This window comes from Pedobacter miscanthi (assembly GCF_003315595.1).
In the GTDB taxonomy this organism is placed as follows: domain Bacteria; phylum Bacteroidota; class Bacteroidia; order Sphingobacteriales; family Sphingobacteriaceae; genus Pedobacter; species Pedobacter miscanthi.
Genome location: NZ_QNQU01000023.1, coordinates 57,672 through 115,342, shown reverse-complemented (window position 1 = coordinate 115,342; position 57,671 = coordinate 57,672). Strand labels below are relative to the sequence as shown.

48 protein-coding genes, 1 tRNA gene and 1 pseudogene (1 of these 50 only partly in view) are annotated in these 57,671 nt (G+C 39.4%); 29 read left to right on the top strand and 21 right to left on the bottom strand.

Going from position 1 to position 57,671, the window contains the following annotated elements; genetic code table 11:
* On the top strand, positions 1-1,831 hold part of the coding region annotated (locus DRW42_RS22550; RefSeq protein ID WP_113951128.1) for an Ig-like domain-containing protein (this coding region is incomplete at its 5' end). Its footprint begins 2,877 nt before the window's first position; 1,831 of 4,708 annotated nt are visible.
* Between the two features lie 430 nt (positions 1,832-2,261).
* On the opposite strand, the gene DRW42_RS22545 is transcribed toward DRW42_RS22550, so the two are convergent.
* A complete protein-coding gene (locus DRW42_RS22545) occupies positions 2,262-3,992 on the bottom strand; it encodes a RagB/SusD family nutrient uptake outer membrane protein (RefSeq protein WP_113951127.1) in 1,731 nt (576 codons plus the stop codon).
* A gap of 11 nt (positions 3,993-4,003) precedes the next feature.
* Positions 4,004-6,991 carry a SusC/RagA family TonB-linked outer membrane protein gene (locus tag DRW42_RS22540; protein WP_113951126.1) on the bottom strand — a complete coding sequence of 996 codons (2,988 nt, stop codon included), beginning with the start codon at positions 6,989-6,991 and terminating at the stop codon, positions 4,004-4,006.
* A gap of 737 nt (positions 6,992-7,728) precedes the next feature.
* On the opposite strand from DRW42_RS22540, the gene DRW42_RS22535 reads away from it, so the two are divergent.
* The 3 genes from DRW42_RS22535 (at position 7,729) to DRW42_RS22525 (ending at position 10,644) form a co-directional block, all read left to right on the top strand.
* Complete coding sequence (locus DRW42_RS22535) at positions 7,729-9,342, top strand: DUF6377 domain-containing protein (RefSeq protein ID WP_113951125.1); 1,614 nt, start codon at positions 7,729-7,731, stop codon at positions 9,340-9,342.
* A 198-nt stretch (positions 9,343-9,540) separates the two neighbouring features.
* The gene (locus tag DRW42_RS22530) at positions 9,541-9,921 is read left to right on the top strand and encodes a hypothetical protein (protein WP_113951124.1); all 381 of its coding nucleotides are present in this window, start codon (positions 9,541-9,543) and stop codon (positions 9,919-9,921) included.
* A gap of 24 nt (positions 9,922-9,945) precedes the next feature.
* Positions 9,946-10,644, top strand: coding sequence for a DUF1826 domain-containing protein (locus DRW42_RS22525; RefSeq protein WP_113951136.1), 699 nt, complete (start codon positions 9,946-9,948; stop codon positions 10,642-10,644).
* 37 nt (positions 10,645-10,681) lie between these two features.
* On the opposite strand, the gene DRW42_RS22520 is transcribed toward DRW42_RS22525, so the two are convergent.
* The gene (locus tag DRW42_RS22520) at positions 10,682-11,212 is read right to left on the bottom strand and encodes an NAD(P)H-dependent oxidoreductase (protein WP_113951123.1); all 531 of its coding nucleotides are present in this window, start codon (positions 11,210-11,212) and stop codon (positions 10,682-10,684) included.
* Positions 11,213-11,308: 96 nt separating this feature from the next.
* Here DRW42_RS22520 and DRW42_RS22515 point away from each other — a divergent pair, with 96 nt between their 5' ends.
* From DRW42_RS22515 to DRW42_RS22470, 10 genes are all read left to right on the top strand, one after another.
* Positions 11,309-11,665, top strand: a complete 357-nt coding sequence (locus DRW42_RS22515; RefSeq protein WP_113951122.1) for a winged helix-turn-helix transcriptional regulator — start codon at positions 11,309-11,311, stop codon at positions 11,663-11,665.
* Between the two features lie 79 nt (positions 11,666-11,744).
* Positions 11,745-11,818, top strand: a tRNA-Pro gene (locus tag DRW42_RS22510).
* Between the two features lie 352 nt (positions 11,819-12,170).
* Positions 12,171-12,350: a histone H1 gene (locus tag DRW42_RS22505; RefSeq protein WP_113951121.1), complete on the top strand. Its 180-nt coding sequence runs from the start codon at positions 12,171-12,173 to the stop codon at positions 12,348-12,350.
* 448 nt (positions 12,351-12,798) lie between these two features.
* Positions 12,799-13,686, top strand: a complete 888-nt coding sequence (locus tag DRW42_RS22500) for a cation diffusion facilitator family transporter (protein ID WP_113951120.1) — start codon at positions 12,799-12,801, stop codon at positions 13,684-13,686.
* Between the two features lie 78 nt (positions 13,687-13,764).
* Positions 13,765-14,145, top strand: coding sequence for a hypothetical protein (locus DRW42_RS22495; protein WP_113951119.1), 381 nt, complete (start codon positions 13,765-13,767; stop codon positions 14,143-14,145).
* An 81-nt stretch (positions 14,146-14,226) separates the two neighbouring features.
* Entirely contained in the window at positions 14,227-18,588 is a 4,362-nt protein-coding gene (locus tag DRW42_RS22490; protein ID WP_113951118.1) for a CusA/CzcA family heavy metal efflux RND transporter, read from the top strand.
* Between the two features lie 7 nt (positions 18,589-18,595).
* Entirely contained in the window at positions 18,596-19,735 is a 1,140-nt protein-coding gene (locus DRW42_RS22485) for an efflux RND transporter periplasmic adaptor subunit (protein ID WP_113951117.1), read from the top strand.
* 505 nt (positions 19,736-20,240) lie between these two features.
* Positions 20,241-20,852 carry a hypothetical protein gene (locus DRW42_RS22480; protein WP_113951116.1) on the top strand — a complete coding sequence of 204 codons (612 nt, stop codon included), beginning with the start codon at positions 20,241-20,243 and terminating at the stop codon, positions 20,850-20,852.
* Between the two features lie 566 nt (positions 20,853-21,418).
* A complete protein-coding gene (locus tag DRW42_RS22475) occupies positions 21,419-22,363 on the top strand; it encodes an NPP1 family protein (protein ID WP_208643614.1) in 945 nt (314 codons plus the stop codon).
* Between the two features lie 68 nt (positions 22,364-22,431).
* On the top strand, positions 22,432-22,902 hold the full coding sequence (locus DRW42_RS22470) for a putative immunity protein (protein WP_113951115.1): 471 nt from the start codon (positions 22,432-22,434) through the stop codon (positions 22,900-22,902).
* Between the two features lie 38 nt (positions 22,903-22,940).
* On the opposite strand, the gene DRW42_RS22465 is transcribed toward DRW42_RS22470, so the two are convergent.
* Positions 22,941-23,174 (bottom strand): hypothetical protein, encoded by a 234-nt coding sequence (locus DRW42_RS22465; protein ID WP_113951114.1) that lies wholly within the window; start codon positions 23,172-23,174, stop codon positions 22,941-22,943.
* A gap of 159 nt (positions 23,175-23,333) precedes the next feature.
* The gene (locus DRW42_RS22460; RefSeq protein ID WP_113951113.1) at positions 23,334-23,792 is read right to left on the bottom strand and encodes a MaoC family dehydratase; all 459 of its coding nucleotides are present in this window, start codon (positions 23,790-23,792) and stop codon (positions 23,334-23,336) included.
* A 448-nt stretch (positions 23,793-24,240) separates the two neighbouring features.
* Here DRW42_RS22460 and DRW42_RS22450 point away from each other — a divergent pair, with 448 nt between their 5' ends.
* The 4 genes from DRW42_RS22450 (at position 24,241) to DRW42_RS28865 (ending at position 30,440) form a co-directional block, all read left to right on the top strand.
* A complete protein-coding gene (locus tag DRW42_RS22450; protein ID WP_113951111.1) occupies positions 24,241-26,631 on the top strand; it encodes an ABC transporter permease in 2,391 nt (796 codons plus the stop codon).
* Positions 26,632-27,093: 462 nt separating this feature from the next.
* Positions 27,094-29,499, top strand: coding sequence for a TonB-dependent receptor (locus DRW42_RS22445; protein ID WP_244215352.1), 2,406 nt, complete (start codon positions 27,094-27,096; stop codon positions 29,497-29,499).
* Positions 29,500-29,662: 163 nt separating this feature from the next.
* Positions 29,663-30,103, top strand: coding sequence for a PaaI family thioesterase (locus DRW42_RS22440; RefSeq protein ID WP_113951109.1), 441 nt, complete (start codon positions 29,663-29,665; stop codon positions 30,101-30,103).
* A 163-nt stretch (positions 30,104-30,266) separates the two neighbouring features.
* Complete coding sequence (locus DRW42_RS28865) at positions 30,267-30,440, top strand: hypothetical protein (RefSeq protein ID WP_158544384.1); 174 nt, start codon at positions 30,267-30,269, stop codon at positions 30,438-30,440.
* Positions 30,441-30,511: 71 nt separating this feature from the next.
* Here DRW42_RS28865 and DRW42_RS22430 read toward each other — a convergent pair whose 3' ends face one another.
* The 7 genes from DRW42_RS22430 to DRW42_RS22400 form a co-directional block, all read right to left on the bottom strand.
* A complete protein-coding gene (locus tag DRW42_RS22430) occupies positions 30,512-31,693 on the bottom strand; it encodes a nucleoside recognition domain-containing protein (RefSeq protein ID WP_244215351.1) in 1,182 nt (393 codons plus the stop codon).
* A 516-nt stretch (positions 31,694-32,209) separates the two neighbouring features.
* Positions 32,210-35,068: a S9 family peptidase gene (locus tag DRW42_RS22425; RefSeq protein WP_113951106.1), complete on the bottom strand. Its 2,859-nt coding sequence runs from the start codon at positions 35,066-35,068 to the stop codon at positions 32,210-32,212.
* A gap of 403 nt (positions 35,069-35,471) precedes the next feature.
* A complete protein-coding gene (yidC, locus tag DRW42_RS22420; protein ID WP_113951105.1) occupies positions 35,472-37,265 on the bottom strand; it encodes a membrane protein insertase YidC in 1,794 nt (597 codons plus the stop codon).
* A 21-nt stretch (positions 37,266-37,286) separates the two neighbouring features.
* Complete coding sequence (locus DRW42_RS22415; protein WP_113951104.1) at positions 37,287-38,903, bottom strand: CTP synthase; 1,617 nt, start codon at positions 38,901-38,903, stop codon at positions 37,287-37,289.
* A 318-nt stretch (positions 38,904-39,221) separates the two neighbouring features.
* The gene (locus tag DRW42_RS22410; protein ID WP_113951103.1) at positions 39,222-39,404 is read right to left on the bottom strand and encodes a DinB family protein; all 183 of its coding nucleotides are present in this window, start codon (positions 39,402-39,404) and stop codon (positions 39,222-39,224) included.
* 232 nt (positions 39,405-39,636) lie between these two features.
* Positions 39,637-40,179, bottom strand: coding sequence for a hypothetical protein (locus tag DRW42_RS22405; protein ID WP_147243791.1), 543 nt, complete (start codon positions 40,177-40,179; stop codon positions 39,637-39,639).
* A gap of 57 nt (positions 40,180-40,236) precedes the next feature.
* Positions 40,237-40,806: a DUF3575 domain-containing protein gene (locus tag DRW42_RS22400; RefSeq protein WP_113951101.1), complete on the bottom strand. Its 570-nt coding sequence runs from the start codon at positions 40,804-40,806 to the stop codon at positions 40,237-40,239.
* Between the two features lie 103 nt (positions 40,807-40,909).
* On the opposite strand from DRW42_RS22400, the gene DRW42_RS22395 reads away from it, so the two are divergent.
* Positions 40,910-41,863 (top strand): bifunctional helix-turn-helix transcriptional regulator/GNAT family N-acetyltransferase, encoded by a 954-nt coding sequence (locus DRW42_RS22395; protein ID WP_113951100.1) that lies wholly within the window; start codon positions 40,910-40,912, stop codon positions 41,861-41,863.
* Between the two features lie 201 nt (positions 41,864-42,064).
* Here the strand turns inward: DRW42_RS22395 and kdsB are convergent, their stop codons facing one another.
* From kdsB to trpS, 4 genes are all read right to left on the bottom strand, one after another.
* Positions 42,065-42,832, bottom strand: coding sequence for a 3-deoxy-manno-octulosonate cytidylyltransferase (gene kdsB / locus DRW42_RS22390; protein ID WP_113951099.1), 768 nt, complete (start codon positions 42,830-42,832; stop codon positions 42,065-42,067).
* Positions 42,829-43,035, bottom strand: a complete 207-nt coding sequence (locus DRW42_RS22385) for a DUF5808 domain-containing protein (protein WP_113951098.1) — start codon at positions 43,033-43,035, stop codon at positions 42,829-42,831. Before DRW42_RS22385 ends, kdsB begins: the two co-directional genes overlap by 4 nt.
* A 44-nt stretch (positions 43,036-43,079) precedes the next feature.
* Positions 43,080-43,694, bottom strand: coding sequence for a deoxynucleoside kinase (locus DRW42_RS22380; RefSeq protein WP_025144984.1), 615 nt, complete (start codon positions 43,692-43,694; stop codon positions 43,080-43,082).
* Positions 43,695-43,772: 78 nt separating this feature from the next.
* Positions 43,773-44,771, bottom strand: coding sequence for a tryptophan--tRNA ligase (gene trpS / locus DRW42_RS22375; protein ID WP_113951097.1), 999 nt, complete (start codon positions 44,769-44,771; stop codon positions 43,773-43,775).
* Positions 44,772-45,326: 555 nt separating this feature from the next.
* Here trpS and DRW42_RS22370 point away from each other — a divergent pair.
* From DRW42_RS22370 to DRW42_RS22345, 6 genes are all read left to right on the top strand, one after another.
* Positions 45,327-46,052, top strand: a complete 726-nt coding sequence (locus tag DRW42_RS22370; protein ID WP_113951096.1) for a lysophospholipid acyltransferase family protein — start codon at positions 45,327-45,329, stop codon at positions 46,050-46,052.
* Between the two features lies 1 nt (position 46,053).
* Complete coding sequence (gene gatC / locus DRW42_RS22365) at positions 46,054-46,344, top strand: Asp-tRNA(Asn)/Glu-tRNA(Gln) amidotransferase subunit GatC (protein ID WP_113951095.1); 291 nt, start codon at positions 46,054-46,056, stop codon at positions 46,342-46,344.
* A gap of 117 nt (positions 46,345-46,461) precedes the next feature.
* Positions 46,462-47,220, top strand: coding sequence for an ABC transporter ATP-binding protein (locus DRW42_RS22360; RefSeq protein WP_113951094.1), 759 nt, complete (start codon positions 46,462-46,464; stop codon positions 47,218-47,220).
* A gap of 68 nt (positions 47,221-47,288) precedes the next feature.
* Positions 47,289-47,837 carry a cob(I)yrinic acid a,c-diamide adenosyltransferase gene (locus tag DRW42_RS22355; RefSeq protein WP_113951093.1) on the top strand — a complete coding sequence of 183 codons (549 nt, stop codon included), beginning with the start codon at positions 47,289-47,291 and terminating at the stop codon, positions 47,835-47,837.
* 85 nt (positions 47,838-47,922) lie between these two features.
* Positions 47,923-48,144, top strand: coding sequence for a DUF2795 domain-containing protein (locus tag DRW42_RS22350; RefSeq protein ID WP_010603503.1), 222 nt, complete (start codon positions 47,923-47,925; stop codon positions 48,142-48,144).
* Between the two features lie 193 nt (positions 48,145-48,337).
* Positions 48,338-48,496, top strand: a complete 159-nt coding sequence (locus DRW42_RS22345) for a lmo0937 family membrane protein (RefSeq protein WP_113951092.1) — start codon at positions 48,338-48,340, stop codon at positions 48,494-48,496.
* An 83-nt stretch (positions 48,497-48,579) separates the two neighbouring features.
* Here the strand turns inward: DRW42_RS22345 and DRW42_RS22340 are convergent, their stop codons facing one another.
* Both DRW42_RS22340 and queA read right to left on the bottom strand, forming a co-directional pair.
* A complete protein-coding gene (locus DRW42_RS22340; RefSeq protein ID WP_113951091.1) occupies positions 48,580-49,245 on the bottom strand; it encodes a 2-C-methyl-D-erythritol 4-phosphate cytidylyltransferase in 666 nt (221 codons plus the stop codon).
* A 57-nt stretch (positions 49,246-49,302) separates the two neighbouring features.
* Positions 49,303-50,352: a tRNA preQ1(34) S-adenosylmethionine ribosyltransferase-isomerase QueA gene (queA, locus tag DRW42_RS22335; RefSeq protein WP_113951090.1), complete on the bottom strand. Its 1,050-nt coding sequence runs from the start codon at positions 50,350-50,352 to the stop codon at positions 49,303-49,305.
* A gap of 201 nt (positions 50,353-50,553) precedes the next feature.
* Between queA and DRW42_RS22330 the strand changes: the two genes are divergently transcribed.
* Entirely contained in the window at positions 50,554-51,798 is a 1,245-nt protein-coding gene (locus tag DRW42_RS22330; RefSeq protein ID WP_113951089.1) for an ABC transporter permease, read from the top strand.
* 359 nt (positions 51,799-52,157) lie between these two features.
* Here DRW42_RS22330 and DRW42_RS22325 read toward each other — a convergent pair whose 3' ends face one another.
* Positions 52,158-53,354 (bottom strand): pyridoxal phosphate-dependent aminotransferase, encoded by a 1,197-nt coding sequence (locus tag DRW42_RS22325; RefSeq protein WP_208643613.1) that lies wholly within the window; start codon positions 53,352-53,354, stop codon positions 52,158-52,160.
* A gap of 113 nt (positions 53,355-53,467) precedes the next feature.
* On the opposite strand from DRW42_RS22325, the gene DRW42_RS22320 reads away from it, so the two are divergent.
* From DRW42_RS22320 to bioA, 3 genes are read left to right on the top strand one after another with little or no spacing between them, the layout of a single operon-like run.
* Entirely contained in the window at positions 53,468-54,454 is a 987-nt protein-coding gene (locus tag DRW42_RS22320) for a cation diffusion facilitator family transporter (protein WP_113951133.1), read from the top strand.
* Positions 54,441-54,893, top strand: a complete 453-nt coding sequence (locus tag DRW42_RS22315; RefSeq protein ID WP_113951088.1) for an NUDIX domain-containing protein — start codon at positions 54,441-54,443, stop codon at positions 54,891-54,893. The genes DRW42_RS22320 and DRW42_RS22315 overlap by 14 nt, the downstream gene beginning before the upstream one ends.
* Positions 54,894-54,900: 7 nt before the next feature.
* Positions 54,901-56,205 carry an adenosylmethionine--8-amino-7-oxononanoate transaminase gene (gene bioA / locus DRW42_RS22310; protein ID WP_113951087.1) on the top strand — a complete coding sequence of 435 codons (1,305 nt, stop codon included), beginning with the start codon at positions 54,901-54,903 and terminating at the stop codon, positions 56,203-56,205.
* A gap of 501 nt (positions 56,206-56,706) precedes the next feature.
* On the opposite strand, the pseudogene DRW42_RS22305 reads toward bioA, so the two are convergent.
* Positions 56,707-57,141 (bottom strand): annotated as a pseudogene (locus DRW42_RS22305) (SRPBCC family protein).
* A 36-nt stretch (positions 57,142-57,177) separates the two neighbouring features.
* Positions 57,178-57,594 carry a VOC family protein gene (locus DRW42_RS22300; RefSeq protein ID WP_113951086.1) on the bottom strand — a complete coding sequence of 139 codons (417 nt, stop codon included), beginning with the start codon at positions 57,592-57,594 and terminating at the stop codon, positions 57,178-57,180.
* Between the last annotated feature and the right edge of the window lie 77 nt (positions 57,595-57,671).

Below are 57,671 nucleotides of genomic sequence, written 5' to 3'. Positions count from 1 at the left end.
TATTCCTGTAAGTGTAAAACCATTGAATGATGCTCCTGTAGCACCGGCTCCAGCCATTACCACTAACGAAGATACCCCGGTTAATGGTACTATTACAGCAAGCGATGCAGATGGTGATGCGCTTACCTATGTAATCGCAATAGCTCCGGTACATGGTACCGTGGTTATTAATCCTGATGGTACTTACACCTATACACCAGAACCAAATTATTACGGAGAGGATATTTTTACTGTGACCGTAAGCGATGGAAAGGGTGGTAGCACATTGGTAACTGTTCCGGTTAAGGTGATTCCGGTAAATGATGTGCCAGTTGCAACAGCTCCGGCTATTACTACTCCACAGAATACTCCGGTTAGCAGCAAAATAACGGCAAGTGACGTAGATGGCGATCCGTTTACCTTCTCAGTAACTACGCCGCCGGCACATGGAACAGTCATGGTTAACGCCGATGGTACTTATACTTATACGCCGTCAACAGGTTATGTAGGTAACGATAAATTCACTGTAACCATAAATGATGGTCAGGGTGGTACCACAACGGTAACCATTCCGGTAGAGGTAACGTTGATCGCTGCGCCAGCCATGAGCTTAACTAAGGTAGCAACCAACAGCGTAAGCAAAATGGGGGATGTGATCAATTACAATATCATCGTAACCAATACAGGCAACGTAACTTTAACAAATGTTGCAGTAACTGATGTTGGTGCAGATGCCGGATCAATCACTCCGGGATTGATAGCCAGTTTATCACCAGGTACAAGCCTAACCGTAACGGCGAAACACACGGTTACCTTAACAGAGGTAAATAATGGTTCTTTCACTAACCAGGCAGCTGCAACCGCGCAAACGCCAGACGGTAGCACCATTAGCAAACAATCTGATGATCCTGGTACACCTGCTGTTGGTGATGCAACGGTAACGGTTATTGCTCCTGTATCTGCCATTACATTGGTTAAAACGGCTACGGTAAATACAGATGGAAACAAAATTACCTATAACTTTACGGTTAAAAACACAGGTGATGTAACCTTGCATATCATCACATTGGTTGATGCAAAACTTGGTTTGAATAAGGTAATCCCGGGAACATTGCCACCGGGTGAAACAGTAACTGAAAGTTATGTTTACCAAATCACGCAGGCTGATAAGGATCATGGTAGCGTAACCAATACGGCGAAGATTACCGGACAAACACCGGCAAACGTATCGGTAAGTGATATCTCAGGTACTTCAGCGGATAATGATTTACCAACAGTTACCACTTTCCCTAAATCGCCACGTGCGGTTGATGATGTGGGCGGTACTGTAGCCAATAAACCTGTTGTAATTAACGTTTTAGGGAATGATGATCCGGGCAACTCTACGCCAAACAAGCTAACAGTCGAAATTGTAAGTCCGCCTAAACACGGTACTGTAAAAGTAAATGCAGATGGTTCGATAGTTTATACTCCAGATCCGGGTTATGTGGGTGAGGATGTATTTACATACCGACTAAAAGACGCTTTTGGATATTACACCAATGTAGCCTCTGTTACCTTAACTGCTAGCTTCACAGGTATTACCATTCCTAACTTGTTTACACCTAACGGCGATGGTATCAACGATACTTTTGAAATCATTGGTTTAAACCAGTACGAGAGCAACGAGCTGCAGATTGTAAACAGATGGGGTAATGAAGTATTCCACACTAAAGGTTACCAAAATAACTGGACAGGCGAGGGATTAAATGAAGGCACTTATTATTATTTACTGCGTGTTAAAAAGGCAAATAGCAGCGAGTTCGAAGTGTACAAAGGGTACATTACATTAATAAGGGCGTTTAAAAAGTAAGATAAACAGCATTGTCCGGCCTGGCTTTTAAAGTCAGGCCGGATTAGATGCTAACAGTGGAAATGAATATCACTTCACATCCATTATCGTTGGCAGGCTGGAAAGTAAAGCTATGGTTTCGACAAACGATCGTTGGAGAGCTTGAATAACAGATTGGTTATTTAATAGACCCCTTAATGTTAGAACTGTAATATTCTATAATAATCGTCCATCTTTCGATCATTAAGGTAATGGGCTTAATGAGTCTTAAATTCTGTTAATGGATTTAATTATATTTCTGATTATCAATTGTTTATGAAGGTGTTTCAGTCGAAATATCTGCTGGTAAATTAATGCACTCAATAATGGCCACTAATAGAAAGGGGGCTTCCGCTTTAACGGAAACACCCCTAACTAAACCAAACTTAACTTATGTGTGTTTATGGTGTTGCTAATATCCTGGGTTTTGTTTCAATTTTGGATTTGCATTGAGGATCTCCCTGCCTAAAGGAAATATCTCTGTGTGCTTATCGGCATCAGGTTTCTTATCCCACCAGGTTCCACTGCTAAAAACACCCCAGCGGATTAAGTCCGTTCTGCGGCGGTTTTCTCCGATAAATTCGCGACCCCATTCATCCAGCATTTCCTGGTCGGTGAGCTGAATGCCTGAAGCGTTGTACAAGCTTGTTGAGCCGGCAGGATAATTACGTTGTCTTACCTGATTGAGGTAATTGGCCGCTCCGACTTTATCACCCGCACGGTACCGGCACTCAGCTATGGTGTAATATACTTCGGAGAGACGGATCTCTGCATAAGCCGATGTAATACGGTTTGGATCGGGCGTTGGATAAACAGGATACTTTACCAAAAATACACCCGAATTGTGGTCGGCATGGTTCATGTTCGATTCTTTATCGGCAATCCTTTTTCCCGGTTTTGTATCGAGAAACATACCTACCTGATCGCGGATAAATAAGGCATAAGGACCTTTGTTTCCCCTAACGGTATCGGGTTTTGCAACACCATTCACCGTAGCTGTATAAGGTAAATAACCATAAAGGAACATTCCCTCACGCTTGCTGTCGCCAAGGTTTTTATATTTTTTCAGGCGAACGTCATCAGGATATTTCTGGAATTTTACAAAAGGCTTTCCCAGTGTATGGGTATACTCTACACTGTCAACATCCCGTCCGGGCTGAAGGGCATATCTGGGGTTCGATTTGCCGAAATCGGTAAAGCCGCAGTAAAGTGTGGCAGCATCATAAGTCATTCCCCAGAAAAACATGCCGCTATCATATTGCCAGTGTGTTCTTGCCAGCGTACCCGGAAATCCGTAAATCACCTCCGAGTTCAATGATTTATTGGTATAGTCGAATGGAGCATCCCATCGGGTATCCAGCGCATAAGCACCATATTTTCCACTGATAATGTCGGCGCAAACGGCTTCACAGTCAGTGTAGCGCTCAGTACCCACATATACCTTTGCATTGAGGTAAAGCCTGCTCAGCAATGTTGCAGCTGCCGCTTTCGTCCACCTGCCTATACCATTAGCTCCCAGTTGTTCACGAGTGGGCAGAAATGGAATGGCTGCTTTCAACTCCGATTCTATGTAGTTAAAGGTTTCCTGGGGTGTGGACTGCACACCGCCCTGTGTCGAATTTTTAACATCGGTTACAATTTCAATATTCCGGTAAAAATCAAATGCACGCAGGTAGAACCAGGCCCTCAGGGTACGGAGTTCTGCCTTAAAATCGTTGAGCTCTGCCGGAGTAACATTCAGCTTAGTGGGGTCGGCAATGCTCTCCATATCTTGAAGCGAATTGGTGGAGAGTACGATACCCTGATAAAAATTTCTCCAGGCACCATTCGTAAAGCCATCCTGAGGGGTCCAGGTATGGTAATGCATACGCTGGTAGTAACCGCCATCCTGCCAGTCGCCCTGACGGTTATAAGTACCCATTTCGTCCGTACAGTCTTCGCCAACCGCGTAAACGTCGTTTCCCTGGATACTCCAGTAGGCATGTTCGAAGGGACGCAGGAAATCCCTGATTACATCATCCCTGCGGGTAAGAAAATTAGCCGCATCAACCTGGTCATACACCTGTTCGTCTAGTTTTGTACATCCAGCAGCCATCATCATACATAACAGAATGCTGCAGATAAATAATTTATAATTTTTCATTTCTTCCTATTTTAAAATGTTACCTGTAAACCAAGGATCAGCTGAAGTGTTGATGGATAATAGTTTAGCGACGTATTTACCCCCGGAGTTAGCCCGTTTACCTGTACCAGATCCGGATCGCCGCCGGTGAATGAAGTAAAAGTGTGCAGGTTTCTTCCTGCCGCATAAATCCTGAGCGAATTCAGGTATTTGGTTTTAAGTGGTTGCCTGTAACCAAGGGATACATTATCGATTTTTAAAAATGAGCCGTTTTCAAGGAAATAATCCGATGCAATTGAGGTGGTTGCCGTACTTTTCAGAAGCGAATATTTGCTACTGCTGTTGTATGCCGACTTTAACACGTTGGCATCGCTCTGGCTTGATGGAGTGCCGATGTAAAAGGCTGAGGTGTTGAAAATTTTGTAACCAAAGGTACCCCTAAAGAAAATGCCCAGGTCGAAACGTTTATACCTGAAAGTGTTACCCAGTGAGGTAATAAACTTTGGTAAGCCATTTCCCACAAATTGTTTATCGTCGTTTGAGGCAAGATTAGCCTGAACAATTGAACCGTCTTTTTTATATACCAGTAGTGCCCCAGCATCGTTCACACCTGCCGAGCGGAGGGTATAGAACTCGCCAATACTGTGTCCTTCCTGTATCCGCTGGATGTTACCTGGCGATCCGGGGGCGGGAAGGCCAGCCACCTCCTGAAAATTGCCCCCCTGGTAAATCTCATTGGAGAAAGAGATAAATTTATTACGATTATAAGCAAAAGCAAGATTAATGCTATAGCTAAAATCATCACCTTTAACAACATCGCCACTTAGTGCAAGTTCTACACCATAGTTTTTCATCGTACCTACGTTTGCAAAAGTTGTAGATTGGGTGTTAGGTGGAACCGGAACATTGTAAGAGCCCAACAGGTCTTTATTTGTTCTGATGTAATAATCAAGTGATCCGCTAATACGGCTGTTTAGGATAGAGAAATCAAGCCCTGCATTAAAATTGACTGATTTTTCCCAGCTCAGATCCGGATTAACATTTGAAGAAGGCCCGTAAACCTGGTAGTACTGGCCGTTGTAAGGGAAATATCCGGCACCACCATATAACAGAAGTGACTTGTAATTATCAAAATCCTGGTTTCCGGTTATCCCGTAATCAGCCCTGATTTTAAGTTCGTTTACCCATGGCAGCTTTTCTTTGATAAAAGGTTCTTCTGATAAGCGCCAGGCTGCGGATACCGCGGGGAAATTTCCCCATTTATTGTTGGCTCCAAATTTTGATGAGCCCTCCCTGCGTAAACTGGCTGTAAGGATGTAACGGTTATTGAAATCGTAATTCAGCCTGCCGAAAAAAGAGATCAGCGTTGAGCCGTTTTGTGTTGATCCAACGGCAGACTGGCCCTGACCGGCAGCACCGCCGTTATAAAGCCCCGATCCCAGGTTGTTCCACAAATAGGTATCGAAAGGAAAATCATAATTCTGGGCTGATACCTGTTTATAGTTATATAGCGAATACGAATAACCACCCAAAACCTTTAAATGGTTCCGGCCAAGATCAAGCGCATAATTTCCGGTCCACTCAATATTCTTTTGGTCGTTTTCCTGCAATTCCTGTTTGGCAAAATTTGTTTGCGTTACCTTGTTTGCCTGTACGATAGATGAAAGGGTAGAAGGAGAGAAATCCAGCTTTTTGAATGAACGGTAGATTTCCGATATCGTTACTGTTGTACTCAGTTTCGGGAGGATATTCATTTTTAGCGAACCATTCAGATCCAGTTCTTTTATTTCGCCCTGCGATTTGATCAGGTTTGCATTCTCCACTGGATTGTTGGAAAAGAAGCCGGTATTGATATAACTGTATTTTCCTGCATCATTAAAAATCGGGTAAGTTGGATTCAGTGTGAGCGCATTATTAAAGTTTCCCTGATCGGCATTGTCTGTCTTCATCATCCTTGGTGCGGCCGTAATTGAGGCTACAAACAGGTTATTATCGGTTACATGGTTGATGGTAAGCCTGCCGCCATATTCCCTTTTGTGTGCACGCAGGTCAATCCCGTCAGCATCGCGGTAATCTCCCGATGCGAAGTAGTTGGTTTTGGCCGAGCCACCTGAGAACTGCAGCGTATGCTTTTGGGCAAAGGCAGGAGAATTGGTTACCTCATCCAGCCAGTTTGTCCGTGCTTTATAATCTTGCCCCTGTTTATTCTGCACACGGTTTGTTATAAACTCATCTGCCGATAGGTTTTCTAGTTGGTTGGTGAGGTAATCAAAACTGGCGTAGCCATCGTAAAACATCCTGGATTGGGAAGATCCCTTCTTTGTGGTGATAATAATTACCCCATTGCTTCCCCTTGTTCCATAAATTGCAGATGCCGCGCCACCTTTTAGTACATCAATACTTTCTATATCGTTCTGATTGATATTGTCGATATTGCCACCCGGTACGCCATTAATGACATATAATGGGCCTAAGCCGGCATTACGTGAAGAAACGCCTCGCAACTGGATGTTTGGGCTTGAATTCGGATCTGCGTTAGCAGTATTGGTGATGTTAAGACCAGGCACCTTACCCTGTAGCGACATTAATGGGTTATTTGCAGCAACCGGAAGCAGATCTTTCGCAGAAATATGTGTGATGGCACTCGAAATTTCGCGTTTATCGAGTGTTCCGTACCCCACACTCACCACCACCACTTCATCAAGGTTATTTGAAGCAGGCGAAAGCTTCAAATTTATGGTGTTATCAGCTGTAACCGTAACGGTTTTGGAGCTATAACCAATAAAAGAAAATGTAATGCTTTTTGTGCCCGAAGGAATGGTGATGGAATAAATTCCTTTTGCATTTGTTGTTGCAGTTGATGATTTGCCATTATCTGTGATATTTACCCCGGGAAGCGGAGCGCCATCGGTGATATCGGTTACCGTTCCGGATAGGGTACGGGTTTGTGCATTTGCCGAAAATGCGAGGATACACAAAAATGAGCACGAACTCAGCAACAGTAAAAATTTCCTGTACATGTAATCAAGTGTTAAATAAGTTTTGGTTAGTTTAGTTTTTTGATTGTGATTAACTAGGCAGATGGTATCCAAAGCATTGATATTGTAGAATTGGGCAGATAAGTCGACTTATTTTGCAAAACCAGCGCTCAATTTCAGCCTGCCGGATACTAGGGTGGTTTGGTTTTTCTCATAGTGATGTTTGCTCCATCAGTCTTTTCAATTGGTGATTTGAATGGCTAAAAGGATTTAGTTTTAGGCATTAACTTCCACCTATATAGAAGAAAAATGAAATTGCTATTTGGTTAAAAATATTGCTTTTGGTTTCCTGTAAGCAGGAGTTCCAAACGAGAGACCTAAATTATCGATTGATGGTAGTTGAAATCCATGCCTGAAGCCCTGTCTATAGAAAATATAAAAAAAAACCTATATCATAAATCCTAATACCTTGTTTATGAGTTTGTTGTGTATTTTATATCTCTGAAAAATATAATTTTTTATAATGCTGGGGCGTGTTCTTAAGATTAAAAATGAAGCAGTTTTTATGAAATCTAGGAGATTTTGCGGGATCCGTTTATCTTGGATGAACAGCTTTCGACCTGATTTGGCTGCATCTTAAAATCTTTATCAACCATAAGCTAAAAGAGATCGTTTGCCAACCCTATTGGTTTATACGTTAAAATATCAGGCTAATTTGATTTTTGAGGGATATGGAAATATAAATTATTATAATTTTGAATGTTAGCCAGTCTCACAAAATGAAATTTTTTATACTAAATATATTCCTGTTAATTTTCTCCTTTAGTGCATATCCTGTTCAAAAGAATAATGGGGTGCTCGATCGGTTAAAGACGGAAATTGCTAAAAAAGATGGTTATGATAAGGTAAAGCTATCCAGGATCCGGCAGCTGAGGTCAGATATAAGCCACAGGCCGGATCATCTTTTCGATACCTACATGAAACTTTTTGACGAATATGAATATTACAAATTTGATTCGGCATATTTTTATGGAAGAAAAATCCTGGAGCTGAGTTTGACAGGCAAAAATGAGATAAGGGTAAACATAAGTAAAGTAAAAATCGCCTCATTACTGCTGCATGCCGGCATGTTTAAAGAAACCTTTGATTACCTGGACGAAATTAATGTATCGAGGCTGGATAAAAGTTATAAGTACGATTATTATTGCCTTAAATCAGGTGCCTATTCAAACCTGGCAATCTATAATGATGATGTCAATTTTACCAGAACCTATAACCAAACAGCCATAAAGTACCTGGATTCTGCCATCGCACAGTGCGAACCAGGTTCCTTCGATTATCGCTTTACCAGAGGAAATCGTCAGGTTGTTGCAGGCCAAACCGATCAGCCCCCCAGAGATTTTATCGAACTTTTAAAACATTACAAATTATCGCAGCATCAGCGGGCGAGACTGTTAACGGGACTGGCGGCTTTTTACCAGCGCGATAACCAGAACAGGTTAAGGGTATGGCTACTTGCAGAATCGGCTATAAGCGATATCCGTTCTTCAACAAAAGAAACACTGGCTACACTGCTTCTAGCCGAAGATATTTTCAAACATGGCGATCTTGATAATGCCTACCTTTTTATTCAGCAATCAAGAGATGATGCCGGTTTCTACGGCAACCGTTTGCGTAAGCTTAAAATCGAATCGATACTTCCCGACATTGCAACCCAGGTAAATATGGCTACCCAACGGGAAAAAAATAAGTTTCTGACCTATTTTCTGTCAATTTCGCTCCTGGCGGTGGTGGTATCGCTTACCTCATTTATGATTTTTTTCCAGTTAAGGAGGTTAAAAGTAAAAGAACAGATTATACAGCAGAAAAACAAGGAATTGAAAGATATCAATCGCCAGCTTTCGGAGATTAACGATAAGCTGCGCGAATATGCTACTGTAAACGAAAGGTATATCGGTTACTTTTTCGATGTAGTTTCGGGTTACATACTTAAACTTGACAGGTTGAAAAAAAATGTAGAACGGAAGGTGCTGGCCAAACGTTTTGGCGAAATTTTACCCGATCTGAAAGACATTGATATTAAAAAGGAACGTGAAACCTTGTTCCATACCTTTGACCGTATTTTTGTGAGCATATTTCCCAATTTTGTAGAAGAATTCAATTCTTTGCTGGGAAAAGAAGATCAGATATGGCCCAAATCGCCAGAGCTGCTCAATACTGATCTGCGGATATTTGCTCTCATTAGGCTTGGTATAACTGATGTAGAAGCGATTGCGACTATTCTCGAATATTCGATAAACACCGTTTATGTATATAAAATGCGGATAAAAGCCAAATCGCTTGTCTCGGGTGAAGAATTCGACCGAACCATTATGTCGGTAAAAGCAGTTTAGGGAAAACAACAAATATTTAGTTTCATCATTGTTTCAAATTTTAAACGGCTGGCCGATTGGTTTTCCACCGTTTAAGAAGTTGTTAAGCTATCCGTAATTACAAAGCTACTTACATTAGCTTAATTTGCGTTTGCAGAGCAAGACAGATTTGCTTTGCACTCCGAAAAATATTAGACTATTTTTGTGAAAAAGACAAAGATGAAAAAAATTGTACTTGCTTTTCTTTTATTGATGGGCGGACTTTCAGTACAGGCACAAACCTACCAACCGGTTACCAGTAAAAATAAAACTTATCTGGAAACGGTTAAGGGGCTTTCGTATACCTATAAAAACGGAATAATTACGCTTAAAAATAACGGAAAATACAACCTTGGTACGGTAAGCATTATTGCCTCATCCAAAACTGATGCCGATTTATTTGGGATTGCGCTGTTTGAGGATGGGCTGGAAAAGGGACAAACAGTACAAGCCACCGTTTATTTTACCACTGGGAAGGATAATCATGAGATTCCCTTAAAAACCATAGATCAGAATAGTTTAATATTTTCCTTTGATAAAGCGGTAAGGGCTGTAAATTAATTGCAAAATGGTTCATGTTACATTATGGATATAAGAATTTCTGACAACGACCAGATCGCAGTGGTTTCTACTTTTTCTGAACTTATAAATACAGATTTTCAGGGTGATAAAAATGCAGTTTGCTGGTTCAGGAACCTGGCGGGCGATTTTGCAGAAATTGTTTCCAAGCTTCAATTAAAAGAAGATTTGACAGAAATTTCTATGGATGACCTCCGTGCACTGCAACTATCAGATGAAGGTAATGCAGCCAGGGAAATTATACTAAGTGATTTTCAATTGCTGGCTGATTCCGGCGCATCGCCTTCGCTTAATTTACTTAAAAATTACCAGCGGGATGAGGAACTCGGTTTTATTTCAACAGATGTATATTCTTTTCATGTAGACCGTTCGCCAATCGGTACCGAGACTTTTTTATGTACCTATCACGGTGCTGCCAGTGAAATCATAGCCAATAAACAGGTTGAACAAAAGATCCTGATCCCCGAGATACGGCAAAAACTTAAAGATTTGCATGAGGGTACTGAAGCAGATTTTGAAGCCTTTTTAACAGAACATTATTTTGATCTGCATTACCAGGCCAAACCTGATGCAAGCCCGGTGAACCTGGGAGTGGGCCATTTGTGGAGACTTGCAGTAGATCATCCCGGAAAACAATCATTACCTTGTGTACACAGGGCACCTATCGAAAAGGATGGGGAGTATAGATTGCTTCTGATCTGCTGAACAAACAGCTTTAGTCTCTCGTGCTTATTATCATCTGCTACAGGTTTTTTAGAAATTCCAGGTATAACGGAACACTTTTTTCGATCCACTCTTCCGAAGAATTAAATTCAATCCCATAATAAGCGAAAAAAGGTCTGTAGTCGGCTTTAACATATTCAAATGAAAGTTCAAACGGGCGTAGAAGCTCACTCAATGGATACTTATATAATCCTTGGCTTCCCATTTCCTGTTCGTCAACGCCTAGTGAAATAGCCAGGGCAATCTTTTTACCTGCTAATTTATATCCGCTTTTGCTGCCATAAGCCCATCCATGGGTTAAAACCTCGTCCATCCATTTTTTTAACATAGCGGGAGAATTAAACCAGTAATAGGGGAACTGGAATACAATTTTATCATATTGTTCTACCAGCTTCTGCTCTGCAGCCACATTTATTTTTTCATCCGGATAGGCCTCGTACAATTGATGGATATGAAACTGTTCAAGAGATTTTTGAAGCTCCGTAACCCATCTTTTATTTACAACTGAGTTTTTCATATCGGGATGGGTAACTATAATTAATGTTTTCATATTTTCAGTTTTAAAATGACCTTACAAAATTAATGCAGGTTACATAAATTCTTTACATTAGCAACCAAATGTAGGGTACTATAAAAAATGTAAGTAATGTCTAAAATCAAAGAAACCTCTACCAATTTTGCCAATAAACAGGCTTTGGCTGATGAATGCCCGGAAGTGTATGCCGCTAATATTATCGGCGGACAATGGTCTATCGTAATCTGCTCCTGGTTAATAAACGGTAAACTCCGTTTCGGCGAGTTAAAAAAACTGATTCCCAATATCACCGAAAGAATGCTGACCCTGCAGTTGCGCAAACTGGAAGAAAATAAAATCATCAAAAGAACTGTTTACGCAGAGGTGCCCCCCAGGGTAGAATACGAATTAACGGAAATTGGCTATGACTTAAAACCTATTATTAAAATGCTCGAAAACTGGGGCGAAAAACACAAGGCACTGCGCTAGGAAATATTGCCCTAAGTCAAATTTTTCTTGCATTTTTTCTAGCTGATATTATCTTTGCAATAACAATTATTCTTCAAATCGGGATGTAGCGTAGCCAGGTATCGCGCCAGCATGGGGTGCTGGAGGTCGGAAGTTCGAATCTTCTCATCCCGACTGAAAATATTTATTTCTCTTCGTAAAAATATTTCATTCGGCATCTTGCTGCCTATTTTGCTTAATACAAGTTGGTAGCACTCATAGCCCGGGTAAAAAACCTAATTAAAAACGGCTTAAAAAGCAGACAACAATTTGTAGCAGCGGTATTTAAATTCTGCAGAAACTGCGAAGTAGCAGTTTAGTTACCTGTCAGAATAGTAGATTTTTAATAAAAAAGGGTAAAAATGCCTTTCTTTTGCATCTGAATGTTGTTTTTTAATAGAAATGTTTAGTTTTGCGGCCCGTGATTTGCTTACGGAAAGAAAACAAGTATAACCTGGATCGTAAAAGATCCCAATTAAAAACAATTATGGACAAATTCAAACAAGTACAGGAAGTGATTGCTTCAGTTGAAGCTGATGTAGCTAAATTTTATGATGGTGGTAACGCTGCAGCAGGTACACGTGTACGTAAAGCAATGCAAGACTTAAAAGTATTGGCTCAGGAAATCAGAGCTGAGGTTACTGAAAAGAAAAACACTGCAAAATAATTAAACCGCTTTTTAGCGTATAAGAGCTCCTGGCCAATGTCAGGGGCTTTTTTGTTTCCAGGGATTCTTTGCAGAAAAACACTGGCATACTCCATACATCAAACTGTAAGGGTTAGTGTGTCCAGAAAATACTTTTATCATTGTTAACCTGCTGAACGCTTAATACTTAAAACCTGTAAATTAAAAATACCAGCGAAGAATTTTGTACGCTCATTAAGAATATTTTTTTTGACTAATGTCAATTACAATCACTACTTAAAATGGACTAATATTAAACGATAGTATTAATTTTGTTGCACATGAATTTGATGGTCTATCCGATCATGTAAGTAGGATTTGTTTAACTTGTGATGACTTTAAGCAAAGGAAAAGGCGAGCATGTAAATGTTTGCCTTTTTTTGTGCCTGATGCATGCACCAGCGCTTTATAATTTATACTTTTGCACCCTATGGCGGAAGCAACAAATGAGCAAATAGCAATAAAAGCAACATATTTCAGTATCATCGGCAATACATCATTGGCGTTGATTAAAGGAGCTGCTGGTATTTTCGGAAATTCTTACGCCCTTATTGCCGATGCCATAGAATCAACGGCCGATATTTTTTCTTCTGTCCTGGTACTTTTTGGTATCAAATATGCAAACCGACCGGCTGATGAAAACCATCCTTATGGTCATGGCCGGGCCGAACCGCTCATTACTTTTTTGGTTGTAGGTTTTTTAATTACATCTGCAACCATTATTGCTTACGAGAGCATTAAAAATATCGAAACCCCGCACAGTTTGCCCAAACCCTTTACTTTGTTCATTCTGGGTGCCATTATTATCTGGAAAGAAATATCCTTTCGTCTGGTGATGAAAAGGAGTAAAGAAACCAATAGCTCTTCTTTAAAAGCAGATGCCTGGCACCACAGGAGCGATGCCATTACTTCAGTTGCGGCTTTTATTGGTATTTCTGTAGCACTGATTATGGGTAAAGGTTACGAATCTGCCGATGATTGGTCGGCTTTATTTGCTGCTGGTTTTATCCTGTACAATTGTTACCATATTTTCAGGCCTGCATTGGGCGAAATCATGGACGAAAATATGTATGAGGATATTATTGAAGAGATCAGAAAAGTTGCTGCAACTGTGCAGGGCATTTCGGGTACCGAAAAATGTTTTATCCGTAAATCGGGAATGAAATACCATGTTGATCTGCATGCGCTGGTTGATGGCAGTCTTTCGGTAAGGGCCGGACACGAACTGGCACATAAACTGCAGGATACATTACACCATGATATTCCGGAACTGGGCAATATTTTGATCCATATAGAGCCTGTCGGACACCATCATTAAGGTGTTTTGGTTTTAAAGGTAACAGATATGATAAATTAATTGCTTGCCTGCAAAGTCCCCTTGGCTTATATTTGCAGCGTGAACAAAGTTGTTATCTTCCTGCTGTTCCCCATCATTGTTTTTAACGCTTCCATACGCGAAGTGATAAAGGTACCCCAACTTATTTCACATTTTATCCAGCACCATCAAATCGATTCGCAGATCAGTTTTATTGATTTTCTGGAAATGCATTATCTGGGGCACGACCTGAATGATAACGACGACGAAGAAGATATGAAACTGCCATTTAAAAAGATAGATGGCCATCATGTTATCTCCAATGCTGTACCTGCTGAAAAATTTATTCTTTTAAAGGCTGCCTGTTTAAATCTTTTGCCTGTAAGCACTTTTAATCACCAGCCAGTATATAATAATCCTACTTTCGGAAGTCTCTTCAGGCCACCAATCGCATCAGTGTAAATTCTACCTATTTCCTGTTTTTTCGGGCGAAGTGTGTATGCTTCCCTGAATATGATGTCGATCCATTTAAAATAATTTATTATGCTGAATAAGATTATCGGCTTTTCCGTTCGGAATAAGCTGATCATTGCCTTGTTTGTGCTTTCCCTTGTGGGATGGGGCGCATACGAGGTAACTAAACTCCCTATTGATGCCTTGCCTGACATTACGGATAACCAGGTACAGGTAATTACGGTTTCGCCTTCATTAGGTGCACCAGATATCGAACGTTTAATTACTTTTCCGATAGAGCAGGCCTGTAGCAGTATTTCTGGTTTAAAACAGATCAGAAGTTTTTCCCGTTTCGGACTATCGCTCGTTACCATCGTTTTTAATGAAGAAACAGATGTTTACTGGGCCAGGCAACAGATAGCCGAAAGGCTGCAGCAGGTGCAGCAGGAAATTCCACAGGGCATCGGTTCGCCGGCAATGGCCCCTGTTTCTACCGGTTTGGGTGAGGTTTACCAGTACGTTGTCCGCCCCAAAAAAGGATATGAAGGTAAATATGATGAACAAGCGCTTCGTACCTTACAGGATTGGATTGTTAGGAGGCAGCTTTTGGGTACCCCCGGTGTAGCCGAAGTATCAAGCTTTGGTGGTCGCCTTAAACAATACGAGGTTGCCGTTAAACAAGATCAGCTTAAAGCCTACGGACTTACTATTGCTGAAATTTTTGATGCCTTAGAAAAAAATAACGAAAATACCGGTGGGGCCTATATCGAAAAAGGTCCAACAGTTTTATACATCCGCAGTGAAGGTTTAACCACCAGTTTAAGTGATATTGAAAAAATTGTGGTTAAAACGCTGGATAATGGCATGCCTGTGTTAATGGGCCAGGTTGCCAAAATACAATATGGTTCGGCCATCCGTTATGGCGCCATGACCTATAATGCACAGGGCGAGGTTGCCGGAGCGGTGGTGATGATGCTTAAAGGCGAAAATTCGTCTGTGGTGGTAAAGCGGGTTAAAGATAAAATTGCCGCTATACAGAAAATGCTGCCGGAGGGGGTAGTGGTTGAGCCCTTTCTCGACCGGACTAAAATGGTTGATAACGCCATTAGTACTGTAGAAACCAATTTAATGGAAGGTGCACTGATCGTAATTTTTGTATTGGTTTTCTTCCTGGGTAATTTACGTGCAGGTTTTATTGTATCGTCGGTTATCCCTTTATCGATGCTCTTCGCCATTATCCTGATGAATAAATTTGGGGTGGGTGGAAACCTGATGTCGTTAGGGGCGATAGATTTCGGATTAATTGTAGATGGATCTGTGATAGTAGTTGAAGCGATTTTACACCGTTTTTCGCACAGTAAACATTTCAGGTCGCTTAACCGCATCAATCAGACTCAGATGGATACTGAAGTAGAAAAGTCAACCGGTTCGATGATCAAATCCGCAGTATTTAGCCAGATTATCATCCTGATTGTGTACCTGCCTATCCTCTCGCTGCAAGGTATTGAAGGCAAAATGTTCAAACCCATGGCCTGGACAATCGCATTTGCCATTTTAGGAGCATTTATCCTTTCCATTACCTATGTACCTATGATGTCGGCCCTGTGCCTCAATAAAACCATCAGTCATAAGAAAAACCTTACCGATAAGCTGATGACCTGGTTGGAGCGCAGGTATCAACCGATTTTAAATAAGGTGCTTAACTTCCCCAAAACAATTTTGCTGGTTACCATTTCGCTTTTTGGCCTTTCTGTACTCATTATGGGTACACTTGGTGGCGAATTTATTCCCCAGCTGGAAGAAGGCGATTTCGCGGTAGAAACCAGGTTGTTAACCGGTAGCAACCTGAACAATACCATCGAAACCACACAGAAAGCTTCAAAAATACTATTGGATAAATTTCCTGAGGTGCAAAAAATCGTAACCAAAATAGGCAGTGCCGAAATACCTACCGATCCGATGCCTTTTGAAGCAGGAGATATGATGGTAATTTTGAAACCGAAAAAGGAGTGGACTTCTGCAAAATCTTTCCCCGAGTTGAGCGCTAAAATGACCAGGGCCGTAGAAGTAATCCCTGGTATTACTGTAGGTTTTCAATTTCCGGTGCAAATGCGTTTTAATGAACTGATGACGGGCGCCAGGCAGGACGTAGTATGTAAAATATTCGGCGAAGACCTCGATTCGCTTTCTGGATATGCTAAACGCCTGGGCAGCATTATCGGTAGTGTTAAAGGTGCTATTAATGTGTATGAGGAGCAGGTAACCGGAATGCCACAGGTTGTAATTAAATACAACAGGGATGGGATGGCTAAGTATGGCATTAACGTGGGTGATGTAAACCGCGTGGTAAATACTGCATTCGCCGGTCAGATTGCCGGACAGGTTTATGAGGGCGAAAAGCGTTTTGATATGGTGGTGCGTTTGGATGAGGCTGCCCGAAAAAATATCAGAGATGTAGAAAACCTGATGGTGCTTACCAAATCAGGGAACCAGATCCCTTTAAGTACCGTGGCCAGTATAGAAGAAGTAGAAGGCGTAAACCAGATCCAGCGTGAAGATACCAAACGCCGGATTATTGTTGGTTTTAACGTTAAAGACCGCGATGTACAATCGATTGTTGAAGAACTGCAGCAAAAAGCAGGTAAGCAGTTAAACCTTTCTAAAGGTTACACTATATCGTATGGAGGCTCATTTGAGAATATGACGGCTGCCAAATCGCGTTTGGCTATTGTAGTGCCTATTGCGCTACTTTTGATCTTTTTACTGCTTTATTTCGCTTTCAGTTCTGTAAAACAGGGTTTATTGATTTATACCGCCATTCCACTATCTGCCACGGGCGGAATATTTGCCCTTTGGATCAGGGATTTGCCTTTCAGTATATCTGCAGGGGTGGGGTTTATCGCATTGTTTGGCGTGGCAGTACTGAACGGTATTTTACTGGTTACCGAGTTTAACCGATTGAAAAAAGAAGGCTGGACAGATGTGAAACGTATTGTGATCCATGCCACCAAATCGAAACTCCGTGCAGTTTTAATGACCGCTTTGGTACCATCACTAGGTTTTATCCCGATGGCCATTAGTACAGGTGCCGGTGGTGCCGTTCAAAAGCCTTTGGCAACCGTGGTAATCGGCGGATTACTGGTTTCAACCATGTTAACTTTATTTGTTTTGCCCATGTTATACATTTTGTTCGAAAAAGGATTCGGTTATTTCAGGCCGAAAAGGATGGCGCTTGTTGCCGTGTTGATTTTATCCGCAACAATTGGTGCCGGTGCACAGGAACAGATCAGTTTAAAGGCAGCTATTGATACCGCTGTTAAAAATAATGTATCCTTAAAAGTGGCTCAAACAGAAGTGTTGTATTATAAAGAACTGGGCAAAAATACTTTTGATGTTCAAAAAACTGCTGTAACCTTCGATTATGGCAAGTTTAATAGTCTGGCCAACGATAATAAATTTTCGGTGGCACAGAGTTTTGATTTTCCGTCGGTTTATACCCGACAGTACAAAGTAAGCAGTACCAATGTACGCATTAGTGAAGCGCAGCTAGATAATAAACAACTTGAGTTAAAAACACAGGTTAAATCTGTTTATTATAATCTGCTCTTATTGAATGAAAAACGTAAGATCCTGATCTGGGCAAATAGTGTTTATAGTGCTTTCCTCGAAAAATCATCACAGCGGTTTAAATCCGGTGATTTAGATGTGCTCGAACTTCGCACTGCCGAAAACCAGAAACAACAGATTGCCAATCAGTTCGAAATGCTGCAGACTGATTACATACAACAACTGAACAGGTTTAAATTTCTGTTAAACAGTGATCGGCTGCTTATGCCTCAAACGGATAGTCCGGTATACGGTTTGAATACGATTTCCACGGATGAAATCAATAATAATCCTCTTCTAAAACTTAATCAGGCGCAGTTAACCTTGGCCGAACAGCAAAAGTCGCTCGAAAAGAGCAAATTGATGCCATCATTTATTTTTGGCTACAACAATTCAAGTATCATAGGCTGGCAAACCAATAGTATGGGCACCGAACAGTATTTCGATAAGAATAAAAGATTTTCTTCTTTTAGTGTCGGTATAGGGATCCCCATTTTCTTTGGCGCACAGCAATCGCGCATTAAAGCTTCAGGAATCGCCATACAGCAAAAAGCACAGGAACTGGAATTAACAAAAAAAACTTTAAATGCCGACCTTGAAAATGCCCTGCAGCGTTATGCACAACTAGATAAAGTATTAAAATCTTATCAAAAGGTATCGTTGGCAAACGCGGGAGACATCATCCGCACGGCTTCTGAAAAATTAAATGCCGGTGAAATCGCATACCTCGATTGGGTAATATTGATCAATCAATCCATACAGCTTAAAGCCGAATATTATGATAAAGTGCAGCAGTTTAATGAGGCTGCCTTTGAAATTGAAAAACTAACCGCAACAGATAAATAACATCCGAATGAAGCATAAATTAATAAGTGGGCTAATATTGATGGCTGTTTTAGCAGCCTGTAGCAGCTCCGATAAAAATGAGAAAGAAATTCCGGCCGAGAAAACAGTACAGGTAAATGCCGATGAGGTACAGTTAAGTGCCGCGCAGGTTAAAAATGCAGGTATCGTAGTTGGTCAACCCGAAACCAAAAGCATGCATAACACCATTAATGTAAATGGGGTAGTGGATGTACCACCAGAAAATACCTATTCAGTAAGTGTACCCATGGGAGGTTACATCAAAAAAATGATGCTCATCCCAGGCATGATGGTGAAAAAAGGTGCAGTATTGGCCATTGTAGAAGATCAGCAGTACATCCAGTTGCAACAGGATTATCTTACCGCAAAAAACAGGCTTAAATTTGCATCAGCTGATTACATCCGCCAAAAAGGTTTAAATCAGACGAAAGCCACCAGCGATAAGATTTTCCAACAGACCGAAAGTGATTTTAATAACCAGAAAGTTCTGGTTAAATCGCTGGCCGAAAAATTAAGGTTGATCGATATTAATCCTAATGTTTTAAATGAGGATAACATTAGCAGGAGTATCAGAATATACGCTCCCATTAGCGGTTATGTTACCAAGGTAAATACTAATGCCGGTAAGTATGTTAATTCATCTGATATCCTTTTCGAGCTAATTAGTCCGGGAGCATTACATGCCAACCTTACCATATTCGAAAAAGATGCGGTAAATCTGAAGGTTGGTCAAAAGATTGTTTGTAGCACTTCAGCCAACCCTGATAAAAAATACCTGGCAAAAATACACCTGATTACACCCAGTATCGAAGATGATCGTACCACGAGCGTACATTGCGATCTCGAAAATGCCGACAGCAAACTCTTGCCTGGAACTTTTTTAAATGCATCAATCGCTGTATCAAACGCATTGGTAGAAACAGCTCCTGAAGATGCCATTGTGAAGTGGGAAAATAAATATTATGTTTTTACCGATCTGGGTAACTACCACTATAAAATGATACCCGTAGAAACCGGTGCCAGCCTTGATGGATTTACAGAAATTAAAACAAAAAATAAGTTAGGTAGCATCGTAACCAAAAATGCTTACGCCATATTGATGAAAATGAAAAATAGTGGAGAGGAGTAAGTAAGTTATGGAATAAGTCGTCATTGCTAGGAGGCTTTTTCAGCCGACAAAGCAATTTTACAACGATCGCTACCATGCGTCCGCATTAAGATGCGTTCCCTTAAAGCGGGATAGACCGTACCTGCCAACTGGTCTTAGCGTCTCGCTAAGACCTTTTACCTATCGGTCGGCGTCACACCGACCGATATTCTAACATGGTCGAGAACCACGTAAATGCTCAGCGCAGTTAAATCTGCTTCGAGATAGATCTCTCCACTCCGCTATGCTTCGGTCGAGATGACGTTTTGTTCGTGTTGTCATACTGAGCGGAGTCGATGGATCTTTTGTCAAGTGGTCGGTGTTACACCGACTGAAATTCTAAATAATAATTAACCACAGATAAAAAGGATACACACGGATGGGGGAATTTTGTCCTCATCTGTGGTTTTCTGTGTCCATCTGTGGTTAAATCCTTAGGATATGGGTAATTTAGTTAAATTTAAACCCAATTTACTTCATCAGCTCCATGCTTCAAAACAGGGTAAATCCATCCGGCGAAATCATCAGAACACCACACCGTGGCCTGTGGCTGGGTAATCGTGGCGTATTGCATAACGAAAAACAGGAAATTATCCGTTCCTATAAAATTAAAGCCTGGATTACCTGCGTATTGGAATTCAGGGGAAGACATCGCGAGGTAATGCAACCCAACCGCTGGACAGAATTATTCTTTTTAGATGAAGCCACCGCATACGCTGCCGGTCACCGCCCTTGCTTTCAATGCCGTTACGAAGATCATCAGCGATTTAAAACCTATTGGCTTAAAGGTAATCCTGAATATCGATTTGATATGAAAACCCCGGTCTCTAAAATCGATGATATTCTCCACCAGGAAAGAGTTACGTCCAATAAAATCAAAGTTACCTGGCGGGAAAAATTAGCTGATCTTCCTGATGGTACTTTTGTGATTTACCAGGATCAAGCTTATTTACTAAAAGATACCCAACTACACTTCTGGACACCTGCAGGTTATGAAAAATCCATGCCATTACCCGATTTGGATAAGATTACGGTACTAACCCCAAAATCAGTTGTAAATATGTTCAGGGCTGGTTATGTGCCGCAAACAGGTATTTAAAATAACATCTTATCTTCAACTTTATCCGGTAGCTATCGAATCCGAATAGCGTTTTTGATGATCACTGTGTAAAATGTAGGTGAGTTAAAATCTCTAAGGGAAATGTGCAACTCAAATTTACTCTACCCCGAGGCGCTTGAGAAAGTTTAAGTTGTTACTATCCGTTTTCCATTTGACCATATAAGTATTGTAAGAACCATATAAGCTTATAAATCGTGTGTGGTAAAGATTTGATGATCAATAATTAAAGAGAGAGTAATTATTAAGGTGAAACGTGTATCGATTTTTCCGCAGTTTTAAAAAATAAAAATCGCATAAAAATTAAGTGATGAGGAAATCTTTTGGTTTAAGGTAAAATACAGCCCAAATGAATTTTATAATTCATTAAAACAGTGTTTGTTAATGTCGATTTTCATTCATCTTATTCTTTTTGATGAAATAATCCCTACTGGCGATACTTTTAAAATAGAAAGCGGGTATTGTCCATCATTATGATCTTATCATCTATCGGATTCTTTTGATTTTTTAATAATCTTTAATAAAAAATCACATTCTAACCAAAAATTATGAAAACAAAAATCCCATTGATCGCGATGGTAGCGCTAGCTATTGCCCTCACACAGTGCAAGAAAGATGAGCACACCAACACTGAAACCACAACATTAAAAAAGCCAACCACTACAAGCACGGTAGAGGCAAACCGCACAGGTGCACAGTTTATGTGCGCTGATTGTCAGGAAAGCGGTTCTAAAATCACCGGTTCCACAGCATTTGATCTTGCCTGGACATTCTCGCCAATTTTAAAGTTCGATCGTGCAGCACCGGATTACCCAACCTCTGTTGAAGACATTTGGGCAAGCACCGATCAGAACAGTATTGTTTGTAACGGAACATTGGTTATGGTTAACCGCACCGCACCAAGAAGCAAAAGTTTTCCTACTTATTACGAAGTTCAGCAACATCCAAATAGTCCGAACAAGGTATTTATCGATTTCTGGTGGACTTACAAAACCCAATCAACCTGTTTTGCCAACCTGGGCGGACATGATTATGATTGGGAACATGTAGTAGTACAGGTAAATACGCAAACCAACCGCATTGTTACCGTTACCTATTTTCAGCATAGTGGCTGGTATACCAAAGATTACAGGAATATTGCTGCCGGAACCCGTCCGCCGGTTTTTGTAGGTAAAAAGGCACATGGTTCTTATCACTTCGGCAACAGCGTTTCTTTCCCGGGTTACGATTGTACTTACTATGGCGATTATAGAAATCCGAACGGAAGTGCCGATGAAGTACTTACCTGGAACAATAGCTTGTATGAAATTAGCTGTAACAGTGCTCAATTTAGCTTTAATGGCAACTTTGGTGGAATTGGTAAAGGTCCGTTATACCGTTACAGGGCTTACTGGAGTTTCTCTTCGTGTAGCGGTACTGCCGGTATTACGGGTAGCGATGGCTGCAGCCAGAGCGATTTCCCCGAAGGAACACAGATTGGAAGCATAAACTAAATATTAGATTAGCCGGCAGTAAATGCTGGCTAATTTTTTGCATGCTATTTTATTTCTAATTAAAATCCATGCCCAGCCAGTCAAAAATTAAATTCTCCGATTACCCCAATCTGCGTATCGAAATAGATAAACTTAACGATAATGCTAATCAGGTAATTTTGGCAAAATGGGCCATTAACTGCGCAAAACATATCCTGCCTTTGGCTAAAAATGAAAACATTGATTTTTCGGTTATAGAAGCTGGTTTCAAAGTTAACGAACAATGGCAGGTTGGAAAGGCAACGGTTCATGAGGTCCGAAAAGCCGGCTTTAAAATCCATGCGGTTGCACGCAAACGCGAAACCAGTGTAGGAAAGAACGCCATCAGAACAGCAGGGCAGGCAGTAGCCGTGGGGCACATGAGAGAACACGCCATGGTTTGTGCTGATTACGCCATTAAAACCATAGGATTAGCTTTTCCTGATGATTTAAACAGAATTAAGAAAGAAAGGGAATGGCAATTAGAAGCGTTGAAGCAGGAAATTTTAAATAATGAGTAATATCCTAATCCATCTTGTCAACGCTGATTGATCATTATCTATTTCACTCCGGTTACCATGTAAATGTTCTGTCCAACAGCTCCATCATAGCCTGAAACCAATTTGTAGTTATAAAAATTATCGATTTCACTAATAAACGACTCAAATGAAGGCGCCTCTTTCGAAGCATATTTTTGGTCCCACTGAAACTTGCTTCCAACCTTTAAAGTTGCTTTGTTACCGTTATTAGAGTGATTGGTAATTAATTGGCCAGGGGTGATGATGTTGTCCATATCTTGAGTTTAATGATTTTTAGATATAGTTTTAACGTATTTTATACTGAATTGTTTTCCAATAGACAGCAAAAATCTAAAATAATCCTGCGAAAATCTTCTTCAATCAGCGGGAAAAATAAAATTTAACACAGTATCTCCAGCAGATCACCGCAGAATTTATACAAAATGATATAAAAAGACCACATCGCCCACATAGGCCGGTTTAGGCTGATCTTTTATCACCAAAGTAGCCTGAATGGTAACTTTTGTAATGCCTCTCAAATTACTGATGGATTTTAATTTTGCCTTTAGTTGTATCTCGTTATTTACCAGAACTGCCTGTCCGAACCTAAAACTTTCAATACCGTAATTGATCTCCATTTTAATGTTACGTACATCTGCAATCTGCTTCCATAAATAGGGAATTAACGATAGTGTAAGGTATCCGTGCGCAATTGTTGCCTTAAATGGTCCTTCATTCTGGGCCCTTTCCGGATCGGTATGTATCCACTGATGATCTAAGGTGGCATCGGCGAATTTATTGATCTGCTCCTGATCAATTGTATGCCATTGTGAAACACCTAGTTCTTTACCAAGGTGTGATTGATATTCTTCAAAATTGTTGATCACCAACATATTATTCTCTTATGGGTTTAGCACTGTTTAACAACTCCTTTAGGTTACAGCACTTCCTTCGGGTATATAGCTGGGGTTTACTCTTCTGTTCCCAATGATAAACATAATAACTGTAGCTTTAACAGTATACGTATTAAAATGTTGAAAAGATTTCTGAAGCAATATTTTGGCAGATCGTTAATGCATTAATAAACAATAGGTTTCCTTTAGCTGGTTGACGATTTTTTTTGTAAAACCAAAATGTAACTTTTTAGTAGTAAGCACGGGTAAATTTGTATTGCCAGATTCATTTTCTCTAATCATAAGCTGTTCGTTTATGTACATAGATATGTCCATTTTCGAACATGTGCTTTTCAATTGATTGCCATATAGTGTTTTAAATACCTGTTCAGGGCGCCTATCTTTATTTGGCATAAGAATAGCGTCATCAATCAAAACATCTCAACCTATGTTTAAATTAAACCTGAAAATTGCTTTTAGAAACCTGTTAAGGAATAAATCATACGCACTCATTAATATCCTCGGTCTCTCCATCGGAATGACGAGTTGCATTTTGATCTTTATTTTTATTCAGTTTCAGTTGAGCTATGATAAACATTTCAAAGATGCCGATCGGATATTCAGGTTTGTAACCGATTGGAAATACAATAATTTTGATGATTACTCTGCCGGTGTGCCTTTACCTTTTGCCCCTGCAGCTAAAGAAGAGCTTGTAGGCATAGATAAAATTGCCAGGATTTCGCGGAATGGCGGCGTAGTATTGGTACGCAATGGCGATGGTACCGAGCATTTTAAGGCCGTAAAGGATGTTTATTTTACAGAAGCTGGTTTGTTCGATATCCTTCAGGTAAAATGGCTTTTTGGTAAGCCCACAAAATCATTTTCAGAACCCAATACCGCAGTTATTTCAGAAAAAACAGCTATAACTTTATTTGGCTCTGCCCAACAGGCTGTTGGTAAAAGTTTTACTTTTTGGAATTCCATCCAGTTGAGGGTGGTTGGGGTAATTGCTGATATGCCTGCCAGTTGCAGTATTCCTTTGGAAATTATGATCAGTTACCCCACTTTTTATGGTTACAAAAATCAGGATTGGGATTCGGTAAGTACTTATAACGAATGTTTTGTATTGTTAAAGCCTGGAGCTTCTATGGCTTTATTCGAGCAATCGTTGGCAAGGATGAACAATAAATATTTAAAGCAGAAAAAACTCGCCGGTAATCAGCATAGTCACCTCCAACCATTAACTGATATTCACTTTAGCGAACGTTATGGTAATTTCGCACAAACAAATATCACTAAAAAAGAAATTTATGGCCTTGCCGTTATCGGTCTTTTTTTAATGGTTACCGCCTGTATCAATTTTATCAATCTGGCTACGGCCCAATCTGTTAACCGCTCAAAAGAAGTTGGGGTACGTAAGGTAATGGGTGCCATGCGCAAGCAGCTTGTTATTCAGTTCCTGGCCGAAACAACAACCATAGCCGTTATTTCTATGCTTTTGGCCTGTATTTTCTCCGAATTAATGCTCCCATTTTTATCGCAGCTTTTCAAAGGGCAGGTTTCGTTGTCACTATTTTCAGATCCTTGTATTTTTGTTTTTCTGGTTCTCCTGGTTTTGGTGGTTAGCTTTTTGGCCGGCTTTTATCCGGCAATGATTATTTCGGGATTTAGCCCTGCCCTGGCCATCAAAAATAAGGTACGCATCCATTCCGGGAACCTAAACTTAAGGATGATCTTGATTGTGGTACAGTTCAGCATTACCATTGTACTCATTATTGCCACTGTTGTTGTCATCAGACAGATGGAATATGTAAGGGAAAAACCGCTCGGTTTCAAAAAAGATGCTATGGTGATGGTTGGTTTTCCGGGCGATAGTGCAAGTATCAGCCGTCAGCAACTGTTCAGGGAAAAATTGCTGCATGTGCCCGGAGTAGAGAAATTGAGTTATTTTGTGCGACCACCGCTTTCGGGTAGCATGAACACCACAAATTTCTATGTTGATGGCCGGGAAAACAAGGATTTTGAAGTTCGCTTAACCATGAGTGATGAGCATTATTTTGATCTTTTTGGTTTACAGTTCATCGCAGGTAAAGTATACGCAAAAAGCGATACAGCAAATGCCTACATCGCAAACGAAACTTTTGTGAAGAAAATAGGTATTGCCAATCCACAGTTGGCGCTAGGTAAAGTAATTTCGCAGAATGGAAGAACAGGGCCTATAGTTGGGGTGGTAAAAGATTTTAACGATCAATCGCTTAAGGAAAAAATATCTCCCATGGTTTTTTACCAGGAGAAACGACAATATTACAATATGGGCCTTCAACTGGATGCCAAACAGATGGTACCGGCCATGAAGGAGATTGAAGCACTTTGGAAAAGCAGTTTCCCAAATGAAGTATACAGTGCAAAATTTCTGGACGATGATATTAATAGGTATTACGAGTCTGATCGTATTACAGGCCTCCTGTTCAGAATATTTGCAGGTATAATTATGTTTATTTCGTTTATAGGCCTTTTCGGACTGATTTCTTTTGTAGCGGCCCAGCGCACACGCGAAATGGCAATCAGAAAAGTACTTGGTGCTACCACTGCAGAGCTGGTAAAAATGCTGAACAGTTCTTTTATCAAAATGGTTTTTATCGCCAACCTGGTCGCATGGCCATTGGCATATATTTTGGCCAATAAATGGCTTTCGGGCTTTGCTTACCGTGTTTCAATGGGTATTTGGCCATTTACACTGGCCATGGCTACGTCAATGGTGCTCACATTGCTTACTGTAAGCTTCAGGTCGTACCGTGCAGCAAAGGCCAATGCTGTTGATGCGCTTAAATACGAATAAAATAAATACAGCTACTTTTTCTTATTGATTTCGTCCTCCCGAATTTGTTTTTATTAGTCGTCTTTATTTTTTTAAAGGGCCAATAGCTACTTCGTGGTCAGGATTTAATAGAATTCGTCCGATCTAAAATAACTACTTCTCCGTTGATCAGTGAAATCAGCGGGGGTATTTCGCTATGGGTTTCCTTCAGATTTAACAAGGTTTACGCAGAACTATTGTGAAAATATCTTTGATGTATTCTCTTGTATTTTATTTAAATACAGGAATTTGTGTTGTTTTATTGGATCGCTTATCGCCCTACGCAAAACACTTATCTCCCTGTTTATTGTATTTATCTAAATATTTAATTTGATATATTTAAATTTAAATTTAGATTTGTCTAAAATTATGTTTAGATAAAGCATTAAATTCATGAAATCACTCTTACTATATTGTCTATGTTTTTTTATATCGTTAAACTTATTGGCGCAAAAAGTAACCATTAAAGGTTTGGTTACCTCTCAAAACGAACCTGTAGAAAATATTACCGTTAAAATTTTAGGATCCAACGGAACAACCAAATCCAATATTTCTGGTAATTATCAATTTAATAATCTGGCATCCGGAAATTACGACCTTGTTTTTTCAGGGGTAGGTTACCAGTCGAAAAGGATCAAAGTGTTTGTAAAAGGAGATACTGCGATGGTTAACGCCGATTTGTTAAGTCTTTCATCCAACCTGGGCGATGTGGTAATTACCGGAGTTAACCGTGCTACGCAACTGCGCAAAAGCCCTGTACCCATTGCGGTAATCTCAAAGAAATCGATGGATCAGAATGTAAATACGAATTTGATTGAAGCCATCGTAAAAGGCGTTCCTGGAGTTACAGCGGTTACTACCGGACCAAATGTTTCTAAACCTTTTATCCGTGGTTTAGGTTATAACCGGGTGTTAACCTTGTACGATGGACTGAGACAAGAGGGGCAACAGTGGGGCGATGAGCATGGTATAGAGGTAGATGAATATGGTATTGTTAGGGCAGAGGTAGTTAAAGGCCCGGCCAGTTTAACTTATGGTTCTGATGCGCTTGCAGGCGTAATCAATATGATCCCTTATACGCCAAATTTTGAAAATGGTAAATTAAAGGGCGATTTTACCGCAAACTACCAGAGTAATAACGGTATGATCGGCTCATCGATTGGTTTGGCTTACATTAAAAACGACTGGAAATATACACTCCGGGCAACCGGAAAAACAGCCCATAATTATGAAAACAAAGTTGATGGCCTGGTTTATGGAACCGCATTCAGGGAATATAACCTCTCGGCCAGCGCAAGGGTGGATAAAACCTGGGGATTTTCGAAAACGGCTGTTACCTATTATGATAATTTGATGGAGATACCCGATGGCAGCAGGGATTCGTTATCCAGGAAATTTACCAGACAGGTTTTGGATGATGGAGACGATATTAAAAACAGACCAATTGTGCCTGAAAGTGAATTGACTGCCTATTCGATTAATCCTTTACACCAGCATATCCAGCATTTCCGCTTTTACAATACCAACCAGTTTAAATTTGGTGCCAGTGATTTAAATGTATTGATAGGCGGCCAACAGAGTGTGAGGAGGGAATATAATCACCCAACAGTAACCAGTCAGGCCGGACTTTATGTGGTGCTGAACACTTTTAATTATGATCTCAAGTATAATCTTCCTGATTTTGCAGGTATCGAAAATACCATTGGCATAAACGGCATGTACCAGGTGAACAGGAGTAAAGCCGCTACCGACTTTCCCATCCCCGATTATGATCTTTTTGATATCGGTGCCTTTTATTTTGCTAAGAAATCGCTGGGTAAGGTTGATATCTCGGGAGGAATCAGACTAGATAGAAGAAACATTAATTGGGGTGATTTTTATGTAGGTACCGATGCGCTAACAGGTTTTGGCAAACAGGTAAATGCTGCTGATGCATCAGGAAAACTGCAGTTTCCTTCTTTCGATAAAAATTATTATGGTCTGTCGGGAAGTTTAGGACTAACCTATAACATTTCTGAAAAACTATTAATAAAAGCCAATATTGCAAGGGGTTACCGGGCACCGAATATTACCGAAATCGGTTCAAATGGTTTAGATCCGGGTGCGCATATTGTATATCTCGGTAACCGCACCTTTAAACCCGAATTTAACCTTCAGGAGGATATTGGTATTATCGCTTATCTAAAAGATGCCGATATCAGTATGGAGCTATTCAACAACCATATCCAGAACTATATCTACCAATCGCGTTTAACAGATGCCGATGGAAATCCGGTAGTTATTGTACCCGGAAATCTGACTTATCAGTATCAGCAGTCGAAAGCACGGTTGTATGGCGCAGAAGTATCTGTTAACCTGCATCCGTCAGCAATGAAATGGTTAAGTTTTAATAATAGTTTAGCTTATATCGTTGGCTTAAATCAAAATCAGGAATTATTAAATAAACATGGTCGTGAGGCTAAATACCTGCCTTTTATTCCTCCGTTACAGGTTCGGACAGAAATTAAGGCGACGGCACAAAAGCCAATCGGTATTTTTACTCAGCCTTATGTTAAAGTCGATGCTGCTTTTTTTGCTGATCAGGATAAATTTTACGCTTTAGATAATACCGAAACTTTTACCGCTGGTTATACTTTGATCAACGGAGGTATCGGTTCAACTATAAAATCTAAAAAAGGAAAAACATTTTGTGATATCTTTCTCCAGGCAGATAACATTTTTAATGTAGCTTATCAATCAAACTTAAACAGATTAAAGTATTTTGAATATTATAATCAATCACCAAACGGCAGATCAGGAATTTATAATATGGGCAGAAATTTCAGTTTTAAAATTATTGTACCGATTTAAGAGGGAAAAAGGATGTAAAATGTGAGATGGAATAGGGATAATGGAAGCTGCAAATTGCCAACTGGAAACTAATCTCCCCATCATCCATCTTACGCTATTCCATCTTACATATTTTTCCCTATTTTTACCTCATCCATCTTACCTCATAACATCATACATTATTATGGATTCATCTTTAAGCGAACAGCGTCTGAATTTTTTAAGGCAATCAATTGGCAAAGTAATTACTGATTCGCCCTCTAATTTTATGAACTGGCTGGCTCCTGTGCTGATTAAGGCAGAAAATGGTGTTTTGGTTTGTCAGTATACCATCCGTAAAGAAATGACCAATCCTTATCAGATTTTGCACGGTGGCGTAACTGCGGGCATAATTGATGACCTGATTGGCGCTACTGTTTTTACCATGGGATTGAATGATCGTTTTACTACGGTGAGCAATTATATCGATTATTTTGCACCGGCTAATGAAGGAGATGAAATAGTAGCCGAAACATCAATTGTAAAAAGAGGAAGGACTATATTAAATCTTCAGTGCGAAATATATTTACCTTCAAAAAAGCGTTTAATAGCAAAGGGCTACTCCAATATGTTAAACATAGGTTAAGCCTTAAAACGTAGTTTAAGAATTAATTATTAATTCCTTTAAATTAACGAAACATTCTCAGTTATAATTTGTTGTAATTTAACCAAAAATATAATGAGCCATGTTAGAAAATTATTCCACCCTGCAATTCATTGTGAGAGGCAAAATTTTTAAGGGATTTTGCATGCGTATCCAAGATGATTTTCATGAAACCTACGCTGTTGTTTTAGACGGCTACCATTCTTTTTGTATCTGGCTGGATAACAAAAGCGAAAAATGGTGTGCTTCAAAAAATGCTGCCATTGATCCGGATGCCATTGATGAAATCATCAGCAGGATTTCATTTCCGGCTTCATAGTAAAAAACATTCACCTATTCATCATAAAAAAATAATCCCTATCCGACTTCGGACAGGGATTATTTCTCTTTTTATTTTAATCCCGGCCAAAACAGGTAAGCCATGGTGATGGCGGTAATTACACCTACTAAATCGGCCAGTAGCATCGAACCTATCGCATAACGCGTGTTCCTGATGCCTACAGCACCAAAATAAACAGCTACTACATAAAATGTGGTATCTGAGGCACCCTGAAATACGCCAGATAACCTGCTGGCGAAAGAATCTGGTCCGTTGGCAATCATCGTGCTCACCATCATGCCTCTTGCAGCTCCTCCGCTCAAAGGCCTGATTAAAGCCGTTGGCAGGGCATCAACAAATCGGATATCTGCACCTAAAAAAATGAAAGCATGTTTTATGCCGTTCATTATTACATCAAAAGTGCCACTGGTTCTCAACATACACACCGCAACTAAAATCCCTACCAGATAAGGTATAATTTTAATGGCAGTTTCAAAGCCGCCTTTGGCACCTTCAACAAACGAATCGAATATGTCTATTTTTTTGTAAAGCGCACCTAAAACAATCAGTAAAAAAATCAGTAAGATAAGTCCGCCACTTAAAAGGCCCGAAAAAGCAGTTACGCCGGCAGTATTTAAACTGCTCACATACCACACTATAGCAGCAATTACGGCAGAAATACCTAAAACCCACATTAAAATTACCGGTTGTAAAATATTGATCTTTTGTTTGAAAGAAACAATCAGCATGGCTGCCATTGTACCCACAAAGGTTACAATCATACAGGGAATAAAAATATCGGTAGGATCCTGCGCATTTTGCGTAGAACGGATGGCAATTACACTTACCGGGATTAAACATAAACCTGCGGCGTGTAAACATAAAAACATAATCTGCGAATTGCTGGCTACATCTTTGTTCGGGTTAAGCTCCTGCAAACTTTCCATTGCTTTAATCCCGAATGGTGTAGCGGCATTGTCCAGTCCCAGTAAATTGGCAGAGAAATTCATGATCATGTGGCCCATAGACGGGTGACCTTTTGGTACTTCGGGAAAAAGTTTTGAAAAAAACGGACTAATAATCCTTGATAACAAACGGATACCACCAGCTTTTTCGGCAATAGCCATAAAACCCATAAATAAGGCCAATGTACCAACCAATTCGATACAGAGTTTTACAGCAATAGAGCAGGTTTGAATAATTCCGTCAAGTTTAAGGGGATTTGCCGGGTCGTCAGATTTTCCGATCACCATCCAGTTAAAAATATCGCTTTGCCCAAAGAAGAAGCATTTAACACAAGCTACAAGAATAGCTACAATTATAAATCCTGACCAAATCCTGCTTAATGCCATTTAATTTGTTTCGTTTTTTTGATGCGTGAAAATAGCTTTTTTAAGCGAAAGATCATAACAGACATTTTGGAGAAGCTTGTTATTGTTGACGGGTGAAACCAAGGTGTGTAAGAATGCCCCCATACACAATTAATCTATTAACCCGGGTTCGATAATTAATTTTTCCTTTAGGTAACTTATTAAACCAGCTTTTTGATTAAAGTGGTCGTCACCCTGAATTTATTTCAGGGTCTATCATGCAGGAAAGATGCTGAAATGAATTCAGCATGACGATCGGATTAGGAAAAGGTAGCTAAAAGCTGATAAAACGCATAAATATTAATCGAACACAGTTTGTTAACTAAAAAAGTCCATAGCCAATAGCATTAAACTATCAAACTATGGACTAAAGACTTCGGACTCCCGACTATAGACTAACTAAGGTTTTTCATCTGTTAATTCAAAACCCCAGGTTTTTCCTTTTTCAGTTGCAGGCACTCCGCTTGTCATCCAAACCGGTGCTTTAGCTCCTTTTAAATAATAATCGAAAAACTGTTGTTCGCGGATCTGGATATCCTTACGGTTCTGCCGCTGGACCAGGTTGTGCGCCTCACCATTATAGTTTAACATCCAAACTGGTTTGCCCAAACGGCGTAAGCCCGTAAACATTTCGATACCCTGATACCATGGCACAGCGCCATCAGCATCGTTTGCCATCACCACAACTGGTGTAGTTACTTTCGGGAACATAAATAATGGAGAGTTCTCGATATACAATTCAGGTTTCTCCCAAAGTGTTGATCCGATACGGCTTTGTGTTTTTTCGTACTGGAACTGACGGTTCATACCGGTTTCCCAACGGATACCACCATAAGCAGAAGTCATGTTGGCAACAGGTGCACCTGCCCAGGCAGCGGCGTACATATTGTTTTGGGTAATTAAGTAAGCCACCTGATAACCGCCCCAGCTTTGACCCTGGATGCCTATTTTAGTACCGTCAACCCAGCTGTTTTTCTTCAAACTTTCTACTCCGGAATTGATAAACTCAACCGCTGATTTTCCCGGATGACCGGTTTCATAGCTAATATCAGGAGCGAAAACCAGATAACCGTTACTCACAAAGTAAGAGATATTTAAACGCGATGGAGTAGGAGCAGGTGCTTGGTAAGTATATAAACCATCAGTAAGTTTCTCATAGAAATAAGCAATCATCGGATATTTCTTATTCGGATCAAAATTTTCGGGTTTGTATAAAATGCCTTCTGCTTTATAGCCTTTTGGCGTAGTCCATTTTACCAGTTCAGCCGTTCCCCAATTGTAATTTTGTTGTTGTGGGTTCGTATTGCTTAGTTTGGTTTCGGTTTTAAAATCAGTGGTCACGTATACATTTGGCGATTCTACATAATTGGCTTTATCGTAAATATAAACATCAGCATCTTTGGCTTTTACCAGGTTAGAATATTTAAATTTGGCCATTACTACCAATTCTGGTGCTTTAACAGAGCCTACGTTTGTACGGTAAAAGCCATTTTCTTTAGTTGCATTATTAAAAGCATTTAACCACACCAACTCATTTGCTTTAACAAATTTGCTATCTACATTACGTTCAAACCTGTTTTCAGGCTGTAGTCTTTCGTAACGGAAAGTAAGGTTGTTTGCCCTTCCGTAACCTGCAGTAATGTTTTTTGGAGCAGTTTTTCCATCTGGTGAAAACGACCAGATATCGTATTTATCATAAATTAAAACTGCTTTATCACCCTCTGTCCAGGTAGCTAAACCATAAGCAGAAGGTAACTCAGGCACATCATTTTCTTCATCAACGAATTTTTCAGATAATCCTGCGGTTAAAACAGTTACTTTTCCTGTTGCAACGTTATAGGTATTCCAGCTGCCTGCTTTTCTATCAAAATATAAAACGTAGTTTCCTGCCGGCGAAGCAGTTGCATAACCACTTAAATTATCGATAATTTTCTTTTTCTGACCATTTTTCGTGTCAACCAGGTAATAATCTTTTGAGGTAGAACCACTCCACTGCGATTCTATCCTTCGGCCATAATCAGTTGAAGCTAAAACGGTGTTGGCATCACCTTCTGCAATCATATTGGCATCAGGCAATTTCAAATCGGTTAAAGGGATTACCTTTGGTTCACTGCTATACACATCAATAACCGATAAATAACTTTTTTTGCTGTCTCTTTCTGCATTTTTAAGCTGCATGGGCTGCAAATAATCGTCTTTATAGTTCCAAACATCAACTTTTGCTACCTCGAAATCAACAATAGTAGTATCTTTTGGCTTTTTGATCGGAGAGATACCGAAAAATAATTTCTTTCCGTCTTTGCTGAAAGTGATTTTCCCATCGCCGTTAACCGACCATTTTGCAGGCAAGCCCGGCATATCAAAGTCAACCAAAATTTGTGCGGTATCAAGCGTTAAAGAGTTGTAATAAACATTGTAATCTTTTATTTCCTGCTTCTCCGGACTTTGCTCACCTACAAAAGCTACGTGCTCACTTTCTTCATCAAACGTGAAGCCTTTAAAGCTTCCTTTGCCTTTGATGAGTGTTTTAAGCGTTCCTTTTTCAGTATTCAATAAGAACACGCCCTGAGGGGCTGTTTTGTCTTTTTTAGATCCGCTGCAGGCAAAAACCAGTTGTTTACCATCTTTACTGAAATAATAATCGGTAACAAATTTATAAGTTTTATCGGTGCCGGTTAAAAGGTTTTTTACCACTAAATCGGTTCCTTCTTCAGTTTTACTTTTGGCTGCAGGTTCATCATCGGCAAAATCAGCTTCGCCATCCTTTTTTTCAGCAGGTTTAACTGATTTTTTAGCGGTATCAGGCTTTTCAGTTAAATAAGCCAATATACCTGAACCTTCTTCAGGGAATTTAAACGATTTTACCCTTGCAACTTTGGTAATGGCATTGGTAGTAAGGTTAGCGATACCTAATGAATCTTTTGGTAATTCGTCGACCTTTTTCTTTTTAATTTTAGCCAAACGCAGATCTTTATTTAAAGGACGGATGTTAAAAACCGCAAATTTAGAATCGTTACTGAACTGTGCATTCATCCCTCTCGGAATATTCAGTTTCGCATTGGTTTTAACGTTTGTGATATACAGCTGCGCGTCTCCTTCTTGCTGTAAAATGCTGTACATGGCCCAAACGCCATTATTGGATAATTGCTTTGTGCCTACTGATTCCCAGGTATCATAAACCGTATGGTTTAAAGGTTTCTTTTGTGCGTAAGCAAAGCTGACAACGAAAAACAGAATAATTGTTAGTCTCTTTTGCATTTTGAAATGTTAAGTAATTTGTTGGTTCAGATTTAATCTCCTAAAATTGGAATTTTTTGGCTTATTTGGAAACTTGTATGCCAAATATTACAATTAAAAGGGGATTTGGAGGTAGGATGATGGATGTAAGATGGAGAATGTAAAATGGATGATGGGTATGGATAGCCAATGATCAGTTTCTCAATAACTAACAAAAGTTGCCGTCATTTCGAGCGTAGTGCAATGCAGCCGAGAAATCTACCTCGAGATAGATCTCTCCATTCCGCTGCGCTTCAGTCGAGATGACGATACTATTTTGAAACTTCAATACGCCCAACGCTAACCGCTATACGCTCCGCCCTAAACTAAAAATCCCCGATCACTTTAAGTAACCGGGGATTTCTAATTATTTAATAAGCAAAAATTACTTTTTAGCTTGCTGCTGCTGACGCATGTAATCATCTAAACGTTGTTGGAATTTAGATTTTTTCTTTTTCTCATCAGCTGGTCTGGCTTTATTCTGTTGGATTAAAGCGTGGATTTTTTCATCATCAACCATTCTACGAATCAGGAACTGCTGTCCGAATGTCATTAAGTTGGCTAAGAAGTAATAATAGTTCAAACCTGCAGGATAGCTATTTAATACGCCTAAGAAAATGATCGGCATAATGTAACCGATATACTTCATCTGACCAGTAGCACCAGAAACCTGGTTGTTAAAATAGGTCATAATCAGTGTAGAAATCGTCATCAGCACACACATTAAGCTCAGGTGATCGCCGATGAATGGAATTTTTACTCCGAATTTGATAAACTCATCATAAGTAGATAAATCTTTCATCCAAAGGAAACTTTCGCCACGCAACTCAAATAAGTTAGGGAAGAAGAAGAAGAACGCCATAACCAAAGGTAATTGTAACACCATTGGTAAACATCCGCCCAGCGGGTTTACACCAGCTTTCTTATATAATTTTAAGTATTCCTGTTGAACAAGTGTTGGGTTATCTTCGCCTACTTTAGCTTTAATTTCGTCCATTTCTGGCTTTAATACCCTCATTTTAGCCATCGATAGGTATGACTTGTAGGTAAGTGGCGATAAAGCAAGTTTTAACAGGATGGTTAATACCAGAATGATCAGACCATAATTCCAGCCGAAACTATTTAAGAAATTAAATACCGGTAATACGATAAAACGGTTAATGTATTTTAACGGCCAGTAACCCATATCAACCTGTTGTTCCAAATCATATCCCTGTGCTTTTAAAGCAGAGAATTTATTGGTTCCGAAATAGAATTCCATTTCATATACCTGATTTGCAGTATGCGCATAAGGCAATTGCATATTGGCATCATAAAATTTCACCTGACCCGGAGCAGTTGGGATTTTAACTTCTAAACTTCCTTTTTCAAAAGCTTGTTTAGCAATTAAAGAAGCCGAGAAAAAGTGCTGTTTGAAAGAAAACCACTGGATTTTACCTTTCGATAACTCTTCTTTTTCATCTTTAGAAACACTTAAATGGTTTACATCACCATCTAAATATTTGTAATAAGGTGCAGAATAACGGTGTTCACTCTCAATCGATTTTTCTTGCTGTAACAAAGTGGTTTGCCAGTTTAGCCCAATGCTGTTACCAGCTATTACCTGTTGTAAGCCTACCAGATTAACATTGAAAGCTACTTTGTTGCTTAAACCTTTAAGATCGTAAACAAACTCTACATAAGCACTCGGACCATAATCGGCACGCATGGTAACTGTATTTCCGGTTTTACTTGCTTTAAAGTATAAATCGTTGGTATTAATTACTTTGCCGGCTGCATTCAGATTTAAACCAAATTTGCTATCGTTTCCCTGGAATAGGATAAGCGGTTGGCCTGTAAAGGTTTTTTGACCTTTAATTTCAACCGAAGTAATTTTACCACCTTTATTACTTAAGGTAATTAATAAATTTTCGTTTTCTAAAACGGTATTAGCTGCTGTACCGGTTAAAGCGGTACCAAAAGGACCTTTTAGTGCTAAAGAATCTACAGCCGGGTTAACAATTGCAGCAGTTTTAGCTGTATCTTTTTGTACTGGTGCAACACCATTTTTTTTAGCTAATTCTATACTATCTTTTTCTTTGGCTTTTTTCATTTCAGCCTCACTCGGCCTAAAAAAGTAGAATGATCCTGCCAAAATGATCATAATCAGGAACAGTCCTGTAAAGGTATTTCTATCCATTATTTATGTTTAATACTGCTTTTAATTCGTTTTCTTTTTCGCAAACTCCATCGCAGCGGCGACAAATTTAACAAAAAGTGGGTGAGGATTAGCAACTGTTGATTTTAATTCTGGGTGAAACTGTCCGCCAACGAAAAACGGATGGTTTTTAAGCTCCACAATTTCAACTAAATTAGTCTGTGGATTTATACCCGATGCAATCATACCCGCATCTTCGTATTGCTTTAAATATTCATTGTTAAATTCGTAACGGTGACGGTGACGCTCGTTAATGTGTTGTTTGCCATAGATAGAAAAAGCTTTTGTGCCTTTTTTAATATCGCATGGATAAGATCCTAAACGCATGGTACCACCTTTGTTTGTTACTTTTTTCTGCTCCTCCATCATATTAATTACCGGATTGGCAGTATTTTCTTCAATTTCTGTGGTATGTGCGTCTTTTAAGCCCAAAACATTCCGGCCAAACTCAACCACAGCACACTGCATCCCTAAACAGATCCCAAAGAAAGGAACGTTGTTTTCCCTTACGTATTTAATGGCATCAATTTTACCTTCAATACCGCGGCTACCAAAGCCTGGCGCAACTAAAACACCCTGTAAGTGGCCTAATTTTTCTTTTACGTTATCAGGGAAGAGACCTTCTGAGTGGATATATTCAACCTTTACCTTACATTCATTTTTCGAACCTGCGTGTACAAAAGATTCGATAATTGATTTATAGGCATCAGGTAATTCTACATATTTACCAATCAAACCGATTTTAACCTCTGCTGTAGGGTTTTTTAAACGGCCAAGGAAATCTTTCCAGCTTTCCATATCCGGATCGTTTTTGGTTGGCAGCTTTAATTTTGATAATACCGTTTTATCCAGTTGTTCTTTTAACATCAACAATGGCACATCATAAATAGTTGATGCATCCATCGATTCGACTACAGCATTGATGTTAACGTTACAAAATAAAGCAATTTTTTTTCTTAAATCAGGGCCAAGGTGGTGTTCGGTACGGCAAACCAATATATCAGGCTGGATACCATACTCCAATAAAGCCTTAACCGAGTGCTGTGTAGGTTTGGTTTTTAACTCGCCTGCAGCAGCCAGGTAAGGTACTAGTGTTAAGTGGATTACGATAGCATTTGTGCTGCCTTCTTCCCATTTAAACTGACGTACCGCTTCGATAAAAGGTAAAGATTCGATATCGCCAACAGTTCCGCCAAGCTCTGTTATCACGATATCATAATCGCCGCTTTCGCCTAAAATGCGCATGTTGCGTTTAATCTCGTCGGTAATATGCGGAACAACCTGAACCGTTTTACCTAAATATTCGCCTTTACGCTCTTTGCTGATAACGTTCTGGTAAATACGGCCGGTAGTAATGTTATTTGCCTGTGAAGTTGGAACGTTAAGGAAACGTTCGTAATGACCAAGATCCAGATCGGTTTCAGCACCATCTTCGGTAACAAAGCATTCGCCATGTTCGTATGGATTTAAAGTTCCCGGATCGATATTGATGTACGGATCGAATTTTTGAATGGTTACACGGTAGCCACGTGCCTGTAAAAGTTTAGCTAAAGATGCGGAAATGATGCCCTTACCCAAAGAGGAAGTAACACCGCCCGTAACAAAAATATACTTAGTCATGTTTGTGATTTTTTACGGCAAAATGTAATTATTGCCGCTTTTTGTACGGGATACAAAGGTAAGAAAAATCCTTGTTTTAGCGCAGGGAAAAAAGATTTATTTTAAATATGATAAAGCAATGTGATTCAGTATAATACCTAAATTAAGGGTTTCGCTCTCTTTTTTTGAAGATACAAAATAGTTATTTTAGCTCTTTACTCTATACTCTAAATCCTTAAAAGATGTTATCAGCAAAAGATCCAAACGATAAAGTCGTCAGGATCTATCTTTTAGATTTTCTAACTGCGCTGTGTTCCGCTCGAAATGAAGGTGTTTGATTTAGCCACCCGCAAATATCAATTTTCTGATCAGTACAATCTGCCCCAAATGATAATAACTGTGTTCGATAACAGCTTCAATATTGCGGAGGTAACTGCCGTATTTCTCGTTTACAAATACCTCATCAAATTTTTCGTCCGGCATTTTTTCAACTGCATCTGCAAAAACTGTAGCATTGGTCAATAATCCGGAAGCCAGTTTTTTCCAGTCGGCTTCCGAAGTTATGGGAAGAAGATCAAAACTATATTGATCTTTAATTTCCAGCAGACCACCATTAAATACGTTTAAAATCCCGATCAGGGTAGCGTCATCTCGACTGTAACGCAGTGAAACGGAGAGATCTATCTCGAGGTAGATTTCTCCGCTACGGTCGAAATGACGCTATCTTTTTTTAACCGGGTCGATATTTAGGTTGTTAACAACAATTATAATAAATTTTTACTTTCTGTTCTTTTTCGCTCCAGGCGATATAAATGTTGTTTTCTTTGCCCAAACGGTATTTAAAGCCATTTAATCCTGATTTTTTTAATTCTTCGTAAAGAGCTTTGTCTGGGGTGTATTGATCAGCTTTATCCTCAGGCATTACCGCAGGCTCCAGAAAGTTATCATCGCTGAAAAAATCATCAGCAATGGTTTTTAAGAAAATTACCTGGTCTTTTTCTTTAGAAAGGTCTACATTCGGGTCGGTATTGCTCAATAATTCAGCGCCTTTGATTTTTGCATTATAGATTTCTTTCCCCTCGGCGTTTTTGATGGTAAAATTCAAAACCATTTCCTCTGGCTTACGGCCGGTAAGTTCAATTTTAAAAGTATCCAAACGTTTCAAATCAGAGAACGATTTAGCTATACGCTGGTTTACATTTTTAAATTCAATAGCATCGGCTTCTTTTTTGCTGTTAGGTTTACAGGCAACCAAGACGAACAGGCAAAATGCGACTACGAACGATATATTTCTCATACTCAAAATTACAAAATTTATGTTTTAATTCAGTTCTGTATTATAATGTGTGTACCGCTAAAAAGTATAACCAACAGAAAACCACAACTGAAAATCTAAATATCCGCCAGTTGGCTTATTCCATAAATTGCTCTTAACATTATAATAATCCCCATAGCCCAGTCCGGTTAAACCTTCGATGAGAAAATGTTTCTTTGGGATAAATGAAACTCCAAATGTTCCTCCGTAACGTAATGAATTAGCGTCGAAATCACGGTTACGTCCCCAGCTGAAAAAGCCTGTGCGGTCTACCGAGCCATGCGTTATGATTTTCCTATCCAAATTCCCAAAATAGGCGCCGTAAAAAGCATTAGCCTCTTTCTTTCTGATCGGTTTGATGTATTTTTTCGCACGCAGCAAAAAGCCTTCATAATGGTAATAATCAAGATTGCCTATATTTTTGATTTCGCCAGACGTATAAGAAAGCTCCAATCCGTATTTTTCTGAAAATGTTTTTTCAATCGATAGGGTAGGCCTTTTCATAACCAGATTTAAAACATTGGTTTTAACAATCACGCCGGCAGTCTCTTGCGCAAAAAGCACCTTGTGGCCCAGAATAAAAATAAAAACGAGCATTATATTTTTCATGCATAACGAAAGTACTAAAATGTTATCTCCTTACAATAAATTTATTGTGTGTTATAATTAAATTTTTATATTTGCGTAACTGATTACGTAATTAATTATTGTTATGAATTTTTTCGAACAGACAGGCAAGGTAGCTATAGGTAGTAGGTTAAGAATGTTAACCGATAAGGTTACCGAAGATGCCGCTCAGATTTACAAATTATACAACATTGATATGCAGCCCAAATGGTTCCCGGTTTTTTATGCCCTGGCAAAAGGTGAGGAGAAAACCATTACAGAGCTGGCTAAAAATATCGGTCATTCACATCCTTCGGTGAGTAAGATCATTAGCGAAATGCTGAAAAAAGGATATGTGAGAGAAAGCAAGGATAAGGCCGATGGACGAAGGAACATGGTAAGTCTCACAAAAAAGGGGGTGGAGATTTCGAAAGAGATAGAAGATCAGCTGATAGACGTTAATGCAGCTGTTGAAGAAATATCGGCACAATCGCAGAATAAATTATGGGAAGCAATAGGAGAGTGGGAATTTTTACTGGAACAGAAAACGTTATTGAGAAGGGTAATGGAAAAGAAAAAGGAAAGAGATAGCTTAAAAGTGCAGATTGTTGATTACAAGCCCGCATACCAGGAAGCTTTCAGGGCTTTAAATGTAGAATGGATTTCACATTATTTTACAATGGAAGACTCTGATTATAAAGCTTTGGATAATCCACAGGGTTACATCCTGGATAAAGGTGGTGTGATATTGGTAGCTTTATATGAAAACGAACCCCTGGGTGTATGTGCGCTGATTAAAATGGACGATGGTGAATATGATTTCGAACTCGCTAAAATGGCTGTATCGCCGAAAGCACAGGGAAAAAACGTAGGATTTTTATTGGCAAACGCGATAATTGAAAAGGCAAAATCCTTTGGTGCTTCTAAACTCTATCTGGAGAGCAATACCATCCTTAAACCCGCAATAAACCTTTACCATAAACTGGGTTTTCAAAAAGTAGCCGGTAAACCAACGCCGTACACGAGATGTAATATACAGATGGAGCTGGTGCTTGGATAAATGATTGAATTTTGAATGATTTAGTTTTGAACGTTCCATGCAATTGCCCGGTCCTTCATTCAAAATTCAATCATTCTTTCATTTTTAATGATTACTTTATTCTTACTCGTTTTGAATTATTGAGTTTTGAATGTTCCATGCAATTGCCAGGTCACTCATTCAAAATTCAATCATTCTTTCATTTTTAAGATGATTTTATTCTTACTCGAGTTTTAATGCTTCCAGTAAGTTATTCAATTTCAATAAATCCTCGGGGGTATCAATCGCAACCGTTTCGAGGTCGGTTATTTTGGTTTGAATATAGAATCCGTTTTCAATCCAGCGCAGCTGCTCCAAGCTTTCAGCAATTTCTAAAGAAGATGGGGGAAGTTTGGTAATGGCTTTTAGCGATTCGGTTCTGTAACCATAAATACCAATATGTTTATAAAACTGATGTTTCTCCGCCCAAATACCCGGTTCGCCGTTCCTGATAAATGGAATCGGACTCCGGCTAAAATACATGGCTCGTCCGTTTACATCAATTACAACCTTTGGACTATTTGGATTATACACACTTTCCTGGCTATGGATAGATTTGATTAAAGTAGCCAGCTGCACTTTTTCTTCAGAAAAACAGCTTGCCAGCAATTCGATCTGTGCAGGTTCTATAAAAGGCTCGTCGCCCTGAATATTGATTACGATATCGTATCCCGGTAACTGTTCAATTACTTCGGCACATCGGTCTGTTCCGCTTTGATGTTCAGAAGAGGTGAGTACAAATTCCCCACCAAAACGTTTCACTTCGTCTGCAATTCGTACATCATCCGTGGCAACAACTACTTTTGATAAACTTTTTGCTTTCGATGCCTGCTCATAAACCCTTTGGATCATGCTTTTTCCGGCAATATCAACCAATGGTTTGCCCGGAAAACGGGTAGAGGCGTAGCGTGCCGGAATAATCCCAATTGCTTTTAAATTTCTATCTTTCATATATTGTGCCGATAGAACTGATAAAAAACAAATATAAAAATCAACGCGATAATGAGGTATGAAACAGGATGGGCAAAATTTAACGTCCAGCCCAACAATTTTACCCGCTTGGGTACAATTAATCTCGAGTCTTTTTTATTGAAGTAAAAAGTACCCCATTTCCAGTTTTCTGGATTTTCCTGCTCAAAATCTTTTTTCATCATACAGTCAGATATAAATCTGTGGTTAAACCAGATTAGCCTACAAATTAAAACAATCCGTTAATTTCAGCTTCAATTGATTGGATCACCGTTCCCAAATCTTCAGGATTATTGGTAAAATCCAGCTTATCTTTATCCAGAATTAACAATTTACCAAGATTATAACCTTTAATCCAGGCTTCATATTTTTCATTAAGTTTAGAAAGATAATCGATACGGATACCAGCTTCGTACTCACGGCCGCGACGCTGAATATTGTTTACCAGTGTTGGTACCGATGCGCGAAGATAAACCAGTAGATCAGGCGGTTTTATAAATGAGGTAATGTTATCGAAAATAGCACGGTAATTATCGTGATCACGGGTGGTCATTAAAGCCATATCATGCAGGTTTTCTGCAAAAATATGTGCATCTTCATAAATGGTCCTGTCCTGGATTACATTGCGTTTATTTACCTCGATATCGGTAATCTGCTGAAAACGGCTGTTCAGGAAATAAATCTGAAGATTAAAACTCCAGCGTTTCATGTCGCTGTAAAAATCTTCCAGGTACGGATTGTTATCCACCGCTTCGTATAAAGCTTCCCATCCATAATTTTTGGCCAGTAAACCTGTTAAAGTGGTTTTACCGGCGCCAATATTTCCTACAATTGCTATGTGCATCTTCTTTTGCGTTTTGCGTTGAGCGTTATGCGAACGGCGATTAAAGCGCCAAACGCTAAGCGCTTATCACAATATTAATTAAAAACTTTTAAACCCGATTAAACTGCGTACCTCTTTAATTGTTTTCTGTGCACTTTCACGGGCTTTTAATGCGCCATGTTTAGCCACCTGCCTTAAATAGGCGTCATCTTTGGCAATATCCTGAATGCGCTCGCGCATAGGCGCTGTAGCGATAATCATATCTTCTGCGAGTTGTTTTTTGAAATCGCCGTAACGGATCTGCATTTTATTATACAGGTCATCAAAATGCTGGTGTGTATCAACACTCGAAACCACTTTCATCAGGTCGAATAAGTTTTGAATCGGTTCTGGCTTTGCCTGGTTTTCTTCTGTCGGACCGCCATCGCTCACTGCCCTCATTACTTTTTTACGGATGGTTTCAGGATCGTCTGAGAGGTAAACCGCATTGGCTTCGCCTTCTGATTTTCCCATTTTACCTTTTCCGTCCAAACCAGGTACCTTAACCAGCTTTTCGGTAAAACTAAAAGCGTATGGCTCAGGGAAATATTCAGTATTATATAACCTGTTAAAACGGTTTCCAAAGGTACGGGCCATTTCTAAGTGTTGCTCCTGGTCTTTTCCAACAGGTACTTTCGTAGCCTTGTGGATCAGGATATCAGCAGCCATCAATACCGGATAGGTCAATAATCCTGCATTTACATTATCCGGGTTTGCACGTACCTTATCTTTAAAAGAAGTACTGCGTTCAAGCTCGCCCATGTAGGCGTTCATGTTCAGGTATAAATAAAGTTCCGCAATTTCCGGAACATCGCTTTGTATATAAATTGTACTGTTTTCAGGGTCAATGCCACTTGCCAGGTACTCAACCAATACATGTTTAATGTTGCCATGTAAATCGGCAGGGGTAGGATGGGTGGTTAAAGAGTGTAAATCGGCGATAAAAAAATAGCAATTGTAGTCGTTCTGCATCTGAACGAAGTTTTTAACCGCACCGTAGTAGTTTCCTAAATGTAATTTTCCTGTTGAGCGGATGCCGCTCACCACTGTTTCTTTCATAATGGCACGAAATTAAAAATAAAATACAAGCAATCCGCAAATCCCTTTAATTTTAGTGTCAAGAATTTTCAGCTTGTCGTCTTCGTGTGGACGTCATCTCGACCGTAGCGGAGAGATCTATCGTAAAAAATACTTCCTTTCTAATAATTTCTTTTTCACCGATGATAAATGCACAGTTTCCATAATTTGAAAATGAATGTAAGCATTTCATCGGGGCTTGCAGTCCTTCTTTCCGTTACAAGTCCTCGCTCGTACCTCGCTGTGGGCTTTTCACTTCAATAAGGTTTATAAACAATGGTTTCTGCAGGTATTTATTAAGGAGACGTCATCTCGACCGCAGTGGAGAGATCTATTAGCAAAAAAAAACTTCCCTTCAAGAGGCTCTAGTGGTTGGTGTCGCACCAACCACAGCATAACTATCACACCAAAGCTCTACTCTAGTAGTCAGTGTCGCAACGACCACTTATTATGTATTTGTTTCTATTGTTGTCAGACCAACCACTGCGTAAAACTTTAATTTTATATTTCAAACTATTTTATATTTTTGGTATATCTATGATCAACTTTCTAAGGCAAGTACACCGGGTTTGGTTTTTATTCTGGATACTGTTTTTTTTCGCCCTCTTTTACCCGCTCTATTACATTACTTCGCGTAATGAGAAATATTATGGCATTCTTAACTTTTGCCGTAAAGCCAACAGTTTTTTGTGCAGCCTTTTTTCTGGTGTTTTTTTTAGATATCATTACGAAGAAAAATTAAATAATAAACAAACCTATATCTATTGCGCCAATCATACTTCCAACCTCGATATCATGATTTTCTGTATTATGGGGCATGGTAAATTTCATTTTATGGGCAAAGATGAATTGCTGCAAAACCCGGTTTTAGGCATTTTTTTTAAAACAATCGACATTTCAGTTAACCGCGATAGTAAAATTTCGGCATTTAAAGCATTTAAAAAAGCTGGCGAAAATTTAGAAAAGGGAATGAGCCTGGTTATTTTTCCTGAAGGGAAGATAGACGATCATTATCCGCCAAAACTGGGCGAATTTAAAAACGGACCGTTCCGTTTGGCGATTGATAAAAATATCCCTTTAGTACCCGTTAGTATTACCGATGTTTGGAAAATTAACTGGGATGATGGCGCTAAATATGGAAGTAAGCCCGGAATTTGCGATATTTACGTCCACAAACCAATTAATACCTCAAGTTTGGCCGATGTTGATTCTGATGTATTAAAAGAAAAGGTTTTTAAATTGATTGACAGTAAGTTAGTATAATATGAATTTAGACGCAAAAACCATCCATAAAATAGCCGATCTGGCCCGAATTCATATTGATGAGCAGGAAGTAGATACTTTAATCCCTGAAATGAACAAAATTTTGTCGTTTATGGAGAAATTAAATGAACTGGATACCACAAATGTTAAACCGCTGGTTTATATGAACGAATCGGTTAATGTTTGGCGCGAAGATGTGGTTAAACAGGAGATTTCTACAGCCGATGGGCTTAAAAATGCCGCAAAACATAACGAACAGTTTTTTATGGTGCCAAAAATTATTGAAAAATAGAAAGTATCGTTATGCTGATCCGATAGCTATCAGATTGAATTCAGCCTAATATGTTTCAGTAATTTTTAATCTGCTTGTAACATCTCACCCTTTGCGCTTGTCTAAAAAAGAAAAAACATGGAGAAACCACTCATTACTATAAAAGAAATTGGCCGTAAATATGTTATTGGATCTGAAGTGATTCACGCTTTAAAATCAGTTTCTTTAGATATCAATAAGGGCGAATTTGTAGCATTGATGGGTCCATCCGGCTCTGGTAAATCAACCCTGATGAATATTTTGGGCTGTTTGGATACACCATCCAGCGGAACTTATATTTTGAATGGCACAAACGTAAGCCACATGACTGATGATGCGCTGGCCGAAGTACGCAACAAGGAAATTGGTTTTGTTTTTCAGACCTTTAACCTTTTGCCACGCTCTACTTCTTTGGATAATGTAGCACTTCCACTGATTTATGCAGGCACCAGCAAAAAAGACAGAACCGCCAGGGCTTCTGAAGCGTTAAAAAACGTAGGCTTAGGTAACCGTATGGACCATAAGCCGAACGAACTTTCAGGTGGCCAGCGTCAGCGTGTGGCCGTAGCACGTGCATTGATCAATAATCCATCTATCATTTTGGCCGATGAGCCAACGGGTAACCTCGATACCAAAACATCGGTAGAAATTATGGGCCTGCTGGAAGAAATTCACAGTAAAGGAAATACCATTATTTTGGTAACTCACGAGGAGGATATTGCCCAGCATGCACACCGCATTGTGCGTATGCGCGATGGTTTGATTGAAAACGACTACTTAAATACTGATATTAAAAACGTTTCACCACGCTTACAGGCATTGAAAGATAATGGCAGCGATTGGGAGAAAATTAATTAACCCCTAAATCCCCTAAAGGGGACTTTTAGGGCTAACGATATTATTCCCCCTTAAGGGGGCTAGGGGGCATGAAAATTTATACTAAAACGGGCGACAAGGGACAAACCTCATTAATTGGTGGTACCCGCGTTCCCAAATACCATTTACGCATCGAAACTTATGGTACTGTTGATGAATTAAATTCGTACATCGGATTAATCATGTGCCAGGGTATCGAAACGCACGATCAGCAGCTTCTGAAAGAAATTCAGGATAGGTTATTTACCATCGGCGCTTCACTCGCAGCTGATCCTGAAAAATCAAAAATGAAAATTCCCGATCTGCTCGATTCAGATATTGTACTGTTGGAAAATGAGATGGACAAGATGAATGAAACCTTGCCACCTTTAAAACATTTTGTGCTGCCAGGTGGAAATACTGTAGTTTCTTACTGTCATGTTGCCAGGTGCGTTTGCCGCAGGGCAGAAAGGCTGACCGTACAACTTGCAGAAAATAGCTTTGTGGATGAGCATGTAACGATTTATCTGAACCGTTTGAGCGATTATTTGTTTGTTTTGGCACGAAAACTGACAGCTTATTTTAAAGCGGAAGAAAACGTTTGGATCCCGCGTGTTTAATAGTGGAAAAATAAGTTTGTTTTGCTCGAAAATTTTAATATAATTTGCGCAATAATAAGAATCAGAATTTAATAGAATTGAAGATATGTATTGGACATTAGAATTAGCATCGCACTTGGAAGACGCACCATGGCCTGCAACTAAAGACGAATTAATTGATTATGGTATCCGTTCTGGTGCTCCTGTAGAAGTAATCGAAAACCTGCAGGCACTTGAAGATGATGGCGAGCCTTATGAAACAATTGAGGAAATTTGGCCGGATTATCCTACTAAAGAGGATTTCTTCTTTAATGAAGACGAATATTAGTAATCTGATTAAATAGAAACGAAAAGCAATTTCCAAAAGGAAGTTGCTTTTTTGTTTTCAGAGTATAACGCCAAGTGCCATAGGCTCAATGCTACACGTGCTCTGGTAATAAAAAAACTTACATTTTTTAAACAAAAGTTAAAAGCTGTGTGTTAATAGATCAATAATATAACATTGCTAAAAAATTAACACTATGGGAAATTTATTGTATTTAGTCGCAGTAGTATTGGTAATACTTTGGGTCATCGGATTTATATTTCACGGCTTCGGCGACGTTGGTAATATAATCCACGTTTTATTGGTAATCGCAGTAATTGCAATCCTGCTTAAAGTTATTGGCAGGGCCGCATAAAATATATTTAGCGGACATTCCACCAGCATAAAAATGCTATTCAAAAAATAAGGGGCTTTAATTTAAGGCCCCTTTTTATATTCTTAATTTTTCAACAGCAATTCTGCCAGTTCCAGATCGATTGGGTAGGTGATTTTGATATTTCCCCTTTCTCCTTCAATAATATTGATGCCATAACCTATTGATTCTACCACACTGGCATCATCTGTAAAATGATCAGCGAAATCCTGTTGGTAAGCTTCTTTAAGTATGTTAAGACTAAAAGTTTGCGGTGTTTGTACCAGATAGATTTCATCGCGCTTTAAAGCTGATGTTTTATCGTCTCTTAGCATCCTTACACTGTCGCTTGATTGTACTGCTGCAATAACATTTCCCTGCGCTTCAGCAGCTTTAAAACAATTATCTATTAAAGATTTGGAAACTAAAGGCCGCACGGCATCGTGTATGGCTACAAAACTTTCGTCCTCAATTGTTGCAATTGCATTTTTAACTGAATGAAATCGTTGTTCACCACCATCAATTACCTCGTGTGGAACGTAGAAATTGAATTCATCGCATAAGCGCTTCCAGTAGCCCTGCTGATCTTTGCTTAAAACCAATAAAATTTTGGGTTGGGTATCGCTTTGTGCAAAAGCTTTAATGGTATGCATCAAAACCGGAAGGTTTTTGAGCAGTAGAAATTGTTTTGGGGTTTCCGTTTGCATCCGATTGCCAGAACCGCCTGCTACAATTATAGCGTAATACTTCATGGTTGTGCGTTTAGGGTATGGCGTTTAGCGCAAAACCGCCAAACGCCAACCGCAAACTTAGATAATTAGCATGGCATCGCCATAGCTGTAAAATTTATATTTTTCTTTTACTGCAACTTCGTAAGCATTCATTACGTTTTCGTAACCACCAAAAGCACTCACCATCATCAGTAAAGTAGATTCAGGCGTATGGAAATTGGTAATCATTGAATTTGCAATACTGAAATCGTAAGGAGGGAAGATGAACTTGCTTGTCCAGTCGTTAGCTGCTTTTAATGTTCTGTTTGCCGAAACTGCAGATTCGATTGCACGCATCGAAGTAGTACCAACCGCGCAGATTTTTCTCTTTTCTTCTATTGCTTTATTTACAATAGCCGCATCTTTTGGCTCAATGATAAATTGCTCAGAATCCATTTTGTGTTTGGTTAAATCTTCAACCTCAACCGTTCTGAAAGTACCTAAACCAACATGTAAGGTAACTTCTGCAAACTCCACACCTTTAAGTTCCAAACGTTTCATCAACTCCCTGCTAAAGTGCAAACCTGCAGTTGGAGCAGCTACAGCACCTTCGTGCTTGGCAAAAATAGTTTGATAACGTTCTTTATCTTCAGCAGTGGCTTTACGTTTAATATATTTAGGAAGTGGTGTTTCGCCTAAAATCTCAACGTTTTTTCTAAATTCTTCGTCAGTACCTTCAAAAAGGAAACGGATGGTACGGCCGCGTGATGTGGTGTTATCCACAACCTCAGCTACCAATAAATCATCGTCGCCAAAATATAATTTGTTACCAACGCGGATTTTACGTGCCGGATCAACCAGAACATCCCATAAACGTAATTCCTTGTTTAATTCACGCAATAAGAAAACTTCGATAGTAGCACCGGTTTTCTCTTTATTGCCATATAAACGGGCAGGAAAAACTTTAGTGTTATTTAATATCATAACGTCCTTGTCATCGAAATAACCTAAAACGTCTTTGAAAATTTTATGTTCAATTTTACCGCTGTCTTTATGCAATACCATTAAGCGTGCTTCATCGCGCTCTTCTGCTGGATTATTGGCTACTAATGATTCGGGTAAGTTGAATTTGAATTGTGATAATTTCATTCTTGATGAATTTTTTGAGGTGCAAAAATACGAATTTAATTTTTCTTTTCCGTATTTTATCAAACGCAATTGTAGTATATTATGTTTTACCTTATTTTATATAGAATAATACATATTTTAACGCCATTGCAGATATAAAATTTACTTAGTTTTGAAAAACAGCTGTAACCTTTTCAACGGCTTTGCATCTAAACCTTAATTATGATAATCTTTAGGCTAATAGGCGAGAGTTTCCGTTTTGCATTTGATGCGTTGCGCCAGAATAAATTACGTACCATGTTATCGCTTCTGGCCATAACCATTGGTATTTTTACCATTATTGCTGTATTTTCGGCGGTTGATACCTTTCGTGGTAAGCTGCAGTCGAGCGTGGATAAACTGGGTTCAAACACCATTTATGTGCAAAAATGGCCATGGAGTTTTGGCGATAATTACCCATGGTGGAAATACATGAACCGTCCACAGCCATCGTTACGTGATTTTAATGCTTTAAGAGAGCGGATAGAAAATGCACAGGGCGTTACTTTCGAGATCTCGACAAGTGACAGAACCATCAAATACAGAAGCAGCTCGGTTGAAGGGATTTCTGTTTGGGCGGCTTCACATGATTTTAATAAAACATGGAATTTCGAACTTCAATCCGGAAGATATTTTACTGAAAATGAAAGTAAAAACGGAACACCCGTTTGTATTTTGGGATCTGATATAGCAGCCGGACTTTTTGATGGCGATGAACCGATTGGAAAGCAGGTACAGATTTTAGGGCGGAGATTAACAGTTGTAGGTGTATTTAAAAAAGAAGGCGAAGATATGCTGGGTACCTCGCTTGATAAAAATGTAAATATCCCGATTAGCTTTGCAAAAGGGGTTTTAGATATCCAAAACGAACGTTATGGACCACAGATTACGGTACGCGGTAAAGATAATGTAAGTTTAGAAGAAGTAGAAAGTGAACTAAAAGGCTTAATGCGTTCCATTCATAGGATCAGGCCGGGGCAGGAAGAAGATTTCGCATTGAATAAAACCACCATTATTTCGAACCAGTTAGATTCGATGTTTAAAATGGTAAACATTGCGGGTTGGGTAATTGGTGGTTTTTCTATTTTGGTTGGAGGTTTTAGTATCGCCAATATCATGTTTGTTTCGGTTAAAGAGCGTACCAATATTATCGGCATTCAGAAATCGCTGGGCGCAAAGAACTACTTTATATTATTACAGTTTATATTCGAATCCATTTCGCTTTGTATTTTAGGTGGATTGCTGGGTTTATTACTCGTCTTTCTGCTCGCGCTGGTAATCGGGGCTGCAACAGATTTCCATATTATACTGGGCTTGAATAATATTGCCCTGGGTATTGGTATCTCGATTATTATCGGAACCATTTCAGGTTTCTGGCCGGCTTATTCGGCTTCGAGATTAGATCCGGTAGAGGCGATCAGAAGTTAGGTTAGTTTGCAGTTTGCAATGAGCAGTTGCCGTTGTTAATAAACCTTATTGAAGTGGAAAGCCCGCAATCCCGATTTTTCATCGGGAGAGGACTTGCAACGAAATGAAGGACTGAAATCTCCGATGAAATGCTGGCTTTCATTTTCAGATCATGAAAAATATTGTTGTTTAGTGATCAACATGAAACTAACCACTAGAAAAACTGCATAAAGACCCTGATCCCGATGTAAAATCGGGACAGGATAACGAATCTGTTATATACTCATATAATAACAAAAATCCCCCGTTAACTTTAATTAACGGAGGATTTCTTATTGATAAAGTTAACTGAAAACCGTTAACTGAAAACTGCCAACTGATTAGGCTAATTTACCCAATGCTTCTTTAATCCTTTTTAATGCTTCTACCAAACTTTCGTCTGATGCGGCATAAGATAAGCGGATGTAGTTGTTATTACCGAACGAATCGCCACCTACAGTTGCCACGTGACCAACATTCAATAAATATAAAGCCAGATCAGAAGAATCTTTGATTACATTTCCTTCAGCATCTTTTTTACCAAAGAACGAGCTGATTTCAGGGAAGAAATAGAAAGCACCATCTGGAAGGTTCGTTTTAACACCGGGAATTTCGTTTAACAAGTTGTAAACCAGTTCCCTGCGGCGTAAAAATGCTTCTTTCATTTCTAATACACTCGCCAAACCTTGCTCATAAGCTACAATACCCGCTCTTTGTGCGATAGAACATGTGCCAGAGGTAGTTTGTCCCTGCAATTTATCATTAGCAGCTGCAATTTCTTTATTTGCGGCAATGTAACCTAATCTCCAGCCCGTCATGGCGAATGCTTTAGAGAAACCATTTACAATGATTACGCGGTCTTTAATGCTATCGAACTGCGCGATTGATTCGTGCTGATCAACAAAGTTGATGTGCTCATAAATTTCGTCAGACAGGATATAAATATTCGGGTGTTTTTCAAAAACGGCAACCAATGCAGCCAACTCTTCTTTACTGTAAACTGAACCTGTTGGGTTGCATGGTGAAGAAAACATGAAAAGTTTCGATTTCGGCGTAATCGCCGCTTCTAACTGTGCAGGTGTAATTTTGAAATTGCTTTCAATGTCGGTATCGATAAAAACAGATTTTCCTTCTGCCAGGGTTACCATTTCCGAATAAGAAACCCAGTAAGGTGTAGGAATGATTACTTCATCATCCGGATCGATCAAAGTTAAAATTACGTTCGATAATGATTGTTTGGCACCTGTAGAAACAACGATTTGTGAAATATCATAATCAAGGTTGTTTTCTGTTTTTAACTTATTTACGATGGCCTGGCGCAGATCAGGATATCCTGGTACCGGCGAGTAACGGGTATAATTTTCGTCTAATGCTTTTTTAGCGGCATTTTTTACATGTTCAGGCGTATTAAAATCGGGTTCGCCAACACTTAAACTGATGATATTGATGCCTTTAGACGCTAATTCGCGGCCAAGTTTGGTCATTTTAAGGGTTGCAGATTCTGACAGACTGTTGATTCTTTTCGATAAGGTGCTCATGGTTAATTACTTTGAGCGCAAATATATAAACCAAATATTATTCTGCACTAAAAAAGACATAGTTTTTCTCATTTAATTTATTGGTTAAGCGTATTTTTGAAAAAAATATCATTGTGCAGGTCAAAAAGAAAGCAATAATAATATCCCTGGCGGTGAGTGTGCTGCTCATGCTGGCCAAGTTTGTTGCCTATTTCATTACCGGTTCTAACGCGATCCTGACAGACGCTGCAGAAAGTATTGTAAATGTAATTGCAGGCAGCTTTGCATTTTACAGCATTTATTTAAGTACGCAACCCAAAGATGAAAACCATCCGTACGGACATGGGAAAGTAGAGTTTTTTTCTGCTTTTGTAGAAGGAATATTAATCCTGATAGCCGGTGTAGCCATTATTTTTAAATCTTCATATAATCTTATTTATCCACATGCGGTAGGCGAACTGCTTGCCGGAACTTTGATTATCGGTATTACCGGATTGATTAACCTTATTGTTGGACTATACCTGATTAATGTGGGTAAAGATGTACATTCTGTTACACTGCAGGCTGATGGTAAACATTTATTAACAGATACTTATACCAGCGGAGCTATTGTAATAGGCCTGATATTAATTCAGCTGACAAATATTATTTGGTTAGACAGTTTACTCTCTGTATTAGTGGGCTTTTATATCGTTTATTCAGGTTATAAACTTACCCGGGGCTCAGTTGGCGGATTAATGGATGAAAGCGATTTTACTTTGGTTGAAGAGGTAGTAGAAGTGTTGCAGAAAAACCGGCATAACCCGTGGATTGATGTACATAACCTGCGTACCCAGCAATATGGCCCTGAATTCCATATCGATTGCCATGTAACCTTGCCTTATTATTTTGATTTGAACAAAGTACACCGCGAGATTTCGCAGATTGATGAGCTGATCAACAAAAACGGACTGCGCAAGGCCGAGCTTTTTATTCATGCAGATCCATGTTTGCCCGAATGTTGCCACTATTGCCACATGAGCGAATGTAAGGTAAGGGCAGAAGCGTTTAGGAAAGAAATCATCTGGACACCAGAAATAGTGATAAAAAACAAAAAACATTTCGAAAATGAGCTACTTTAATGTAAGGGTTTACGGTTTATTAATTAACCAGGATAATGAGGTTTTGGTAAGTGATGAAGAAGAGTATGGATTCCGTTTCAGTAAATTCCCCGGTGGTGGATTAGAACTTGGTGAAGGCCTGATTGACGGTCTGAAAAGAGAGTTTATGGAAGAATGTGAGGCAGATGTTGAGGTGTTGTCCCATTTTTATACCACTGATTTTTATGAGAAATCAGCATTTAACGATAGCCAGGTAATCAGTGTTTATTATGTTGTTAAGGAGAAAGCACCTTTGCAACTTGCATTTAAAGATACCATTTACGATTTTGATGGTAAAGGAGAAATTCTTCAGGCTTTCAGATGGGTAAAAATAGGTGATTTGGATATCGAATCGATCACCTTTAAAACCGATAAAACCGTTGCGCGGCTTTTAAAAGAAAAATATTCAGTTAAATTATAATTATTTTATGTCAGATACTTCCGAACTACAAACGCTCAACACTAAACTCAATCTAACTGAACGCGATCAAAAGGTGATTTGGCACCCTTATACCCAAATGAAAAATGCCCTTCCGCATATTCCGATTGTAAAAGCAGAAGGTGTATATGTTTTTGATGAGGATGGTAAAAAATATATTGATGCTGTTTCATCATGGTGGGTAAATATTCACGGCCATTCGCATCCTTACATTGCCGAAAAAGTGGCCGAACAGCTTAAAGTACTCGAGCACGTCATTTTCGCCGGTTTTACCCACGAGCCAGCCGTATTACTTGCTGAAAGGCTGCTGCCGATACTTCCCGGCAAGCAGGAAAAGGTTTTTTATACTGATAATGGCTCTACTGCAGTAGAGGTGGCCTTAAAAATGTGCCTGCAATATTGGGATAATAAAGAAAAACCTAAAACGAAGATTTTAGCCTTTAAAAATGCTTATCATGGCGATACTTTTGGTGCCATGTCGGTTAGCGGGCGGAGTATTTTTACCGATGCTTTTAACAGTTTGTTGTTCGATGTCGAATTTATCGATCTTCCGAACGAAGAAAATATCTCACAACTCCAAACCCGAATTTCCGAACTCCGAACTGAAGTAGCTTGTTTTATTTTCGAACCACTTATTTTGGGTTCGGGCGGCATGTTGATGTACGAAGCAGAATATCTTGATCAGCTTTTATCTGCCTGTAAAGAAGCGCAGATATTAACCATCGCTGATGAAGTAATGACTGGTTTTGGCAGGACAGGAACCTATTTCGCCTGCGAAAAACTAAACAATAAACCAGATATTATTTGTTTGAGTAAAGGTTTAACCGGTGGCACAATGCCTTTGGGTGTAACCACCTGTACCAATGAGATTTTTGAAGCTTTTTTGAGTGATGATAAACTGAAAACACTTTATCACGGACATTCATTTACAGCCAACCCCATTGCCTGTGTAGCCTCATTGGCCAGTTTAGATATTTTGTTAAAGAGCGAAACGCTGCAGAACATCAAAAGGGTAGAAGCCAGGCATGCGTTGTTTATGGAGGAAATTAAAACGCATCCAAAAGTTAAGGCCATCAGGCAAACCGGAACCATTATTGCCATCGAATGGGAAACAGGTAATGAAACGTCTTATTTAAGTAACCTGCGTAACCTATTGTATGCTTACTTTTTAGATAAGGGAATTATATTAAGACCGCTTGGCAATATTATATATATTTTGCCTCCTTATGTCATCAGCAATGAGGATCTGGATTATATTTATGCAACCATTAAGACGGCACTGGAAGAAATTTAAATATTGCTTTGACGTCATTTCGAAAAACGATCATGACTGTTGCCTGAAAAAAATCGAATGGCGTTCGTTTGATTAAATTTAATATTTAGCACCTGGCAAAACTGTGGTGAACTAAGATGTCTAGGTTAGTTATTTTTCAATTTGACCATATAAGTAATATAAGAACTATATCAACTTATATGTCCTTAAATGTCTTATATGGTCAAAAAATATGATGATCAGTGGTTTAGTTGATCCATGCTTGCGCTCGTTTCGAAACGAGTGCATAAATAGTCACACGATTTTATCGTTGTAAACGATATACTATTTAACGCTCGTTAGAAACGAGCGTTAGCGAATCATATAAGCTTAATGCCCTTAAATGTCTTGTATGTTTAAAATCATGATTATCAGTGGTTTAGTTGGTCTTCATTGCTGAACAGATAGCTATAGGGTGCAACGCAGCCGGGAATCTGTGGTCGTGGTTCGTATCTCCACGAACCACAGATTTATTCATGCAGATTACTCCTCTGGTTCCAAATACTTCTTTAGCGCATCGTTAACAAAGTAATTCCAGCCACCATTAAAGCTTGTTTTGGCAAAATCTGGCCCGTTAGAGGCAAAACTTTCTAAACCTGTATGCGTCAATTTTAATAGGGTTTTATTGTCTTGTTCAAATAATTCCCAGTTTACTTCAGAATTACCGGGTAAACCATCATATCTCTAGGTATAGGCTATCTTTTTGCCTTCCACCAGTTGGGTAATTTCGCAAAGGTGCAGGTACTGCGGTCCATCGTCTGCTCCGCCGGAAAATTCGAATTTAAAACCTATTTCAGGTTTAAATTCTTTCAACTGAAAATACCACTGCTTAATTTCATTGTTATCGGTTAAAGCTTTCCATACTTTATCCACAGGTACGTTGTAAACACCTTCTACAATAACAGGATCGTTTTCCATCTTTATCAATTAGTTTTCTGCTAGCATATTTAAATATTAGCCTAAAGGCATTTTGCTCATATCCATATATAGTACGCTCCATCTCTGGCCATCCAGATCGATAAAACCACAGCCGTACATCCATCCATCTTTGTAACCCGGTTCGCCATAAAGTGTACCACCTGCATCGATCACTTTTTGCGCCAGTTCATCTACTTCTTCCGGACTTTCGGCATCGATAGAAAACAATACTTCACCACCATTACGTCTGTCTGCAATATTAGTACCTGCAAAACTTTCATACAATGCCTCTTCAAAAAGCATGATGGCCAGGTTACTTTCGCCCACTAAAAAACAGGCCGAATCTTCGCGGGCACCATACTGCAGATTAAGGCTGAAGCCCAGGGCAGTAAAAAATGCCTTCGATTTATTAATATCTTTTACGGGGAGATTTATCCAAAGGGATTTTGTCATAACATTTTATATTTGTTGTAGTAAAGATAGGGAAGAAGCTTCGCAATTGTCCTTGCCAAAGACGAATAATTAGAGGG

Excerpts from the sequence above, each read along its gene's own strand:
- DRW42_RS22475 (WP_208643614.1), top strand. The coding sequence starts at position 21,419 with ATGAAAACAAAAATCCCATTGATCGCGATGGTAGCGCTAGCTATTGCC.
- DRW42_RS22485 (WP_113951117.1), top strand. The coding sequence starts at position 18,596 with ATGAAGCATAAATTAATAAGTGGGCTAATATTGATGGCTGTTTTAGCA.
- DRW42_RS22385 (WP_113951098.1), bottom strand. The coding sequence starts at position 43,035 with ATGATGAAAAAAGATTTTGAGCAGGAAAATCCAGAAAACTGGAAATGG.
- bioA (WP_113951087.1), top strand. The coding sequence starts at position 54,901 with ATGTCAGATACTTCCGAACTACAAACGCTCAACACTAAACTCAATCTA.
- DRW42_RS22515 (WP_113951122.1), top strand. The coding sequence starts at position 11,309 with ATGTCTAAAATCAAAGAAACCTCTACCAATTTTGCCAATAAACAGGCT.
- DRW42_RS22300 (WP_113951086.1), bottom strand. The coding sequence starts at position 57,594 with ATGACAAAATCCCTTTGGATAAATCTCCCCGTAAAAGATATTAATAAA.
- DRW42_RS22430 (WP_244215351.1), bottom strand. The coding sequence starts at position 31,693 with ATGGTGATCGGAAAATCTGACGACCCGGCAAATCCCCTTAAACTTGAC.
- DRW42_RS22520 (WP_113951123.1), bottom strand. The coding sequence starts at position 11,212 with ATGAAAACATTAATTATAGTTACCCATCCCGATATGAAAAACTCAGTT.
- DRW42_RS22530 (WP_113951124.1), top strand. The coding sequence starts at position 9,541 with ATGAAAAAAATTGTACTTGCTTTTCTTTTATTGATGGGCGGACTTTCA.
- DRW42_RS22440 (WP_113951109.1), top strand. The coding sequence starts at position 29,663 with ATGGATTCATCTTTAAGCGAACAGCGTCTGAATTTTTTAAGGCAATCA.
- DRW42_RS22470 (WP_113951115.1), top strand. The coding sequence starts at position 22,432 with ATGCCCAGCCAGTCAAAAATTAAATTCTCCGATTACCCCAATCTGCGT.
- DRW42_RS22340 (WP_113951091.1), bottom strand. The coding sequence starts at position 49,245 with ATGAAGTATTACGCTATAATTGTAGCAGGCGGTTCTGGCAATCGGATG.
- DRW42_RS22500 (WP_113951120.1), top strand. The coding sequence starts at position 12,799 with ATGGCGGAAGCAACAAATGAGCAAATAGCAATAAAAGCAACATATTTC.
- DRW42_RS22460 (WP_113951113.1), bottom strand. The coding sequence starts at position 23,792 with ATGTTGGTGATCAACAATTTTGAAGAATATCAATCACACCTTGGTAAA.
- DRW42_RS22540 (WP_113951126.1), bottom strand. The coding sequence starts at position 6,991 with ATGTACAGGAAATTTTTACTGTTGCTGAGTTCGTGCTCATTTTTGTGT.
- DRW42_RS22415 (WP_113951104.1), bottom strand. The coding sequence starts at position 38,903 with ATGACTAAGTATATTTTTGTTACGGGCGGTGTTACTTCCTCTTTGGGT.
- DRW42_RS22315 (WP_113951088.1), top strand. The coding sequence starts at position 54,441 with ATGAGCTACTTTAATGTAAGGGTTTACGGTTTATTAATTAACCAGGAT.
- DRW42_RS22325 (WP_208643613.1), bottom strand. The coding sequence starts at position 53,354 with ATGAGCACCTTATCGAAAAGAATCAACAGTCTGTCAGAATCTGCAACC.
- DRW42_RS22505 (WP_113951121.1), top strand. The coding sequence starts at position 12,171 with ATGGACAAATTCAAACAAGTACAGGAAGTGATTGCTTCAGTTGAAGCT.
- DRW42_RS22355 (WP_113951093.1), top strand. The coding sequence starts at position 47,289 with ATGAAAATTTATACTAAAACGGGCGACAAGGGACAAACCTCATTAATT.
- queA (WP_113951090.1), bottom strand. The coding sequence starts at position 50,352 with ATGAAATTATCACAATTCAAATTCAACTTACCCGAATCATTAGTAGCC.
- DRW42_RS22545 (WP_113951127.1), bottom strand. The coding sequence starts at position 3,992 with ATGAAAAATTATAAATTATTTATCTGCAGCATTCTGTTATGTATGATG.
- DRW42_RS22400 (WP_113951101.1), bottom strand. The coding sequence starts at position 40,806 with ATGAAAAATATAATGCTCGTTTTTATTTTTATTCTGGGCCACAAGGTG.
- DRW42_RS22380 (WP_025144984.1), bottom strand. The coding sequence starts at position 43,694 with ATGCACATAGCAATTGTAGGAAATATTGGCGCCGGTAAAACCACTTTA.
- DRW42_RS22330 (WP_113951089.1), top strand. The coding sequence starts at position 50,554 with ATGATAATCTTTAGGCTAATAGGCGAGAGTTTCCGTTTTGCATTTGAT.
- DRW42_RS22450 (WP_113951111.1), top strand. The coding sequence starts at position 24,241 with ATGTTTAAATTAAACCTGAAAATTGCTTTTAGAAACCTGTTAAGGAAT.
- DRW42_RS22370 (WP_113951096.1), top strand. The coding sequence starts at position 45,327 with ATGATCAACTTTCTAAGGCAAGTACACCGGGTTTGGTTTTTATTCTGG.
- kdsB (WP_113951099.1), bottom strand. The coding sequence starts at position 42,832 with ATGAAAGATAGAAATTTAAAAGCAATTGGGATTATTCCGGCACGCTAC.
- DRW42_RS22525 (WP_113951136.1), top strand. The coding sequence starts at position 9,946 with ATGGATATAAGAATTTCTGACAACGACCAGATCGCAGTGGTTTCTACT.
- DRW42_RS22535 (WP_113951125.1), top strand. The coding sequence starts at position 7,729 with ATGAAATTTTTTATACTAAATATATTCCTGTTAATTTTCTCCTTTAGT.
- DRW42_RS28865 (WP_158544384.1), top strand. The coding sequence starts at position 30,267 with ATGCGTATCCAAGATGATTTTCATGAAACCTACGCTGTTGTTTTAGAC.
- DRW42_RS22345 (WP_113951092.1), top strand. The coding sequence starts at position 48,338 with ATGGGAAATTTATTGTATTTAGTCGCAGTAGTATTGGTAATACTTTGG.
- DRW42_RS22465 (WP_113951114.1), bottom strand. The coding sequence starts at position 23,174 with ATGGACAACATCATCACCCCTGGCCAATTAATTACCAATCACTCTAAT.
- DRW42_RS22480 (WP_113951116.1), top strand. The coding sequence starts at position 20,241 with ATGCTTCAAAACAGGGTAAATCCATCCGGCGAAATCATCAGAACACCA.
- DRW42_RS22360 (WP_113951094.1), top strand. The coding sequence starts at position 46,462 with ATGGAGAAACCACTCATTACTATAAAAGAAATTGGCCGTAAATATGTT.
- DRW42_RS22425 (WP_113951106.1), bottom strand. The coding sequence starts at position 35,068 with ATGCAAAAGAGACTAACAATTATTCTGTTTTTCGTTGTCAGCTTTGCT.
- DRW42_RS22490 (WP_113951118.1), top strand. The coding sequence starts at position 14,227 with ATGCTGAATAAGATTATCGGCTTTTCCGTTCGGAATAAGCTGATCATT.
- gatC (WP_113951095.1), top strand. The coding sequence starts at position 46,054 with ATGAATTTAGACGCAAAAACCATCCATAAAATAGCCGATCTGGCCCGA.
- trpS (WP_113951097.1), bottom strand. The coding sequence starts at position 44,771 with ATGAAAGAAACAGTGGTGAGCGGCATCCGCTCAACAGGAAAATTACAT.
- DRW42_RS22405 (WP_147243791.1), bottom strand. The coding sequence starts at position 40,179 with ATGAGAAATATATCGTTCGTAGTCGCATTTTGCCTGTTCGTCTTGGTT.
- DRW42_RS22350 (WP_010603503.1), top strand. The coding sequence starts at position 47,923 with ATGTATTGGACATTAGAATTAGCATCGCACTTGGAAGACGCACCATGG.
- yidC (WP_113951105.1), bottom strand. The coding sequence starts at position 37,265 with ATGGATAGAAATACCTTTACAGGACTGTTCCTGATTATGATCATTTTG.
- DRW42_RS22395 (WP_113951100.1), top strand. The coding sequence starts at position 40,910 with ATGAATTTTTTCGAACAGACAGGCAAGGTAGCTATAGGTAGTAGGTTA.